Below are 57,671 nucleotides of genomic sequence, written 5' to 3' on the forward strand. Positions count from 1 at the left end.
CTTTATTGTCACAACGGAATACACCGGCAAAGCCATCTCCGTAGGGAACAACAGCACTATTGAATATACTGTTAGATGAAGGAATATGATAACGTCCGATAACCGGATTCTGTGAATAACGCCACATAACGTCCGTACATCCGACAGGACGATCTTCCCAAGGAATTTGAATTTTATTCATAATCGTTGTTTTTATATTATTATTTTTTTGAATCGTCATACGTGAAAGGAATGAAATAAGTAATCAGAAAAGCCGGAATAGTTGCGATTAACACATAGATGAAGAAATTCCGATACCCAAGCAGGTCGCTAAAATAACCGCTCACCATTCCCGGAAGCATCACTCCCAGATTCATGATTCCCGAAGCAAATGCGTAATGCGACATTTGATGTTTGCCCGGAGCAATCTGTTGCATCATAAACAACGTCAGCCCGACAAAACCAAAACCATATCCAAAATATTCCATGGTTATACAAATACCGATCAGATATACATTCGTAGGCTGTGTAATTGCCAAAAAGGTATAGGCAACAAACGGAAGATTAAAAATACAACAGAGCGTGAAGAGTGTCTTTCTCAATCCGAATTTAGAGACATACATACCTGCCAGCAAGGAGCCCAAAACGAAAGCGGCAGAACCAAAGATACCATTTAACGTACCGATCTCGGTTAATGACAGTCCCAAACCGCCTACCTCTCTTGAAGCGCGCAAAAACAGCGGAGCTATTTTCATGATAAAGCCTTCTGCCAGTCGATATAAAATAATAAAACAGATATAGTAGAGAATATGCTTTTTAGTAAAGAAGTTAGCAATTACTGCCACCAACTCTTTTTTGATCTCCGAAGCCGTCTTCTTAGTGGTAACGGGCACTTGTGTAGAAGGCAAGATTCTGATATGATAAATACCGATCAGTACCATTATGGCTGCAATTACTCCGAAAATAATCATCCATGCAGATGAATACGCTCCTTTGTTAGCCTCTATTGATGCGCCTTCTATTGCCCCGAAGTACTCAGCCAATGCGCCTGCCATAGCAACCAATCCTCCATTAGCAACCAATTTGGCCACATTATAAAAAGCGCCCTGCACTCCGATATATTTTGCCTGATCTTCTTTATTCAATTCTGCCATATATACACCATCACAAGCAATATCATGTGTTGCTCCACTAAAGGCAATCACCGCCATCGTAGAGATACTTATGGCGAAAAAGTAATCGAAAAACAAAGAAAAGACTACGACTCCAAATAATACGCCGCTCAACAATTCTGTCACTAATACAAAGAATTTTTTCGTCCGATACATTTCAAGAAAAGGACTCCACAAGAACTTCAGTGTCCAAGGCATCATGATTAGGGAAGTCCAGAATGCAATTTGCGTATCCGAAATTCCAAGATCCTTAAACATGAAAGTAGAAACCAGATTAATAGCAATAAAGGGAAGTCCCATTGCAAAATAAGCGGTAGGTACCCAGCAAGCCGGGCTGATCGTTTGGGAACCCGAAACAGTGTTATTCTTCCGTCGCATAATTCATAGCATATTTGATACAAAAATAGATTTTTTATGATTACATTCATAATAAAATACAACTTAAAGCAGAAAACTACTAACGTTTTTCCTCATTTTTTTATTTTATTATCACTTCATCTATAAAAAACAGGAAGGAGGCCCTACACCGTAATGCCAATCCGGGCATTCTTTCGTTCCGGTAACTTCCACTCTCACCTCCCCTGTACACTCTTCCGGTAGCACAGATTGAGGAGACTGTCTAACAGGTATCAGTAATTAGAAGTCACCCCTGCCAAAGCATAGTCTGGCAGGGGTAAAATCGTTAGAATAGGACTTGCTAGACAGCCTCCTCATCTGCTTGAATCTGCATTTAATAAAAAGCAGTTAGTCCATTAATTCGCTTCTACGGGAGGGAAAATAAAGCCATCGTCATTATTGTTATCAAAAGTATAGCCAGATTTCATAAGCAAATGCTTTCCATTTTTGCTCCAATCCCAAAGCTTAGCCTCATCTTTCATTATTTCTCCTGTGGCGGTATCCCTCTTTTTGCCGTTCAGCGGATAATAGAGCAACAAACCATCATCGTCCGGATTGACCATCTTCCATACATTTGAGGCTATTTCCTGTGGCGTACGGGCAACCTTCCAGAAACGGACCTCACGAATCAACTCATTAGAACCGCCAATCCAGAAACCGATCAGCCCATAAGGACCTGTACGGATTTCTCTCTCTGCCACCAATTCTCCATTTACATAAATCGAGTTTTTCTTGCCATCATACACAAAGGTCAACATATACCACACATTCGGCTTCGCAGAAAACTTATCCGCCGGAACATCTATCTGCGACCTACCTGTTTTAATCTGCAACTGGTTAGGCTCGATAGTTACATCCCCGAAACGTACATAAATCTCATCATTCGAGTCCGAATTAGCCACCAGTTTCGTTCCGCAAATAGAGCGGTTGTTACTCCTATAACTAGCTCTGTTAATCATGACCTCCATTGTCCACTGGTCAACTTTGAAATCATTGGGGAACATGGTTTCATCCTCACTACCCGAACCCGAACCGTTTGTACTCACACGCAATGCTTTCGTATTCACCCTCTGTTCAAGAACCAACAGTGCTTCTTCCTGTTCCTGGATAATATTCACATCTCCTCCCGCAATCCGAATGGGTAACGCATAATTACCATCTAAGGAGAACTTTACATTCTTCAGCAAGATAGGTACATCTACCAGCGTGAACTGAGGTTTGAAACTAAGTTCCCGTGAGACTTCATACATATTCTCGGGAAGCATGATGTAAGCAGTTCCGTTTTTAGTATTGTAAGCATCCAACTGTGATTGATTGCCCGCTTCCAACTTCACTTTGACTTCCCCTGCATCCTGTACTGCCAACGCCACTTGCAAACCATTGACCTCTATTTCCTTACCTTCTTCTACAAATGTTTGCAGAAGAGTGCTGCCTTTGATGTAAGCCCCTTGTTCACTTTTAAAATCATCCAGAGGATTTTTATACAACTCATTTTGGCACCCTGCCAAAAATAAAAGAGTAGCTAAATAAAAACTTTTTTTCATAATAGTCTTTTTTATTAATCAAACTTTCCCGGATATACCTGGTTTCCAAAATACAAAGCTTGTCTCAGCCATTTGTAAGGAGGATTGTTCGGATAGTCATATTCCATGTGATAAGTACCTATTCCACCGATTCGTTTACCACTTGGCAAATCCATCGTTGCATAATCGAGAAGCTGTTTACCCTCCATTGTATTCAGTTCCGGACGAACGCTCGTGTAATAAGTGAGGCCACCCGTTTTCCAGCCCTGTTCAAACTCTGCCGTAATAATGGTCTTACGTTCCCAATCTTCCAGATGTGATCTGCTTATTTTATTAATAACGCTTCTGGTAGAGGATTCCCAATAAGCCTGATAGATATAATGGTCAATCAGTTTAGAGGTTTGGGTAGACAAACAATACGGTTCACCGTCCATTACCAATAATCTTCCGGCAGGACGCAAACGAGCACTCAACGTCTCAATGAAAATTTGCATGTTATTGTTGTCACCGGAACTGGCACTGATTGTAGAGCTGTTTGCCAAGTTGCCCAAATGCCCGTATCCCGGTTCATAGTCAATGTCAAAGCCATCCAAATTATATTTCTCGATACTGTCGCAGATAGCATTTGCATACGCCTTTACACCTTCGGTAAAACTTCCACCTCCTTTCTCAGTTACCCAGTAATCGTTGGCATTCAAACCTTTAGGAGTCAACTGGTCGCCCAAGCTCTGAATAATCCAACATAGCAACGCTTTTCCTCCCTTCACCTCCTGAAAGAACTTCAAGTCAGCCTTTTGTTCGGGCGTCAGACTTCCTCGTGTTCCCCAAAGAGATACGAAATCCACGCTATCAGGCAGCATCTTCAGATAATTCTGGGCATTGTCGCCTTTTCCCGTCCAGTTGCCAAACCAGCCGAATCCCTTCACATGAGGAGTTTTTCTGTACTCTCTTATCTTCGCATAATACTCGCGCAACGTAGGAGTAAGATCTTCTTCACTTTGCGCTTCAATCAAGGGAATGTAACGTTGCATTCCTTTCTGATTATCAAAAATTTCTCTTTCTTCTGTAGTCCAGTCCGAGCAACTTAGTATACTCAGAGTCGATATACCGATACAAAAATATTTTAATAATTTCATAGTCTTTTCTTCTTAAAATGAATGATATTATTGAGTTGGCTGCTGGGGACGATTGGGACGCACCCACCATAATGGCGTAGCTCCGACATCCGCCCCTCCCAACAAAGTGGGAATAGCCGACATATTCGGATTGGAACTATACGCCGAAGGAGCAAACCGGAACCGTTCGGGAGCTCGGCAATCGGCATCTGCACCGATTCTACCGGGAGCCGATGTATCCATCGGTTTCATCAGATACGGGAATCCGGTACGACGATACTCCGTCCATGCTTCCACGGCATTCGGATAAAGAGCTAAGTATTTCTGAGTAATAATCTTTTGTAACTGCTCTTCCTGTTCAGTTAATTTTCCGGCATAATCATCCCATTTAGGGGAAGTATTACCGATACTCAAATCGTGAGAGTAATAGCCGTATTTGTAAAGACTACTTGTCAATACACTCGGCTTGGCAGTGCTATTCAGATAAGTAGCAGCACTTCCGACTCCATTTTCTTGAAATGACATGCTGACACCTTGCTCATAGAATGTTCGCGCATTTCCTTCCGATAAGCCGTAAAGTACAGCTTCCGCCTTCAAGAAATAAGTTTCAGAAGCTCTGAACCAATATAAAGGAGAGCCGGAGTTGACTTTAGGTTTTGAAGCGAAGATAGGAGAATAAGAATCAGTCGCATCTGCCTTCTTAGGTTGCGTATTGGCAGAAGCTATAGGAAAATAGCCCTTTTGCGGAGACCACCTGTTTCCATAGCTTCCTTTCTCAAAGTAAGCACCCATTCTTGGGTCGCTATATCCATCCAGATATGCCCAGATAGTAGTCCCCAGCCTGGTTTCGTTATATTCTTCTATGGAAGCTATCATTGAATTCAAAAGCGGCATTTTATCCGAATTTTGAATCTTCGCTTCCTCCGTTATATGCTCGATAACGCCTCCGTTCTTAGGGTCGAGAGCCTTTGCAATGTATTCCCGTGCTAATGTTTCATCAGTGAAATGTACTCTGACAGCCATTCTCAGCATCAAAGAGTTTGCCAGTTTCACCCACTTCTTTACGTCTCCACCATAGATCAAATCGTACTTAGCTAAGACGCTATAAGAGATATTGTTCAACAAATCGACAGCTTTTGCCAAATCAGCCAACATCGTTTTATAAACCATTTCCTGACTGTCGAACTTCGGAGCTATACTCCCGTCACCGGCCGTAGTGTAAGAAATAGGACCGAATACATCCGTTGCCCGCAGCCATGCCACGTTTCTGACGATATTTGTCATTTCCATCATAGCCCTTTCGGTCGGGTCCTCCGTATTCTTGGCCAACTGATAAATTTCGTTCCACGGAAGGAATATTTTAGAATAAAAATTCTCATACGCATACTTCATACGGTTGTCGGCAAAGTTCCAGTTAGACTCCAAAGAGAAGTTCCAATTATTATTGTTTCCAAAATAGCCGATGTAATTACCGGAAGAAATCAAATCTGTATTTTGCAAATCATTGCCCGGTCCGGTAGTCAAGCTCGGCGATCCGATAGGAATCACCAATTGCTGCATATTCAAGAAGCGGGCACTATACTTTAAAGGACCTAACTCTGCATCGGAAACACCCAACGTATTCGTATTTATCTCTTCGTAATCGCAAGCCGACACTAAGCAAAGCGACAAAAGTAGAATGATATATTTTCTCATAATCAATTATTTTATTAGAATCCAAATTTCAAACTTATTCCATAAGTCGACTGGCTGGGCAACATGAAGTAATCATATCCCTGCCCGAAGGTGCCGGTAGAGGCAGTGAGTTCCGGATCATAAGGAGCCTTGTTGTAAATCATCCACAAATTGGTTCCATAGACCGACAGATTCACATCATTAAGCACACCCTTAAACCATTTGTTGGGGAATTTATAACTCAGTTTAGCTTCCTGCAATCGCACGTTCGTGGCAGAATAAGTGTAATAAGCATCCAGATTAGAAACTGCCTCATAATAAGTTTTCGGGGCTACCTGAAAGTTGCCTACCCATACACCGCCTGCGTCACGTGCATCGGCTGATGCCTTTGAAACGCCATATCTGTCAAGCACCGCCTGTGTTTTGGAAATAACGATTCCCCCTATGCGGGCTGCAAACAAAAGATTTAGATTAAATCCCTTATAACTGAATCCATGTTGCCAACCAAGGTTCCATTTCGGATTCACACTTCCCAACTTATAAGGTTCTGTTGTTTCTGTAGTTAACGCTTGCCCCGGCTGATGTTCAATGTATCCGTCGATATCTCTCTTCAACCATTCATTGGCATACACCGTACCGATTTCTCCACCTTCCCGCAGACGGAAACGTCCTACCTGCAAGTCTGTCAAATCCATCAATGTATTGGAAACCGGATTCAGCACATCCCGCGCCAATTGTACAATCTTATTCTTATTGGTTGTAGCCGTAAGGGTGGTATTGTAGTTGAAGTGACCGAAATCCTTGTCAAATCCCAAACTTAATTCCCATCCCCGGTTCTGAACATTACCTGCCTGCACGAACATAAAATCATAACTTCCTCCCAAATTTGCTTTCAACAATTGGTTGTAAGTATTTGAGTGGTAATAAGTCACTCCGAGAGTTATCATATTGTTGAACCATCTCGAGTCGATACCCACTTCATACGAACGGGTTCTTTCTGCTTTGAAATCGGGAAGCGGATAATATTTATAAGGTTTGAAATTACCGCCTTCTATTTCATGTGTCAAAGTTCCGGGGGTAATACCGGTATAAGGAATCGGCGAACCGACTTCGGTAAACGAACCTCTTACCTTCAAGAAGCTCAAGGTAGGACTTAATGATTTTTTAATATTATCGGGCAATAACTCTGTAATAATAGCAGACAGGCCGACAGAAGGATAAAAAATCCACGGGTCTTTACTATTGACTAACTGAGATGGCTTGTCGGTTCTTCCTGTCAGAGTGAGATACAATGCAGAGTTCCACGACAATTCAGCTGAAGCGAAAATGGCTACATTTCGTTTGCGGGCGTCTCCACCGGTCTGGCTGGCAGTGCTACGGGTAGGATCTATATTGTTATAGGTAAACTTATTAGGAATATTGAGCAATTGTCCTCCATAACCTCTCCCTTTCGTGTCATATTCTTCAAAAGAAGTTCCGACATTAACTACCGCATGATATATCTCAGCAAACTGTTTATCAAAATTCACCATAATATCAGCATATTTCTGTTTAAAGGTTTCGTTGGAATAGTTGTAACGTCCGTTGGGATTAGCAAACGTATTTATAGTAGATGCATACCGTTTGTCTTCTTTTTCCGTATAGGTATTATCCAAACGCACGCGCCCTGATACATTCAGATAGTCGGTAATATCATACTTCAAAGATGCATAAAGCATGTAGCGGTCTTTTACTTCAGGACGAATGTTGCGGTAAGCAATCCAATAAGGATTCTGAATATCCATACCGAAATCTCCGGGAGACCATTGTTGTGTAGCGTATCCCAACTCGCCGTTATAGCGTTCAAAATATTCTTCACGCCCGAAGTTTTCTCCTCGGGGATAGAGGTACACTCCAACAATAGGATTGAAATAGGTTCCGTAAGAAACCATATTATTGTAATATTCTCGAATATAACTTACGGATGCATCCAGAGTCAATTTATCTTTCAAGAATTTTGCGGTATTCCTTAAAGTGACGTTATATCGGTGATATTTGTTATTGGGGACAATTCCGTTTGAGTTTACAGCCGCCACAGAGAAATAAGTCTGGTTTTTATCATTTCCGGTGGAGAGGTTGAATGAATTATTGAAGGTTGTTCCCAGTTCAAAGAAATCTTTCGGGTCATAACAGGATTTGTTTTCCATTTTATCTCCCCATGAGTAATAATTTCCGGACAATCCATAGCGGTTTTGGAATTCGGGCATCATCATCGGGGTCATCATTTCTACAGAAGAGGATATATTCAAACGCATTTTTCCAGCCGCTCCTTTCTTCGTATTAATAAGAATAACTCCATTGGCTGCGCTGGCACCATATAAAGCGGCAGCAGAGGGTCCTGTTAATACGGATAGACTTTCAATATCATCCGGATTGAAATTTGCGATACCTTCTCCGGAAGTTCTACCGCTGCCAAATCCCGTACCATCCCCGTCTCTGTCTGCCTGGTTACCAATAGGCACACCATCTACTACGTAGAGCACGTTATTGTCTCCACCTATCGATTTATTACCACGCATCACCACGCGCGTGCTACCACCCACACCGGAAGCACTTCTTTGGATATTGACACCTGCTACCTTTCCGTTCAAACTATTGATAAAGTTAGCATCCTTTACAGCGCTAATCTCATCACCTTTTACTTGCTGCACGTTGTAACTCAATGCTTTCTCGGAACGTTTGATACCTAATGCGGTAACAACAACTTCGTCCAATACTTGCGTATCTTCCCCTAAAGCAACTTTTAGGGGTTGTGCGTTGGCAAGCGTGATTGCCTGGGAGGCATAACCAATATAAGATACTTCAAGTACATCACCTTTGGCGGCCTGTATTTTGAAATTTCCATCCATATCAGTAATAGTACCATTTGAAGTTCCTTTTACCAGAATACTAACTCCAATCAATGGTTCTCCTTTTGAATCGGTAACAGTACCACTCGCCATAATTGGAGTTTTTTTCTGATGACCGTCTTTATTACTCTTTGCAGAAAGTACAATATGATTATCTACTATTGAAAAACTGACATTAACCCCTCTGAACAACTGATTCATTACATTATTCAGTGATTCTTTTGTTACCTTGATGGATACGATGTGATTTATATCGACATCATTTGTGTTATAGACCACTGACATTGAAGTTTGTTTCTCAATCTCTTTCAATGCAGTGTTTAAAGGTACTTTTGATAGATTAAGAGTGATCGTTCGTTCTTGCCCATAAACTGAAGCAAAACACGAAACCAACAAAAGGAAAAATAACAAGTATGAAAACCTGTGCTTTATAATTTCTTTCATCTTATTCTTTTTAATTAGAAATAAATTTTAGATAGTTTAATTAGAGGACGGTGGCTAAAATGACCGTTTTCACAAAAAGGCTTCATGTATCTCTGCTTCTCATAATTAATAAATTTGTAGGTTACACTTAAAATTAATTTCATAAGCGCTTATTCTATAGTAATACATTCTATGTTGCAACCTTACTAAACGAAGATAAGATTTTTTTCTTAAAAAATAATAAACGTAAATTTCTAATTGAAAAAACAGAGACTCTAATATTTGACAAATAGAATCTTATACACTTTTAAAATCAGGCTGATTTATTATATTTGCATACATTTTGCATACAATTCATGTATGTTTCAGTTAATGTATAGATATAAACATTTATTTTTATGTTCAAATATTCAAGAGATGGAGTCTCTGTATTAACCATATTAGATACCAGAAGAGTAAAAAAGAGCGGACTGTTTCCTATTAAAGTTCAAGTGGTATTCAGAAGAAAACAAAAATATTATTCAACAGGAAAGGAACTTTCAAAAGAAGATTGGAATAGACTGCTAAAAGCGAAAAGCAGGTTATTGGTAGAGGTACGAAATGATGTAGAAAGTAGTTTTTCTAATGTAAAACAGCACATTAATGAACTAATACAAAAGGGTGAATTTAATATGGAGACTTTAAGTCTTAAGTTAGGAAAACAAATAAAAGATATGAATTTGCATAGTGCTTTTAGTCTGAAAATGAAAGAGCTAAAAGATAATGGACAGGCAAGTACTTATCTAAGTTATCAGAGTGCATTAAAAAGTCTAGAGAGTTTTGGCGGAACATATATTCTTTTAGAAAAAATTACAGTAGATTGGCTCAAACAATGTGAGCATTTCTGGTTTTCAAAAGGTAAGAGCTATTCAAGCATTAGTATTTATTTCAGAGCTTTAAGGTGTATACTAAATCGTGCCATACAAGATGGTATATTAAAAGAATCATCATTTCCTTTTGGAAAAAATAAATATGAAATTCCTGAAGGCTGTGGACGTAAATTAGCACTCACTCTTGCTGATATAAAAAAAGTAATGTCCTATCAAGATGGAACAAAAGATATAGAAGAGTTTCGAGATCTATGGGTATTTTCTTATTTATGCAATGGCATCAATTTCATGGATTTACTATTTCTTCAATATTCAAATATTGTAGATGGAGAGATTTGTTTTGTACGTTCTAAAACTTCAAGGACAGCTAAGCATAGTAAAGAGATACATGCAGTAATAACTCCGGAAATGTGGAATATCATTCATAAATGGGGGAATCCTAGAATTAATCCACAAACATATATCTTTAAATACGCTGACGGAACAGAAAATGCGTTTGAAAGAGTCAGACTAGTGAGACGTATTATTACTAAATGCAATAGAAGACTTAAAAAGATAGCTCAAGATACGGGAATCTCTCAATTAACAACTTATACCGCTAGGCATTCATTTGCGACAGTTCTAAAACGTGCAGGCGCTAAGACTTCCTATATTTCAGAAAGTTTGGGGCACTCCAATTTAGCTGTCACAGAAAGTTATCTAGCCTATTTTGAGAAAGAAGAAAGAATAAGAAATGCTCAATTGCTTACCGACTTTAATATTTAAATTAGAATAATGCATGCAAATTGTATGTACATTCTTTATTTTCTCTAGCCTTTCAACGTAACAATTTGTGAAAAAGCAGAAAAGATAAATAGATTTTCTCCCAGACAATCACGCTTGCCAACGCACACCCCCTAAAAGTTGCTTTAAGGGAAGATACGAAAGTGCTGGATGAGGTAGTAGTTACGGCTTTAGGTATTAAGCGTGCGACCAAGGCATTGAGTTATAATGTGCAAGAAGTAAAAGGAGATGAGATAACAACCGTAAAAGACGCAAACTTCATGAACTCGTTGGCGGGAAAAGTTGCCGGTGTTCAAATCAGCAGTGGAGCTACAGGAGCCGGTGGCGCCGCACGTGTGGTAATGCGTGGTATGAAATCTTTGACTAAAGACAACAATGCATTATATGTAATTGACGGTGTGCCCGTATTTAATACAGGGAAAAGTGGTGGTGAAGGATTATATGGTGATATGGGCGGTTCGGATGCCGTAGCCGATTTAAACCCTGACGACATCGCAAGTATTAGCATGATGACAGGTCCTTCTGCAGCAGCTCTATATGGTTCTGCAGCAGCCAATGGAGTGGTTTTGATTACCACCCAAAAAGGACAAACAGAGAAAACGACCATCACGCTATCCAACAGTACCACTTTCTCCAAAGCATACATTATGCCTAACATGCAGAACCGTTACGGTACAAGTTCAGGTTTATTTAGCTGGGGGGAACTGACAGATAGAGGATATGACCCGTCTAATTTCTTTAAAATCGGTTCAAATGTAATCAATTCAGTAGCCTTGTCTACAGGAAACTCCAAGAATCAGACCTACCTATCTGCATCTACGACGAACTCTGGCGGTATTCTTCCAAACAACTCCTACAACCGATATAATTTTACTGCGCATAATACTACAAATTTTCTGAATGACAGAATGACTCTGGATATCGGTGCTCAATATATCTTTCAGAATAACAAAAATATGGTTGCCCAAGGTCAATACTACAATCCGCTTCCTGCATTGTACTTATTTCCCCGGGGGGATAATTTCGATGAAATCCGTCTGTACGAGCGTTATAACACAAACTACGGTTATATGGAACAGTACTGGCCATATGGCGATGCCAGTTTATCGCTGCAGAATCCATATTGGGTGCAAAACCGTATTCTCCGTACTTCCAATAAAAAACGTTACATGCTAAATGCCTCATTGAAATGGAAAGTAACGGATTGGATTAATATTACCGGCCGCGTGAACCTTGACAATTCCGACTATCGAAATAAGAATGAGAAATCTGCTTCAACATTAACAACTTTCTGTGGTGTAAGTGGCGGCTTTGAAGATGCTATGCGCCAAGAACGTTCTTTGTATGCAGATATCTTAGTTAATATGGACAGGACTTTCGGTGATTTTCACCTGGCAGCCAATGTGGGTACTTCCATTTATCATACCTCAATGGACCAATTGTATTTTGCCGGTGACTTAGTCATTCCAAATTTCTTCCAAGTTAATAATATCAACTTCTCGTCCAACTATAAACCTGATCCTACAGGATATGAAGATGAAATTCAAAGTATTTTTGCCAGTGCTGAACTAAGTTGGAAGAATCAGTTATATTTGACATTGACCGGACGTAACGATTGGGATTCCAAATTAGCCTTCTCCAAACAAAAGTCATTCTTCTATCCGTCAGTAGGATTGTCGGCTCTACTGTCGGAAATGATCGCTTTACCTGAAATGATTACTTATGCAAAAGTGCGCGGTTCATATACAGTGGTAGCATCTTCTTTCGAACGTTTCCTCACTAATCCTGGATATGAATACAACAGCCAGACGCACAACTGGGCTAATCCGGCCGTATATCCGATGGATAATATGAAACCGGAAAAAACAAAATCATGGGAAATAGGTTTGAATCTTAAATTCTGGAAAAACCGTTTCAGTCTGGATGCTACTTATTATCGTTCCAACACTTTAAATCAGACATTTAAAGTAGACATCCCGTCCTCTTCAGGTTATAAACAAGCAATCGTACAAGCTGGTAATGTACAGAATCAAGGTATTGAACTGGCGTTAGGATTTAATGATAAATGGGGGGATTTCGGATGGTCTTCTAACGCAACCTTCACTTTAAACCGCAACAAAGTAAAACGATTGGCAAGTGGAAGTGTTAATCCTGTCACCGGAGAAGCTATTCAGATGAACGAAATGAACGTAGGCTGGTTAGGTAAAGAAAATGTGGCTCCTCGCGTTATTCTGACAGAAGGAGGTTCTATGACAGATATTTACGTATATAACGCACTTACCAAAGATAATAACGGCAATATAAAAGTTGACCAGAATGGCAGCTTGGGAATTACCTCATCAAACACTCCGGTAAAAGTAGGAGATTTGGACGCTGATTTCAATTTGGGATGGACCAACCATTTCAATTATAAAGGCATTGATTTAGGAATCGTTCTTTCTGCACGTGTAGGTGGGTTAGCTTATTCCGCTACACAAGGTATTTTGGATTATTATGGAGTATCCGAAGCATCAGCCGCTATGCGCGACAGAGGCGGCATGCCTATTAACAACGGTACAGTTGATGCGCAGAAATATTATCAAGCGATCAGTACCGGAGAGGGCGGTTATGGTCGTTATTACCTCTATAGCGCAACCAATGTTCGTTTGCAGGAATTGAGCTTGAATTATACGCTTCCCCCAAAATGGTTCGGAAATGTAACCAATATCACTTTGGGAGTCGTAGGGCGCAATCTATGGATGATATACTGCAAAGCTCCATTTGATCCGGAATTGTCCGCTTCCACATCCAGTAACTATTATATGAATGTAGACTACTTTATGCAGCCTAGCCTGCGCAACTTCGGTTTTAATGTGAAAGTTCAATTCTAAAAGAAAAAACTAACGTTATGAAAAAATATTTAAGAAATATAGGTTTCGGTGCTGCTCTGTTGTTGCTGGCAGGAAGTTGTACCGATAAATTTGAAGAGTATAACACGAATCAATATCAGATTCATCATGCAGATCCTGTCACATTGATGAAATCCATGATTGAAACAATCGTCAACATCCAGCAGAATGACTCTCAAATGCAAGACCAGATGGTAGGACAGCTAGGTGGATATTTATGCTGTTCCAATACATGGAGCGGAACCAACTTCGGAACATTCAATCAAAGTGATGCTTGGAATGCAGGTCCGTGGAATACTCCATTTGAGAAAATATACGGAAACTTCTTCCAAATACAAGAAACCACTAATTCAACAGGACATTATTATGCCTTTGCCTGCATGATACGCGCTATCACAATGCTTCGTGTGGCAGACTGTTATGGTCCGATGCCTTATAGTCAGGTAAAGAAAGGTAACTTCTATGTTGCTTACGATACACAGGAACAAGTATATACGAACATATTAAAAGATCTGGCCAACGCAGCCGATGTGTTATACAACTATTATGTAGAAACAAACGGCAATGCACCACTAGGGACCAATGATCCGGTATTTGAGGGTAATTATTTCAACTGGGCAAAATTAGCGAATTCAATGCGTCTACGAGTAGCAATGCGAATTAGCGAGGCATGGCCGGAAATAGCTAAAGCTGCAGCCGAAGCAGCAACAGCCCACGCAGCAGGAATAATTGAAAGCAACTCGGACAATGCCATGCTATCCTGCGGAACGCAAAATAACCCTTATCAACTAGCTGCCATTAGTTGGGGAGATTTACGTGTGAATGCCAATATTGTAGATTACATGAATGCATATAACGATCCTCGTATGCCAAAATACTTTAATAAGTCTACGCTTACCGGAAAAACAGACCAATATGTTGGTATGCGTACCGGAGACGCCGACTTTAAAAAGGCGGACGTTGCCGGTTTTTCAACACCTGCTTATACGGCAACTTCCCAATTAATGGTTTTCTGTGCTGCCGAAACAGCATTTCTACGTGCAGAAGGTAAATTGAGAGGTTGGAATATAGGTAATAAAAACGCGAAAGATTACTACGAAGACGGAATTAACCTATCTATGGAACAATATCAGGTTTCGGCTACAGAATATATAAATATAGACGAAGCTCCCAACGTATCACACACAAGTGATGCTGTACAAAATGCCACTGCAACGATTACCAATACTGTCAGCGTGAAATGGGATGACAGCGAGACCACTAATGTGAACGGAAAGAATTTCCAACGCATCATCACTCAAAAATGGATTGCTAACTACCCGTTGGGTATGGAGGCATGGGCCGAATATCGCCGCACAGGCTACCCTGAGCTTTATCCGTGTATCAACAATTTATCTGATTGCGGAGTAAACAGTCAGCGTGGTATGCGCCGCCTAAGTTTTCCTTATACGGAAGCACTAAATAATAAAACGAATTACGACCAGGGAGTTGCAAAACTAGGTGGTGCTGACAACGAAGCCACAGATTTGAAATGGGCAAAAAAGAACTAACTAATGTTATATATAAAGAAATATTATATGAAAAAGAACCATTTACTTTACATCGTACTCACATCATTGGCAACTTCTTTTCTAATCGGTTGCAATGACTGGACAGAACCGGAAGCCAAAACGTTTCCCGAGTCAATCGTGTCGGATGAATATTATGCCTCTTTACGCGCTTATAAAAAGACCGACCATCAAATCGCTTTCGGATGGTTCGGAGGCTGGAGCGGAGAAGGTGCTTTCATGAAAAGTTCCTTAGCTGGTGTCCCGGACAGTGTAGATGTTATCTCTATCTGGGACAATGGGACCAACCTTACTGACGCTCAACGTAAGGATATGCATTTCTGCCAAACGATGAAAGGCACCAAAATATTGTATTGTTCCATAGTCACCTCCGTAGGAGCTAAACTGACTCCCAAAAACATCGAAGACAACTGGAAGGAAATGGGCTACACCAGCAAACAGGAAGCCATTAATACCTTTTGGGAATATCCCGCGGATGAAAGCGACAAACAAGCAGTAGAGGCATCTATCCGCAAATACGCAAGAGCTATTGTGGATACTTTAAATGTATACGGTTATGACGGTTTTGATATAGACTACGAACCGATAGCCGGTCCATATACCGGAAATATCGTCAAACAGTATAATAATGAGAACTTCTTTTTCTTCATCGACGAACTGGGAAAATACCTAGGTCCTAAATCGGGTACAGGGAAATTGCTGGTAATAGACGGTGAGCCTCAAAGAATTACCGACAAACCGGAAATCGGGACATACTTCGATTATTTCATCATCCAAGCCTACAAACCCGGTAGTGATGCGAATCTGGACGGACGTCTCATTGACGGAAACGTATGGGGACCAGCCTTGGTTTCAACTTTCGGCGATATCATGAACGAAGAAGAAATCACGCGAAGAACAATAATGACTGAGAATTTCGAAGCAACGGATGCTGCGATGAATGGCGGGTACGCATATACCGACCGTTTTGGAAACAAGATGAACTCATTGGAGGGTATGGCACGTTGGCAACCCCAAAACGGTTTCCGCAAGGGAGGTGTAGGTTCGTATCACATGGAAGCCGAATTCGGTACTTCACCGGAATATAAAAACATACGCCGTGCCATTCAGATTATGAATCCTTCTTCTCATTCATTACTTAAAAATTAATGTAAACTATGAAACGTATGAATTATATAAAAAGTTTATGCTTCTCCGCAGTCATAGCATGTTTAGGAAGTTTGGAAAGTTGTGGGGATGCAAAATACGATACTTTAGATACCCATGCTTATATTGAAGAATCTCTTTCAAGTACAAGTCAAAAAGTAACTGTACAGGCTACCGGAGAAAGTTTTACTACCCTTAATGTGCATCTTAGCAATCTTTCTTCTACAGATAATCATTATAAACTGGTTACAGATCAATCAGTGCTGGACACTTATAACCATATAAATGGAACCGGATATATAATGCTACCCGAAGATTATTATACATTGCCGGAAACGATTACCGTAAAAGCAGGACAATATGCCGCTGATGCCCTCTCTATTGCTTTGAAAGCATTCAGTCGGGACATGATGAAATCGGGAGAATCATATGCACTGCCTGTAAAACTGGTATTGCAGGATGGAAATATTTCACCGATGGAGAATACCGGCACTTTTGTTATTTTGGCGGAAAGTATTATTGAGTTTTCAGCTCCAATGTTCATTGGCGCCCCCAGTTTAAAAGCTAACAAATTCACAGAGTCCCCTGAAACGTATTCACAATATACAATAGAGATTCGTTTTCAGGTAGCCAACACAGCCAACCGTGACCGTGCAGTATTTAAAAACGGAGGAGAAGATGCTACAAACTTCATCCTTTTACGTTTTGAGGATCCTCAAAGTGATAATGAAAATCATAAGGCACATTCATTGGTTCAGGTTGTAGGACGTAACCGGCTTTATTTGAATCCAAGTAGTTCTTTCAAACCAAACGAATGGCAACATTTAGCTCTAGTATGCGATGGTTCATCTTACCGCCTTTATATTAACGGAATAGATTCAGGTGTATTGAGTATCCCAACAGGATCAACCACTTTCTCCGATGTAAATTGGTTCTGCTTAGGTGATGATTCTTATAGTAGGTGGGGGAACTGTAAAATTTTGATGAGTGAAGCACGTATCTGGTCTGTAGTTCGTTCCGCTTCTCAAATTCAGAACAACATGACTCAAGTGAGTCCAAAATCTGCGGGTTTAGAAGCCTATTGGCGATTCAATGAAGGGCAAGGCAATGTGTTCGAAGATGCAACCGGTAAAGGTCATACTTTGACTACTTCTGCTACCCCTAACTGGATTGACGGTATTTTATCTACAGATAAATCTACCGAATGGAAATAGTAATAATTTAATCGTATGTACATATGAAAAATATATTTCAATCACTATCAATAGCAACTCTACTCGGCTTTTGTGTACCGTTCATTTCGTCCTGTAGTGAGGATGAAGAAGTTTTTAACGAGTGGAATGCTACGTATGTGTCTCTACAGAGAAATGACTACTTGTCAGGTAATATAAAAAAGTTCAATCTGACTCATGATGCAAATGGAATTGGAGGAGATGAAATTAAAATGGTCTTTACTGTAAAAACACAGAAAGCAGTCTCCACAGATGTGGTTATAGCATTAAGTGCCAAAAGTGAAACAGAAGGGCTTGATGCAAACCAAATCGCTTTAAGCACCTCGCAGGTTACTCTCAAAGAAGGACAGATGATTTCTGAAGAAATCACAGCGACAGTTGATCCGACGATATTCGCCAGTATCATGGAAAAAACAAGTTTCTCTTTCAGTGTCTTAATCAGTAATGTAACTACCAACGATAAGAACACAGTTATTAGCGGTAGTTTAAATACATTACCTGTCATTATTAATAAAGCTGCCTATTGTAATCTAAAAAGCGGAATTCCTAGCAATAGCCAACTTATCAGTAATCGTGCCGGTTGGATTATTAATGTGGAAGAAGGAGTAGAAGGCGCACCCAATAATTTAATCGATGGCAAGACTGGAACTGACGTTGCTCTAAATAATAAAGGATTCTGGTTTACCGTTGATTTAGGAGAAACTAAGATTTTAACAGGTATCAAAACGAATCATTGGGCAAATGTATATGCTCCTAGAGAAGTGGAAATATTACAGTCTGAAAATGGTACGACATGGAAATCATTGAGTTCATTAGCAAACTATGGTAGTATACAGAATATTACATTCATTTCTCCAATTACTACGCGATATTTGAAATATGAGATTATTACTATCTCTACAAACGGTCGTACGGATGTTACAGAATTTAATGTTTACGAACCCCAAAGTGAGTAAGTATTTATGAATAGATAAGTATAAAAATACAGAATAGAGGCTATCCAATAGGGGGTCACCGGTAAAGTCTTGTGGGGTCATCGATAAAATCCCAATATTGTCCTAAATAAATTGGGGGAACAAATAAAAAGGAAGTAGAACTAAGGTAAAATGACTACCTTAGTAGCGAGCCACCAACTCATCTACTTCCTATGGCAAATATAACACTTTTCGCACAGGTAATATCACATCTCCCGAAAGAAAATATCAGGAAAATCATAAAATCTTCGGGGTCAGACAAGCATTGTAAGGGCTACAATACATGGAGTCAGTTTGTTAGCATGATTTTCAGCCAATTCTCAGGATGTGATTCAGTCAGAGATATCTCAAACGGGCTGAAATCAGCCACCGGCAACCTCAATCATTTGGGAATCAACCGTGCACCATCCAAGTCAACGGTAGCATATCAGAACGCCAACCGAGACAGTTCGGTTTTTCGCGGCATATTCTACTCGTTGTTTCAGTATTTCGGACAGCAAGCCCTATGGCAACGAAGAAAGTTCCGTTTCAAGATGCCGATAAAACTGCTCGACTCCACATTGGTGTCATTGACTCTGTCAATATATGACTGGGCACATTACACTACCACCAAGGGGGCGGTCAAGATGCACACGCTATTGGACTATGACAGTCTTTTGCCGGAGTTCGTGAATATCACCGATGGCAAAACCACCGACAACAAAGCTGCTTTTGATATTGAGTTACATCCGTATAGTATTGTAGTAGCCGACCGAGGCTACTGTGACTACTCATTGCTGAATAATTGGGACAGCAGCAACGTGTTCTTTGTAGTGCGTCATAAAGACAATATCCGGTACAAAGCCATAGAGGAGTTGCCTTTGCCTGAAAAACACGCTCAGAATGTACTTATTGACGAAATAATCGAGTTCGAACTCTCGGCGGCCAAATCCAAATATCCCAAACGTTTACGTCGCATCGCAGTATGGAACGATGAACACGGTTTTGAAATTGAGTTACTCACAAACAACTTCACATTGGCAGCATCAAGCATAGCGGCTCTGTACAAGGCTCGGTGGAACATAGAAATCTTCTTTCGCAACCTCAAGCAACTGCTACGCATCAAGAGCTTTATCGGCACATCCCGCAATGCCGTAGAGACCCAAATATGGACTGCTATGACTACAATGCTGATTCTGACATGGCTAAAGCACATCGCAAGATACAAATGGGCATTGGCTAACCTTGTGGTCACGCTCCGGCTGAACACATTTACCAAAATCGACCTCCAAAAATGGCTTGATCAACCATTTACACCACCTCCCGAAACCATCGAAAACGATTAGGGGGGATTGATTTTGAACTCTCGAGGCTATACTTAACAGTATAGTCAGTTAGCTCATGCTCAAAATTTATTTAGGACAATATTGAGAAAATCCTGTGGTTTTATGCATAAATTTTAGTTAGTCTATACAAGAAAAAGGGTATGTCTATACCCCCTCTAAGTTGTGCTCTGAACTGTTTAACTTTCGCATTAAATGATTCTGCAGCAGCATTTGATGCCCTATTAATATAGAAGTTTAGTATCTGCTCACTTCTGTCATATAATGTAGCAGCTATTGTGTTAAACGAGTCAAATCCAGATTGTTCTACTTCTTGATACCACTTCGCTAAATTGGTTCTTGCTCCTGCCTTTATCGATCGTTTATTAAAAATCATTCTTAAAGAATGACTAAGTGAATATGCCCGTTTAATATCCGGATATTCTCTGAATAAGACTGTAGCTCTGAGCTTCTGTGCTTCAGTCCATTTTTCAGCAGATTTGAAAAGCAGATACCGGCTCCTTGCCAATAATTCCTTGCGTGTATCACCATTCTTAAAGGTAAAAGGGGTATATTTCTTTTTCAGACCTTTAGCTTCCTGCCTGACATCAGTCTCTTCTTGTATAGCTTCCCAACGGTGTCCGATTCTAATTTCCTGTACAGCATCACACGCCAGCTTTTGAATATGGAAGCGATCTATCACACGGATAGCCGAGGTGAAACATCTGCGAACGATCTTGCGCATACTTTCTGACAAATCAAGAGTGACCTCCCGCACCATCCGAAGTGCTTCTTCAGGGATTTGTTCTAGCACAGCTATGACATCGTCAGCCTTGGTACCCTTGACAATAGCCACGATAGCACCTTTACCACCGTGTGCCTCTCTGTTGATGATTATAGTATATAACTCACCATTAGAAAGGGAAGTTTCATCAATACTCAAGTACGGTCCCAGGTTCTCGGAAAACAGCAGCCAGTTTGCGGCATGGGACAGTTGATCCCACATGCGGTAGTCACTTAGATACTCTTTATATTGCCGCTCAAACTGATCACCGTCAATATGATAATAACGTTCAAGAGAGCGGGCCGTAATCGGGTATTTCTCCAAGCAATCCTTTTAAAAAAGACGCGAATTCTTTTGAATGTCGCGTTCCCTGAGCGGTAAGCTCAAAAGTGTTACAGATGATAGAACCAGTTTCCTTGTCGAGCCATTTACGACGCCGTACACATAAGCTTACCTTACGGTCACGGATAGGAAAATCACGAATATAAACCGGAGGAAGAAAACCTTTGGACTCTAAAGAGTGAACCCTAGAGGACAAGGGAGGAAGATTTTGCTCATCTAAATGAATGGTTAACATTTCAGCGGTGTTCTCTATTTTAACAATATCAAAACACTCCAACAGGTCAGCTGGGAGTATGAAGCGAGCAAGAACTAAAAGAGTATCGTAACTAGTCATAAGAGTTTTTTGAAGGCAAAGATAAGAATTGGAGAGAAGAAGACCACATGATTTTACCGGTGAACCCAGATAAGAGTATATGAGAATATACAGAAAAATGACAATAATAATGGCATATGAAGTGATTATACTCTATCATCTTCATATGCCATGGTATTTGGGGGGAACATTTACTGAATATTCCTACTTATTTGTCTCCGTACATCTTCGCCCGTAATTCCTTAATATGGTCGGAAGTAATATATTCATCATATTCCATCATCTTGTCGATGATACCGTTCGGCGTCAGCTCGATGATGCGGTTGGCAACGGTCTGGATAAATTCATGGTCATGAGATGAAAAGAGGATATTTCCTTTGTACGTCTTCAGGTTGTTGTTGAATGCCTGAATAGATTCCAAGTCCAAGTGGTTGGTCGGAGTGTCCAAAATGAGACAATTGGCATTGCGTAGCTGCATACGGGCAATCATACAACGCATCTTCTCACCTCCGGAGAGTACGCTTACTTTCTTCAGCACCTCTTCACCGGAGAAAAGCATACGGCCGAGGAAACCTTTCATATACACCTCGTTGCCTTCTCCAAACTGACTCAACCAGTCCACCAGATTCAGGTCTGTATTAAAGAAGGCAGTGTTATCCAGCGGCAGGTAAGCAGTGGTAATGGTTACCCCCCAGTTAAAAGTACCTGCATCCGGTTTCATGTTTCCGTTGATGATTTCGAATAAAGCAGTCATCGCACGCGGATTGCGTGACAGGAATACCACCTTGTCACCTTTCTCCACGTTGAAGTTCACGTCGTTGAAAAGCACTACTCCTTCTTCCGTCTTCTTGCTCAATCCGGAAACTTCCAAAATCTGATTACCCGGCTCGCGTTCAGGAGTGAAGATGATGCCCGGATACTTACGTGAAGAAGGTTTTATTTCTTCTACATTCAGTTTTTCCAACATCTTCTTACGGCTCGTTGTCTGCTTGCTTTTCGCTACGTTCGCACTGAAACGGCGAATAAATTCTTCGAGCTCTTTCTTCTTCTCTTCAGCCTTCGCCTTCTGGTTCTGTAGCTGACGGAGAGCCAACTGGCTGGATTCGTACCAGAAACTATAGTTGCCGGCAAACAGATTGATTTTTCCATAGTCGATGTCCACGGTGTGCGTACATACAGAGTCGAGGAAGTGACGGTCGTGACTTACTACCAATACGGTATGCTCGAAGTTGGCAAGATATTCTTCCAACCAGGTCACTGTTTCCATATCCAAGTCATTGGTAGGCTCATCGAGCAAGAGGTTGTCCGGATTTCCGTACAATGCCTGCGCCAACATAACACGCACTTTTTCCTTACCACTCAATTCACTCATCAATACATAATGCTTATCTTCTTTCACGCCCAGTCCGCTCAACAGCATGGCTGCGTCACTTTCCGCATTCCATCCGCCTAACTCGGCAAATTTTTCTTCCAACTCAGACACCTTCAGTCCATCTTCGTCTGTGAAATCTTCTTTCGCATACAATTCTTCACGTTGCTTCATGATATTCCACAACACAGTATGCCCCATCATGACAGTATCCATAACGGTATATGAATCCCACTTGAAGTGGTCCTGGCTCAATACAGAGAGACGTTCACCCGGTCCGAGCGCAATTGTACCTGTTGTCGGTTCCAGTTCTCCGTCAATCGTACGAAGAAACGTAGATTTTCCCGCACCGTTCGCACCGATAATACCATAACAATTACCACTCGTAAACTTAAGGTTTACATCATTAAACAACACTCTTTTACCAAACTGAACCGATACGTTCGAAACTGTAATCATCTTATTATTTACTATTTTACTAATTATTATTTACTATTTGAGCGTGCAAAGGTAGACATTTAAAATGAATTATGAGCTATCCGATATGTGCCAATCTGACATAAAAGTGTTACCTTTGCTGCGTTTTTTGGCAAAACAGCCAACTTGGCAAAGTTTTTGTAGACGAAATCCATGACATCCGGTCAGTCCGGCATGTCTTTCACTGAAAATAATAATTAGTAAAACTGTAAATAACAATATGGATCCGAAAGAAAAAAAAGTGAAGGAAGAGGAGCTGAAGAAAGAGGAACTGAAGGAAAAGGAAGTGGAAAAAGAGGAACTGAACATTGAGGAAACTTCCAATCCTGCGGAAGACCAACCGCAAAACGAACAAACGGAGGAATCCGCTCCCCTGACTCATGAAGAAGAGTTGGAAAAGGAACTGGAAAAGGCTCAAAAAATGATTGACGAACAAAAGGATAAATACCTACGCCTGTCTGCCGAGTTCGACAACTTTCGTAAACGTACCATAAAAGAGAAAGCTGAACTGATCCTGAACGGTGGTGAAAAGAGTCTTGGCAGTATCCTTCCGGTAGTCGACGACTTCGAACGTGCCATCAAGACAATGGAAACAGCAACGGATGTCAATGCCATAAAAGAAGGAGTTGAATTGATTTACAATAAATTTATGGCTGTTCTGGCACAAAACGGTGTGAAAGTCATTGAGACTAAAGACCAACCGCTGGATACTGATTACCATGAAGCCATTGCAGTAATCCCCGCTCCGTCGGAAGCACAGAAAGGGAAAATTCTGGACTGCGTACAAACGGGATATACACTGAACAATAAAGTGCTCCGCCACTCCAAAGTGGTAGTAGGGGAATAAGGATTAGCAACCCATAAAACTTATAATTTTTAAAGAAGCATGGCAGAAAAAAGAGATTATTACGAAGTATTGGATGTGCCAAAGACAGCCACAGCAGAAGAAATTAAGAAAGCATACCGTAAGAAAGCAATCCAGTATCACCCCGACAAGAATCCGGGTGATAAGGAAGCTGAAGAAAAATTCAAGGAGGCAGCCGAAGCTTATGATGTGTTGAGTAACCCGGAAAAGCGTTCGCGTTATGATCAGTTCGGTCATGCGGGAGTGAGCGGTGCAGCAGGCAATGGAGGTCCGTTCGGTGGTTTCAGCGGCGAAGGGATGTCGATGGATGACATATTCTCTATGTTTGGAGACATCTTCGGTGGCCGCGGAGGAGGCTTCGGAGGTTTCAGCGGATTTGGAGGCGGTGGCGGTTCACAGCAACGGCGGTATCGCGGCAGTGACCTTCGTGTGAAAGTAAAGCTGACGTTGAAGGAAATCTCTACCGGGGTAGAAAAGAAGTTTAAACTCAAAAAATATGTGCCGTGTAACCAGTGTCATGGCACGGGTGCCGAAGGTGGCAGCGGTTCGGAGACTTGTCCTACTTGTAAGGGTAGCGGCTCGGTGATCCGTAACCAGCAGACTATTCTGGGCACTATGCAGACTCGCGTCACCTGTTCCACTTGTGGCGGTGAGGGTAAGATTATCAAGAACAAATGTAAGAAGTGTGGTGGCGATGGAATCATTTACGGTGAAGAAGTGGTGTCGGTGAAAATCCCTGCCGGAGTGACAGAGGGTATGCAGCTCTCTATGGGTGGCAAAGGAAATGCCGGCAAACACAATGGTGTGGCAGGCGACTTGTTGATTCTCGTAGAGGAAGAACCGCATCAGGACTTGATTCGCGATGAGAATGACTTGATTTACAACTTGCTGTTAAGTTTCCCGACGGCAGCTTTGGGCGGGGCTGTGGAGATTCCGACGATTGACGGTAAAGTGAAAGTGAAGATTGATCCGGGTACTCAACCAGGTAAAGTGCTTCGTTTGCGCGGCAAAGGATTGCCGAATGTGAACGGATACGGAATGGGGGATTTACTCGTCAATATCAGTATCTACATACCGGAAGCACTCAACAAGGAAGAAAAGAACATGCTCGAAAAGATGGAAGCTTCGGATAACTTCAAACCTAACACGTCGGTGAAGGAGAAGATTTTCAAGAAATTCAAGAGTTTCTTCGATTAAGACTTTGATAGATAAAGGTAACTTCAAAAGAGGGTGTGTCATAATGCCTAAATATAAAAAATTATCCCTGCCATAGATAGCTATAGCAGGGGTAATTTCCTCAAAAAGGGAATTTTGACACACCCCTCTTTTTTTACCAAAGAAAAAGGTATCGGGCCATAATCCGTTTCATCCGTGCCTGAAATATTATTTCACGATTATTTCGTCAGTAAATATCCACCCGCCAAACTCTTTACCGGCTTGCGCCTGATAGCGAACATATCTTCCACGGGCGTTTCCTTCCCAAGAGATGTCCGTAAATTTGATGGGATGGGCCTTGGTTACCTCAAAGGTCTGATGTTTCAGTTCCGTGAAGTGGATTCCGTCATCTGAGATTGAGATTGTAACCGATGCAGGCAGGAATACTTCCGCTCCTATCACTTGCATAAAGGCGGCGGTAACGGAATGGATGGCGGTTTCTTTTTCCATGTCAATGGTAACATCAAGGCGGTTCTTCGAGATAAAGCCTTGCCATGCACCGTCACCGTAAGTCCAGTCACCGCGTATACCGTCTGTCAGCGTGCGCTCACTTTGCGCCGCATAAGAAGAGTTGTAGGGAGCATTGTAAATCACTTTTTTCCCCAACGCCAGATGTGTAACGGGCCGGGCAGATTCGGGACGACTTCCGATTTCGTTTTTCAAGTCAAATGTATGGTAACCTTTGGCTTGCAAGTCCGCCACCGCCTTCAGCGCACGGGCATGGAAGTCCGGCCACGACTTACGCTCCGGAGCCGACCAGGCCACTTCCGCCAACGCCAATGCACGGGGATAGATCATATATTCCACGTGCTCGGGAGTCGGGACATATTCGGTAAATAGATTCACTTGTACACCATACACGAGTTTCGCCTGTTCTGCCGACAATGAAGCGGCAACCGGATTGTAAGCATAGACCTTTTTCAAAGGCAGGTATCCGCCGATGGCTTCCGGTTGGGAATACGGGGCATCCTGATAACTATCCAGATAACAGTGGCTTCCCGGTGTCATGATGGCCTGGTGACCGGAAGTTACGGCAGCAATGCCACCTTCCTCGCCACGCCACGACATGACTGTCGCATTAGGAGCCAGACCGCCTTTAAGTATCTCGTCCCAGCCCAGCAAACGACGACCGCGGGCGTTCAGAAACTTTTCAATCCGATGAATCAGGTAGCTTTGCAGTTCGTCCACATGAGAGAGGTGTTCGTCTTTCATTCTCTTCTGGCATTTCGGGCAGGTTTTCCATGCCGCCATACCGGCTTCGTCACCACCTATATGAATGTATTCGGAAGGGAAAAGTTCGAGGACTTCGGTCAGTACATTCTCAAGAAAAGTGAATGTTTCTTCGTTTCCGACACAGAAATCCGCGTTCTTATAGGGATCGCCTGCACAAGAGAGTTGCGGATAGGCTGCCAGCACCTCTTCCGAGTGGGCAGGCATTTCAATCTCCGGAATAACCGTGATAAAATGCTGACGAGCATATTCCACGATTTCACGGATATCATCTTGAGTATAGTAACCACCGGAAGCTCCGGGTTCGTCGAAACGGACATATTTGCGATCACCATTCCACCATTTCTTCCAGTTGGCATCAGTACGCCAAGCAGCAAATTCGGTCAGCAGAGGATATTTCTTGATTTCAATCCGCCAGCCTGCCGCATCTGTGAGATGTAGATGCAGACGGTTGATTTTATAGAAAGCCAGAGCGTCTATCTGCTTCTTCACAAATTCCTTGGAAAAGAAATGGCGGGATACGTCAAGCATCAATCCACGATAAGCGAAGCGTGGAGTGTCTTCTATCTCGACAGCAGCAATGGTGTAGTTGCCTGTGCCCGAAGGTTTTGCCCACTGCAACAAAGTCTGCATACCATAAAACAATCCGGCTCCCGAAGTTGCCCGAATCTGAATCCGTGACGGAGTGACAGAAAGTGTATAACTTTCGGGAGTGGGCAATTGCTCACTCTTTTCCGTTATCAACAGGGAAAGTACATCCTGCGCCTCTTTCTTCTTTCCTTTCTTCAAGTGAACGGGAAACGCTTTCAGGCAATTCTCCAAGAGCTGCGCTTCTTCCCCTTGAACGCTTGTATAAAGTCTTGTTTTCTCCGAAAGTAAAAAAAAGCCCGTCCCCTGCTCCAACTTCAACGGAACAGGTATGACGGACTGTGCTTTTATGGGATGTGCAAAGATGCACACCCCTAATACCCATAAGAAAAGACAAGCTTTAGCGCATCTATTCCTTATATTCATTAATCTATCGTGATTTCGTCTACAAACAGGAATGCCGGATTGTCTTTTCCACCATGCCATGCCGGTATTTTACTTTCAGACAGGGCAACCACTTTCACGTATTGAGTTTTCACCGGGCTGAATGACAGCTTATGTTCGTAGATACCATTCTTATCGCTTTCTTTCATAACAGGATACTCCTCGGAGGCGACTTTAGTAAAGCTCTCACCGTCATCGGACACTTCCACGGAGAATCCTCTTGCATCAAACACCCAATCGCCCTTTTCCACACAAGTAGAAATAGCAACACTCGAAATCTCGGTCGGCTGCTGAAGGTCGATAGTCACATCCATATCATTCTTATAAAATGCAATCCAACGCCCGGTCTTATAATTGCCGTTTCCTCTCAATCCGTCCACCAATGTAGATTCCCCCTTAAACATATATTGTTTGTTGACGGGTTGGTTGGCTACAATCGGCTTCATGCTGGACTTACTGAAATTAACCTTTTCGGAAATCACACGACTATTTCCGGTAGGGCGGACAGCAATGGCGGAGAAAGTTACATTCTCCTTGATTTTCAGCGGGCTTTCATACAGCGGAGAAGTGGCGGTAGGTTCCGTACCGTCCAATGTATAGTGGATAGGGGCATTGTCAATAGTTGACAGAGTGATGTCCAGTGTACCGTCCACAGGATTCGGAGTATATTCGGCAGTCACGTTGAACACATGTTTTGCGTAGTTGTACCCTTCGGCATCATACCACTTAATCAGGCGCGGCAAGCGGGACAGGAAGTCCTCATAATTCTTCTTGTCGGGAGCAGACCACTGGATTTCAGACACAGCAGCCCAACGGGGCAATACCATATACTGGACATGAGAGAAAATAGGCATGTATTCAGTCCAGAGGTTAGCCTGTACGCCCTTGATGTATTTTTGCTCTTCCGGAGTGAGGGAAGCCGGCATCGGCTCGTAGCTGTACACTCTTTCAAGCGGCAGATAACCGCCAATAGCAAGAGGTTCATTCTCCGTATCTTTTGTCTGGTAGTAGTCTAAATACAGATAAGTGTTCGGTGTCATGATCACATCGTGTTTCTGTTTGGCAGCTTCGATACCCCCCTTTTCGCCACGCCATGACATAACAGTCGCATTCGGTGCAAGCCCGCCTTCGAGGATTTCATCCCAACCGATAATCTGACGTCCGTGGGCGTTGAGGAATTTCTCGATATGGTTGATTACGAAACTCTGCAGACGTTCTTCCTTGCTATGCTTATCATCCGATTTCAAGCCCAGCGCCTTGATGCGTGCCTGGCATTTCGGACATTTTTCCCAACGTACTTTCGGACATTCGTCACCACCTACGTGGATATATTCCGATGGGAAGATTTCAATCAGTTCGGCATATACATCCTCGAGGAATTTCAATACCTGGTCGTTACCGGCACAGAGTACATCTTCGGATACCCCCCATTGTCTCCATACTTCATACGGACCGCCTGTACATCCCAGTTCGGGATAAGCGGCAAGGGCTGCCTGCATATGTCCCGGCAGGTCGATTTCGGGGATAACTGTGATATAACGTTCAGCAGCATAGGCCACAATGTCTTTCGCCTGTTCCTGAGTGTAGAAACCACCGTACGGTTTGCCGTCATATTCACCTGAGTTGCGTCCGATGACCGTCTCCGTTCTCTTGGAACCGATTTCCGTCAGTTTCGGGTATTTCTTGATTTCCAAACGCCATCCCTGATCCTCAGTAATATGCCAGTGGAAACGGTTCATATTGTGCAAAGCCATCATATCAAGATATGTCTTCACTTCATCTACGGTAAAGAAATGGCGGCTGGTGTCAAAGTGAGCACCACGATAAGCGAAACGGGGAGCATCCTTTATCTCTACTGCCGGCAATGCGATATCCGCACCTACTGCAACGGGCAATGATTTGCGCAAAGACTGGATTCCGTAGAATACTCCGGCTTCCGTAGGACCGGTGATAGTGATTCCGTCACCTGCTACCTTCAACTGATAGGATTCGGGATTTTCGGCTTCCGCTCCCAATGCTAGCACAATAGCATTCTTACCTTCTGTTCCGGCTTCGATGGCAAAATCTTTTCCGGTAGCTGTTTTCAGATAGTCGGCAAGAAATTTTGCGTTACGTTGCATTTTTTCATTACCTTCCGGATAAAGAATTTTCACTCCGCTCTTCAGGCTGAAAGGACTTCCCTGAGCTGTAACGATTTCCTGCGGCAAAGGAATGATTTGGTAATCAGCTTCTTGTTGCGCAGACTGGCACGAAGCGAAAAGTCCCGCCACTGCCAAGCATCCGGTTAGTTTTAAGAATTGTTTCATAAACTAAAAATTAAGTATTAAGTTACTAATAGATATTTAATCATAGGTTTCACGAATATGTTTGACTGCCCAAGGCATCTCCTCTCCTTTCTTAATTTGAGGAGAAGTGATGATGACCGTTTTCCGTTCTCCGGGCAGAAGGTCGAAGAAGTTGTCGCTAAAACGGGCGCCCTGCAAAGGCACTTCGATAAAGACGTCTTTCGCCAAGGCAGGAGAAAAGAGTGTCAGTTCGCATTTGCCTTCTGTCTGCTTCATCCTGCAGGTGATGGTCGTCTTGGGCAGGAGCAGGTCTTTGGTTTTTTCGAAGAAGTAGACTGTTTCGTCTACCGTACGACCGGACTTGTCTTTCAAAGTCAGTTGCATGAAGCAACTGCGCAGGTCGTCCGCAAGCGGGCGCTTTGCCGGAAAGAACAAATTGGTGAGCCAAGTGCGGTATACACATTGGGAAGTGTTGGCAGGAAGAGACAAAGCAGGAAGGACAACCGTTTTTCCAACTTTCTTTCCTGCAAAATTCATCAATTTCATTTCCAGTGTCAGTTTCTCCTGAGTGTCAAGACAGTCGGAAAGCAGGTAAACACAAAGTTCGTCACCTTCCAGCAAAGGGGTGATATGAACGGGGGCAAATGCACGCTTTGCCTGATAATGCAAAGCTTTCCAGTTACCGTAGTAGTCGATACCCGACCATGACACAACCGGCCAACTGTCGTTCAATTGCCAGTATAATGTACCCATGCAATAAGGACGATTGCGACGGTGCGCTTCCAGGCCGTGACGTATGCCATGTCCCTGCAATACAAGTCCGACATAGACAAAGTCCTCAAATCTCTCGGGTACGATATAATCACGTTCCATATAAGTACGAATCAAGGCATTGCCGATACTGCTCTTCTGATGGGCATTCATCACTTCCGATTCGATTTGATAATCTTCGGGAGATGCGAATGTGGCAATGGTCTTCATTTCGGGGAAGGACTGGAATCCGAATTCACTCATGAAACGCGGCAAATCGGTGTCTAATGATTCAAAAGGTTTCTGTCCGTACCAGACCCCCCAGTTGTGGCTATCCCCTATTCCCCATGATTCGGGACGTCCCCAGTTGGCGAAATAGGGAGAGCTGTGGATGTAGAAGCGGTCGGGGTCGAGTTCTTTCACTTTGGCGGGAAGTAACTCGCGGAAGAGTTTGTCGTAGCCGGTCATCATCTCCCGGTAGATTTTCGGGGTATATTTCTTCTGATATCCCCAGTATTTCAAAGCTTCCAATATTTCGTTGTTGCCACACCAGATGGCTAACGAGGGGTGGTTGCGGAGACGACGGATGTTATAGCAGGCTTCCTCCTCTACCCTTTTCAGAAAGGCGGGATCGGACGGATAAGGGGTACAGGCAAACATAAAGTCCTGCCATACCAGAATTCCGTTCTCGTCTGCGAGGTCATAGAAACGGTCGTCTTCGTAGGTTCCGCCGCCCCACACGCGGATGACGTTCATGTTGGCTTCCTTGACATCACGGAATAGTGTTTGATAGCGTTCGGTGGTGACGTTTGTCAACAGGGCGTCCTGCGGTATGTAGTTGGCTCCTTTGGCGAACATCGGGATGCCGTTTACTTCAAAATAGAAAGATTCTCCGTCCTTGTCCTTCTCGTTCACCAGGCGGACGGTACGGAGTCCGATTCTATGGGATTGTTCGGCTACCATATGGCCTTCGGTGATGATTTGGGCGGAGAAATCGTATAAGGTCGGGGCTCCCCAGCCGTTCGGCATCCAGCGTACCGGTGAGACAACTTCCGTAGGGATGCAGATGCGGTTGACTCCGGGTTGCAGAGAGACTGTTTGACTCGTGGCGGATTTCTGTTCCCCTTCAAGCGAAGTGTTGATTCTTATTTCTGCTTGAAGCGGATGGGGAAGTATGTTGTTTATTTCCAACTCATTGGATAACTTCGCTACCTGGTCGGTCAGGGATAGTTGCTTCACATGGTAGTCACTGATTGAGGCAGCATCGTAAAAGCGGATGGTTATCGGACGCCAGATGCCGCTGGTCACCATTCGGATTCCCCAGTCCCAGCCATAGCTGTAAGGGGCTTTACGGGAGAACACGCTTAGATGTTTATCGTGATGGTCGTTGTCTGCCGGGTAGTTGAATCCGTTTGAATTATATTGAGGCATTGTCTGCCGGATGGGGGAATGAAAGTAGATGTGAAGACGGTTTTCTCCGATACGGAGTTGGGACTTGACGGGTATGGTATAGCCGACAAACATGTTATCGGCTTTCACCAACAATGCTCCATTGAGGTATACATCGGCGTACGTATCGAGCCCCTCAAAAACCAATTGGGCGCCATCCCGTTTCAGTTGTTCGGGAGTAACAGTAAAAGCAGTCCGGTATTCCCAGTCTTCATTTTCCACCCACTGAATCTTTTGCTCATTGATGCCATAAAAAGGATTGGGAAGTTGCTGATGGTTGATAAGATCCTGATGAACAGTGCCCGGGACCTGTGCCGGCTGCCATAACTCCGTTCCTGCCTGAGAAAATTCCCAGGCTGTATTTAAAACTACCACATCGGAATTGTCATTGCTCTGCGCATATACTATACTGCAACAGCACAGCAATCCGCATATTATTTGAGTTTTTTTTCCTATCAAATTAAATATCATAGTGGGAGTATTAGATGTTAATGGTGTCAAAGATATTATTTTTCCATCAAATTTCCCTGATAATCTAACAAAATGTTGACTACCTCCGTTATTCTTTTCATTATTCGACCGTTATCCTACTTATTTCGGAAGTGCGGACGCCCGGCTTCAATTCCCCGTTGATGTTGTAATATGTTTGGTTCCATCCCACTAATGACGCTCCGGCACGTGCCGTCTGCGGGGTACGGGCAACTTCCTGCCATGTATTCTGACGGATATTATATACTAATATCCGGTCATTGAATTGGTACCACTCGGCAGGATGCAGAAGATAATCTTTCTCCGGATGTTGAAGAGCAGCCAGAAATATATCCTTATTGACTCCTCCTGTACAAAGTATCAAGCTATCATTCATCGCAATAGCCGTCCCGCCCCCCAAAGATACAGCTTCACCGTTGTTTCCCGTCGGAGTGGCTACGCGAGTCCATTGCCGGGACGTGGATGAGTAGCAATAGCCATCCGTGGAAAGTGTGGCGGGCTTACCATCGGTGGAAGCGGCAAATCCGCCCCACAGATAGATACAGGCTTCACCATTCTTGTACAGTCCCGCACAGACAGGTTGTACACGCGACGCTCCGGGAAATTCGGGAAGTGATTGCCAACCGGCCTCAGTATTGTTTAAGTCAAGACAGAGAAAAGAGTTTGAAGGCTTTCCGTTTCTGTTTCCACCGGTGATAAAAAGTTGGCTACCGACTCGTGTTCCGTACATATTGTCTAAGGCGTAGGGTAAATCGGGTAGAGTTTCCAAGCATACTTTGCCTTTCTTCTCATCCCACCGGATTTTGTAAACGTCGGTCAATGCTCCGCGGTCGTTCATTCCGCCTGCACAGATCATACCGTCGGAACAAGATACGGAAACTCCGTATGCGGCACGTACAGGAAGCTCGCCTGCTTTTTTCCAAAGAAGTAGCGTATCAGGATTCATTTCCGCTACATAAATGCCTTGGTAGTATCTCTTTTTTCCACCCTCACTGGCAGGTGTTCCGGGGAAGTTACAACCACCGGCTATCAACAGCTTTCCACTCAGGATTCCCGCATAGCAGGCAGACACACCCGACTCAATCCCTTTCTCCGATTTCGGAAATCCTTTCATTTTCTGCAAACCAATGCTTTGGATAAACGGCTCCGGAGCTTCGGCTCTGAAGGTAGAAGCTGGTAGTCCTTCTTTATTTACCAGATTGGCCCGCGTGAAAGGCTGCCAGCCATACCGGACATACCGCGGATGCTTTACCTGTTCGCTATACACTTTGAGCTGTCCGGATTCTGTTCCGCCTCTCCCCTCTACCACTTCGGCAACCGCAGGGTAATAAAGACCATCCGTCTCGGCCACTTCAAACGTACGCAAAGATTGACCGTCGGAACTTCTCAAGCCTTCGCCATAATCAAAGGTTACATACACGGCACCTTCCCGAAAATCGGCTTGGCGGAATAACGGACCGGAAGGCAGTACATGACACATTCCATACGTCTTGTTCAACGCCCAACGCGCCAAGCGCTCTCCCACCGGCTTCTTATTTCTAGGATGAACATCCAACGAATCACCCCAATCACTTGATACTGTCATGCCCGTATTCGGTATTTCGTTCATCATCCTGCGCTGACTGTCGCGGAACCACGGCCAGGAAGGACGGGCGATACTGGAAAGTTGTACATAGTAGAATGGCAACGCCTCACTCCCCCAGTTTTTACGCCAACTGCCGATGAGCAATTTGAATAGTTTCTCGTGCGCCTCACGATTATGGGCATTCGATTCGCCTTGATACCAGATCACCCCTTTGATCGGGTATTGTTCCAATGGGCGGATTCCTGCTTCATACAGATAGCAAGGTTCGTAAGGATGACGTTGCAGCTTGTCTTCCGACTTCCGGATATTCAATGCAGCCCGTCCGCGCACCCAGTCTTGTATAAAATCATTATGTGTCCACTCTTTCAATATAGCCGGAAACTGATACTCCAGCGTATTCCGGTCCACCCACGATTCGGTAGGCGAACCGCCGATAGCGTTACAGATCAACCCCACCGGAACTTTCAAGCTATCCCGCAACATCCGGCCGAAATAATAAGCGATGGCCGAAAAACGGGCGGCATTGTCGGGAGTACAGACTGCCCATTCGGTATCCTTATAATATTGGAGGTGATTCAGGGAATCAAGGACGGAAGCGTCCCATTGCACCGCATCCGTACGCCAGCGTGCCTTCATGTCATACAGACGCAACTGTTCATCATCGGCTTGAGGGATCTCTTTCTTGCCCGTAGCAGCTTGTCGCAACATAAATTCCATATTCGACTGACCGGAACAGAGCCACACCTCTCCTGCCAGCACATGGGTATATTTCAAGGTTCTTTGAGAGGAAGAGATGGTCAACGTGTAGGGACCACCACCTTTCAACGGCGATAACTTCACCGACCATTTTCCATCCGGTGTAGCCTTCGTAGTCCACTGCTGACGGTCTATGCGAACTGTCACTTGTTCGCCGGCATCAGCTATCCCGTGAATCAGCAAGGGGGTATCACGCTGGAGAACCATATTATCCGTATATAACGGAGATACCTGCAAGCCGCCGTAATCTCCGGTAATGGCGGAATAAACCGTCTTTGCCATCATCGCAGCCCCTTCGGCAGCAGGATGAACAGCATCCGGCAGCAAGAAAGGATAAGGATAAAGCGGTTCGTGGAAATCTATCAACTGCACGCCGGCATAACGTGCCACCGTTTCGATCGCTGTCTGTATCTCACCGTGCCAGTCGCGGGTCCCCGAAAGGAAACGCTTATGACGGTCGGCAATCGGAGTCATTCGGGCAATGATGATCCGGGCATGAGGATTGGCCTTGCGGAATGTATCCATCAGATTCAAATAGTCGCTCACAAAAGAATCGCGATAGTTAGGCCAGTTACGAGGATCGGTATCATTGATTCCCAAATGGATGACCACAATATCTCCTGCAAAATCCAATGCCTTGCGATATTCCTCCTGTTGGGTATATGGGCGGTGTCCCTGATTGAGCAGGGTGGCACCGGGCTTCCCGAAGTTTTCGACCTCATACTGCTCTCCCAACAGTTTCTGTAACTGTACGGGATAAGATTGCGTGGTACGGTCGGCCAATCCGCTTCCGTAGGTAATGCTGTTTCCTACACAGGCCACTTTCGTCCGTTTTTGCTGAGCAGACAGTGCCCAACAGACGAACAAACAAACCGATAATATCCAAATCTTTTTCATCTATCTCTTTCCGGTATTTATTTCTTTTCGATTTTTGTTTCCTTGACTTTTATCTCCTTCCAATCTTTACTTCTTTCCGATGTAAGGTTTGACAATTTCCACCCATTTCCGATAGCCTTTTCCGAGAAGATGCAGTCCGTCATTCGTATAAGCAGTGTCCATCTTTCCGGTTTGCCCGTCTACAAAATGAGCGTACAAATCGATGTAAGTCACTCCCTCTTTTTCTGCCAGACGAACCAATCCCCTATTGATTTCGGGAACCACCTGCCAGCGCGAAGTATGCCCTTTGAACATACCGTAATGATCGGTCACCGGAAGAACACTTTGCAGATACAGCTTTGTCTTCGGCGAATCCGCCTTTATCTTTTGAACAATCAGGCCGATACGGGCTACAATGGTATCGGCGACAGTTCCCCGACTAACGTCATTAATGCCTATCAGAAGAAATATCTTAGCCGGTTTGCCTTTCAGAATAGCATCCAGCCGGTCATATACCCCCATACAGATATCCCCACTGATTCCGCGGTTCTTGACATGTTTGTTATGAAACAGCTCCGACCATTCGGCACCGTTCGTGATACTGTTTCCCAAGAAAATAATGTCATGGGAAGTGACAGGCAGTTCTTCAAACAAGGTGGCACGCTGGTAATAAAACGTAGAATATTTGCGTTCCTGCGCACGGCATACCCCTGCCAGAAACAATACGAGCACTACAAAAAAGAACTTCTTACAGCCTATTCCTTTTATGGGCTCATTGACATATCTGTTTTTCATTCTCACAACTCCTTTTTTCGTCATTGCACCTCTGTTTTCCATCATAAATATACTTTTTTTCGATTTTACACACTCGTTTTATGGTTTTCAACACCTTGTTTTCGATTTTGCACGTCTGTTTTACCCCGGCGTAGATCTATAAAAGCATTTTTCACCTATGCTTTGCTATTTCAAGGTCTTGTCCGGTGAATAAACAAGCCCGTCCAATGCTTTCCGACCGTCCGGATCAACAAAAACAGCTGTAAACATCCATTTTACCAACCGGACCTCGGGAGAAGTGAATTTGCCTACCGGCAATTTCATCAACACTTTATTCCACCCCTTTTGCAGATGAACCTCCAAAGGGGGACGCACTACACAGTTTTCGTTGCCCAAAGCGATTTCATTACTTTTAGTCCGGTGGGTGGCTGTCCACACGGGCGGCAATACCTCCTGCTCGTTGATCCAGATACGGCTCCCTTTATAGTCCCATTTCCCTTGCAAAGGGGGAAGGTCGGCCTCCGAACGGCTGTAATTCTGGAATTCAACCCACAGGCCGGCTGTCTGTTCTTTCAGCGAATAGACATAGGTGTAGGCATAGGCTGTATGGTTCTCTTCCGGTTCTTTATAGAATCCGGGAACAAGCGTTCCCCATACGTGCCGCAAGTAAATGCCGGCACCAATGGCAGGACGTACATGGTATGTCTTTCCTTCATACGTGTAACTATCCCGCAAGGACTCTTCCGGCGGGAAAGCCTTTGCCAAATCTCCTCCATTCGGGAAAGCGTCCGTAATGTTCCATTTCACATTTGTCTGACGGACGTATGCAAAAGGATAACCGGCAAAAGTATGTTCCTTATGCCACAACAGACGATGCTCAAAATCGGCGAAGTTTCTGAACAGCTCCGACTGTTCATCGGTAGGAAGCAATGTTCCGTTCTTATCAAAATATTCCGTTCCGCCACCTCTCCAGGCACGCTCTGCCACAGCCAACATGTTGGGATAGAAATTATTCTCAATAATCATCTCCCACTCGGTATGGATCAACCGGTCATTCCAAATAGCCAGAATGGTTCCTGCAAGGTCATCACTTCCCTGTTCCTGATTATATATACGGCTGTTGTACAATGCGATGATATCACCGAAGGTATCAAAATGGTTCAGGTAATGGAAACGTGAATCAATGGCGGGAATACCTTCCTGCGCCTTTCCACGATAACTCCATAGCTGGGTCATGTCTATTTCTCCGGGTTTGTAGTGCCAGCCCGGATTCCAAGAAATCACTTTCTTACCTTTGGAACGTACATAGGCCACCATTTCGGGAACAAAACGAGGGTTGGTAAACTTCACTTCATCTGTGCCGATATGCAAATAAGGTACATCAAACGTTTCACAGACTTCATCCAACAGGAGTTTTAATATCTTCATCCCTTCAGGGCTTTGCATATCGTGGCGGAAGGTACGTACAAAGGCTGCGCTGTGTCCCGGCATATCTATCTCGGGAATCAACATCACGTGATGTGCCTTGCAGAATGCGACCAGTTCTTTGGCTTCTTCCAGCGTGTAATATTTGCCGGGCATCCGGGTAGTGTTTGCACTATCGTTCAACATCGGGAATATCTTGCTTTCCAGTCGCCAGGACTGGTTTTCGGTCAGATGCCAATGGAAGACGTTGATTTTGAACTTAGCAAGTACGGCTATTTCACGCTTGAGCTCTTCGAGTGAAATGTAACTCCGCCCTACGTCCTGCATAAATCCGCGAATACGGAAAGCCGGCCAGTCGACGATTTCAGCTCCCCGAATCTGCATTTTTGAGTTCCTTTTCTCCGCCAGTTGCCTTAACGTCTGCAGGGCCCAATAAACACCACGTTGGGTAACGGCCTCAACGGTGATCCGCTTTTTTGTCACACTCAGCCGATAGGCTTCCTCCTGATTCATCGGTATTCCGAGGAGAGAAGGCAGCAGTTTCACGTCAATGCTGCCGGTTGCCTTCGGCGAGACAGTCCCTCCCATTTCAGAAACAAAAGCTTCCCACTCCTGCTGAAGCACAGGAGTGGAAAGCCGCACATTATTCACTTGAAACCAAGTATGAGAAGGGGTAAACTTTTGTGGTTGGGGGAGCAGGTGGCAATCACCTGCTTTTACCACAGAAATTGTGCATAAGTTAATTGTCAAAGATATGAATAATATGAATTTGTTTTTCATGATTACAGGTCGTGTGTATCACTTTATTTGATTATATCCTTCAACCGGATAGCCTGGAAAGTCATGTGGGCTACACTGCTTTCATACAGTATACCAACCGTCTCTTTGTCAATCATCGTCAGACAAGAATATCCCCATCCGTCACCTTCGTCCAACATCACCTGATGTTCGGGCAGCCAGGTGATACCACCGTCCAGACTTGCTTTGATGGTGATGTGGTGACGACCTTTCACCGTATTCGGGTTGGAGAATAAAAGAATATCCTTGTTCAACACATTCTCTTTCGCTTTTACGCTAATCAAACTTGCCATACAAACCGGCTCCTGCAAAGCTTTGCGGGAAGAAGAGTGTTCTGTCCAGGTCTTGCCCAAATCCTTGGTGATAGCAACAGCACGACTGCCGCCACGGTTATCTCTCATGTTCAGCATCAATACGCCCGGTTCTACTTCCGCTACCTGGGCTTCTGTTGTATTGGTACGTGCGTAATTATGGATTTTCCATGTTTCGCCACGGTCTTTGCTATACATGATTCCCGCATTCGGAACACGGGTAGAATCGATAAACTGAATCGGGAATACCAGTGTACCGTCTTGCATGGTGATGCCGCGTCCCGGCCCTTGCAGCAGGAAATACCAGGAAGGATCTTTCACCTGTTCTGTGATATTAATAGGCTTCGACCATGTTTTACCGTCGTCCGTACTCTTGGACATTACTAACTGGGCCGTATGATTCATATCCATTCCCGGATAAGAACTCCACCAGGCACGCTGATTCCCCATCCCATGTGTCCAAGCTGCTACCACCCACACTGTATTGGTCTGGGTATCCACCAGAATCGAAGGGTCGCCGACACCATTCTGCGCAGCAGGGAGATCGCCCGTTTCACCGAAAGCCAAGGGCAAACGCATCTTCTCCCAGGTTTTACCACCGTCTACGCTGCGGCTCAAACCTACGTCTACATGTTCCTGCAAATCGGCACTGTTATTATAACGTACATCATATACGCCCAGCAACGTCCCCTTATTGGTCGTTGCCAGTCCCGGAATACGGAAGGCTGCCGAACCGTCGTCACCGGCATGACGTACACCCACTCCTACCCTATGAGCTATATTTTCCGGGGAAACTGTATGCACAAGGGCTGCTTTACCATCCATCTTGACTGTTACAACATCAGCCGAAATCTTATCGAGCAAAGAAGCATCCGGCTTCATTTGCAAACTAATCCAGAAATAATTGATTCCGGGGAAAAGTCTCTGGTCGGCTTTCAAGGTGACTTCCCGCTTCGGATGATCCACTTGCGACTTATGAATCGAATAGGAAAGATTCGCCGACAATGTCTTTCCCGGTGTATGACTGGAAATGTAAAATACGGGAGCGAAGAGATTCTTACCGTAGTTTTGACGGGCTTCCGTCCCACTATAATATAACTTAACGGACTGTATATCCGCCAAATTCACCTCCTTGCCAAAATTTAAAATCACTTCATCCAAAGTACGACTCTCTTTGGCGTTCAAACGCAACATAAACAACACATTGTCTTGTCGTTCAATCAAAACAGGGATCTGAGTTTCACGCACAAATACAGTATCCGATGCCATTGACTGCAAAAATCCGCAGAAAGAAAAGATGATTACTAGAAATAGATTCTTCTTCATGGTATTATTTAAATGTTTTAGGCCACAAATATATAAAAAATATAATAAATGACCGTCATATTAATAAAACAATTTATTATAAAAAGCTGAATTTATAAAACCAAGAAAGAGAGGCTGTCTAACAAGCCATATCTTAACAATTTCACCCCTGCCAAAACATATTCTGGCAGGGGTGATTTTCTATTTCTGAGACTTGTTAAACAGCCCCTCTCCTTATTTTTCAGTTATGCGACTAACTAAAAAACATCAATCGCGATAGCCTTCGGTCTGTTCCAACTCATCGTTATTAGTCAGTGTATTCGCATCAATCGGCCATAACAACCGCTTTTCATTGGCTGTAGAATATTTGGACGTATAGCCTAACGTGCGCAGATCGTACCAGCGTTTTCCTTCATACATAAATTCACGCAAACGTTCTTTCAGAATTGCTTCAATAGGGTCATCATCACCTGCCATAAACGGATTGTCGGAATAAAAATCACCGCCTTTTTCATTCGGATAGGCCACCGTTGCTTTATTTGCCTCGAAATAAGTTTCACCGTAGGCACGCTTACGGACTGTATTAATTTCCGTAGTGATATCTTCGCCTAACAAAGCTTTGGCTTCTGCCAAAAGCAGTAGGCAATCGGCATACCGATAAATAGGATAATCGTCTATCCATGCACGCTCTGAGCTACCGGGCAACATCGTACCTTGGAATTTATAAGGAATACAAGCCTTATATACCAGGTCTTCCCCATTTTTCGTATAAACAGCTTTCACCGAACCGGCTTTACGAGTATCCCCCTCACGGAATACTTTATAAAAGAAATCTCCCTTAATCTGAAGTCTTATCAAACCATTCATTTCAGCCTCTTTCGTATGAGCATACGAAACTCCATTCTCATCAAAATAATTGCCGGAAGTCATGTAAGCCTGCTGAGGAACAAGATTATTTCTATAATTGGTATTTCCCCACAGATTATACTCATCACGTCCGTTATGAATGGTGAAGATTATTTCTTTATTTTTCTTGTTGGCAAAAGCGAAAACATCAGTAAAGTGGTCTTCCAGACCGATACCCGGACAATTGTTCACTTCCTGCAAAGCCCCTTTAGCAATGCGGTAGTCGGCATCACCGCCACCCATTTGCTTGCCACTCCACAAGTATACTTCACCTTTCAGCATTTTTGTAGCTCCCAACGACCAATAATGTTTTCCGAACTTATAGGAATAATCGCCCTTAAATGCCGCCTCAGACGCAGCAATGTCTTCTTTGATACGGGCCATCACGTCCTTTGCCGGAGAAGCAGCCTTCTGTATATTTGCCAAATCAATGGTCGAGCCACTGGTGTAAGTCAAATGCAGAATGACATCTCCCCATGAGCGGAGCAAGTGAAAGTAAAGGAAAGCACGCATTCCATAAGCTTCTCCCAAATAATAGTTCTTGGTGGCTTCGGCCAGCAATCCGGTTTCTTCCGTTTTGGCAATCATCAGGTTTATCTGATTGATAACTCCATACAAATTGGCAAAATTGCTGAGTCCTACGTTTTCCCTGTTCAGCGAATTAGCGGGGAAGATTTCCATGCCCTGAGTTGCCTCACCACCGAACGGTGTATCACCATAGATATCGGCACGAGGCTCACCCAATATGAAAAAATTGTAAGAACGCTCTCTGAGTTGTGCATGCAAACCTACATTGAAAGCACTGAAGTGCGTGTCGCTCTTCCAATAGTTGGCATCGGTTATTGTACTTTCCGACTCCAGATCCAAAGAGTTACATCCTGTCAGGAAAGGCAGCAAAGCTGCGCTTGCCCATAAATATTTGAATATATTTTTCATAATTCTATTCCTTTTTAAGTCCTTTTAAATTAGAATGTTAGAGATAAACCGAACAAGAGTGTTCTTGGAGTAGGATAACGCCCATTGTCGATACCGCGAGCGTATGTGGTCGATACGGCAGGCTCAGGAGATACACCGCTATATCCGGTTACATAGAATAAGTTCTGACCTGTCATATATACAGATGCCTCTGACAGATGTGCCTTACTGATAAGTGATTTGGGCAACTGATAGCTTAGTGTGATTTCACGCAATGCCAGATAATCCCCTTTTTCGTAATAACGAGAACTATTATTGTCGGCAGCCGTTGAAGCATTATTAGAACGAGTGATATTCTTTTTACTCAACTGGTCAGCATAGTAGAATTTTGTCAGATCTGAATTCGGATTTGCTTCGCTCCACATATCTTTTACATCCGTAATGATGTTGAATTGTCCCTGATATTGTCCTAAAGAACGCGCCTTCAAGTCGTTATACAACGTATGTCCCAAAGCATAGTCGAAACGAGCATACAACGACAAGCCTTTATATCCGAAAGTAGTGGAAAAACCACCGGTAATGTTCGGGAAGATATTACCCATGATAGAACGGTCGTAACCATTGATTATGTTATCGCCATTGATGTCTTCCCAGCATGCATCACCCGGTTCAATAGGCTGCCATCCGGCAGATTCTTTGTATTTCTTACCGGTAACAGGATTGATCTGATCAGCTAATCCCGGACCATACAAGTTAGCCACTTCGTCAATCCGAAGATTAGCATGTTCTTTTACATCGTCCCAGTCTCTAAACACGTGCAACTGCTTGTAGCCTACCAGCTCGCCCAGTTTACCACCTTCTTGGCGACCGGCGATCCATTTTTTGGGGAATTCGCCATTAGCATCTACTTTGCCGGCAGCCACTTCATAACCACCCACGCGATTGTTCTCAACTCCGTTATAAGGCAATGCTATGATTTTATTGGCAACTGAAGTGATATTAGCACTCATGTCCCAAGTGAAACCACCTTTATTGATAATGTTTGCTTTCACTTCTGCTTCAAAACCGGAGTTACGCAATGTACCCATATTAGTAACAATATCCGAGAATCCGGTATATCCGGGCAACGCCTGCTTAGTCAGCAAATCTTTTGTACGACGACTGTAGAAGTCGAGAATAAAAGAAAGTCTGTTCTGTAGGAATCCGATATCCAATCCCACCTCAAAGGTCTGGCTCTGCTCCCAGCGCAAGTTGGTATTGAGCAATTTCGAATTATAAAGAGCCGTTGCCCCGGCATAAGTTTTAGCTTCTACCTGTGCATATTCTCCATAGACTTCAAAGTTTTTGATACCATTAACATTACCGTTCACACCGTAACTGAGACGCGGTTTCAAATTGGAAATGACATCGGACACTTTGGATTCTTTCCAGAAATCTTCTTCCATGATATTCCACCCTACAGATATTCCCGGGAAGAATCCCCAACGATTGTCTTTCAAACGAGAAATTCCGTCATAACGAGCCGTGAAAGACAACAGATATTTCATGTTGTAGTTATAATTAACACGACCGAAACCGGAAAGAATACGATAAGCCGTTTTCTCCGTACGAGTGAAAGTCCTTTCAGAACCGACATTCAAGGTTGCGACATCGTCTGTAGGAGAACCTTGAGTTTTAGCTTCCATATCAAACTGATTGTACGTATAATACTCTCCGCCAATCATTGCATCCAAGTTATGCTTTTCGGCAAATGTCTTGGTATATGTCAATGAAGCATTAAGCTGAATCTGATTGTACTTTTGAATCCAAGCTTCCGCATTGCGAGTTGTATTGGGAGTAGAAGATGTCTGCGTTTGATATGCCTTGTCAAATTTCTCTCTCTGATACTGATAGTTCAATAAAGAAGCATTTCCATTCAACACCAGTTCCTTTGGAAGAATATCCAACGTGAAACCCATGTTATAAGTAGTACGTCCTGTACTGTTCTTTTGTGTCAGACGGTCGCGGTAGTAAGCAGGGTTGCCATCTCCGGTACCTCCTCCCGATGCAGGAGAACCGTCTTCCATCCAAGGATTCCATGTAGGACGCTGTGAACGTGTACGATAGAAGAACTCATACGTACCAATCCACAACTCCGGTCTCGTTGACCATACATAAGATACTCCAGCTTTCACATTCAGGAAAGGAAATATCTTATATGTTCCATTGAACGAACCGCTGAAACGTTTAAAACCCGTTCCTTTAATCATACCGTCTTCATTATAGTATCCCAGACTACTTGCAAAGGTGCTTTTCTCATTACCGCCTGTAATATTCATGTAATGGTCCTGCGTAATGGCACTGTTGCTAAACACCTCCTCGTCCAACTGTCCACTATAATCTCTAAACAACAGTTGCTTTCCCTCATAATAAGGGTCGTTCATTACAGACCACCCTTCATCTTTAAGATGAGCTGTTTCATCTGTCAGATAACGGATATCGTATAATGCATTACCCACACCATATCCTGCCTGTGCATCTACATCGGTTAATTTAAAGCCTCCCTCTCTTGCCTGGTTGCTGCGAAGCATACCCAGACGATTGTAATAGATATAGTCTTCCGCATTTACAAAATCATATCCTTTACGGGTAAAGTTCTTACCAATCTTGAACTTGTAATTGACAGACGTTTTTCCTTCCTTTCCACTTTTCGTTTCAATCAGGATAACACCACCGTTCGCACGAGCTCCGTAAATAGCCGTAGAAGCCGCATCTTTCAGAATTTGAATCGATTCGATATCAGAAGGGTTGACATCCGACATACTGTTACGTACGATACCATCCACAACAACCAAAGCATTGCTGTTATCACCAGTGATAGTCGCTCCACCACGTAATGTAATATCCGGATTTGTACCCGGCTGACCGGTAGTATTTACCACCCGAAGTCCTGTCACTGACCCCTGCAAAGACTGGCCGGCGTTACTAAATGCCGCATTCTTCAACACGGTATTGTCTAGCTTTGAAATTGCAGTCGTCAACGTGGCACGTTTCTGAGAGCCACCATAACCTGTAACTACCACTTCATCCAAAACTTCTGTGTCATCCTGTAAAATGACATTCAACATTTGTCCGGCAAACTTAACTTCCTGTGTTTTATAACCGACAAAAGATATTTGGATCATATCTCCGTCCTTCACATTACTTAAGGCAAATTTACCATCCATATCCGTAATGGTACCATTTGTGGTACCTTTCACAATTACGGACGCACCGATAACAGTCTCACCCGCCTGATCAGTAACCACACCTGTAGCAGTTTTTGTCTGTGCCATAGCCCCTATCAAGCCAAATAAGCACAACACCAACAAAAAGATGTTTCTTTTCATAAGTATTACTTTTAATTAATAAAAAAGATTTGTTCACACATCTCACCTAAGTTCGATTAGAACTCAGATGAGTTTTTATATAAGGATTTCTTCTGTTTCATTGATACATTTAGGATTAACTATCCATATCTATTTCTTAATACGCCGCAAATATACAAACATTATTAATAATAGCAAGTAAATTAATAAATTATTTTATTTATAAACGCTATTAAGTTAGGATTCTTTAATTAAATTACGTTGTTAATACTATGCCTGCATATTCATTCATCAAGTAAATAATGGGTATTCCTTTGGAAGTTATTTTTTCATATTGCAATTACAATAGCTGAATTTGCAGGAAAAACCACAACTATTTCCGAAAGATAAGTTCTAATCGAACTTAGGCATTTATCGGAAAAACACTATCCATCAAAACTTATCAAGAAAACCATTTCTACCTCAGAAAAGTGCCGCTTATCAAATTCTTAGGAAGACAAAACTAATAAGGTTCGAATACTCGTATAATGATAAACAGGATAAACAAAACCGAATCATGGACATAAGTAAGTAGAAATAGACACCACAAATGAAAGAAAAAAGCGGGACAGGTAGAATGGGTACCTGTCCCGCTTTTTCATCACCATATACCCTCTTTTTATTCCGGCTGATGCTTATACGTATCGTATCCTGGTGTCTGATAAATCAACGGGTCGTTTCCCAGCAGAGTAACATCCACTGGCCAAAGCACTTTATGAGTTTCCGTAGCCTTGTCCAGCACGGGCTGATCGGTACCGATGCTTCCTTCTTTACAGAAAACAAGGTGTTCGCCACCCTTAGTCAGAGTCATACGACGAAGATCCCACCAGCGCTGTCCTTCCTGTACAAACTCTTTATCTTTCTCATGAAGTATAGCTAATTCATTCGTCGTGAAATCTGCGTTTTTATAACCATAAATTTCTTCATCCCAATTACTGCCATAAGCGCGCTCACGAACCTTGTTTATATAGGTAGCGACATCCCCTCCTTGCATATTTTCTATTTCAGCAAGCGTCAACCATACCCATGGCAAACGATAAATGATGTAATCACCGCAATAGACACGTGTTCCAGCAGAATTCACATAACCGATATTCTTGCATACATGTGTGCCATGTAAAGACAGTTCTCCGGTATCTGCATCCTTGTTATAGGAAGCTATAAATGTAGCATCCTTACGAGTATCTTCGTCATCAAAACTATTATAAAGTTCGATTTTGTATTCCAATTGCTGGCTACCGGTACTACCGATATTCAATGCATCCAGAAACTTTTCCCCGTCTTTCTTATATCGATCTTTCGTACTACCTGTAGCCATAGCGTAAGTGAATAAGTTATTATTATTGGTAGCCTCTCCCTCGGCATAACGGATTGCAAAGATCACCTCTTTATTACCTTTATTATTTTTAGCCTCAAAAACATCCGCAAACTTATCCATTCGTTCAATGCCATAATTATTCAGCACATAGAGCAAATGCTGTTTGGCAATAGCTAAGTTACTTTCATCGGCAACATCATCGCCAGTAGTCACTTTGGATGTCCACAGATATACTTCTCCCATCAGACACTCTGTGGCAGCTTTGGACCAATATCCTTTTTTATTTCCTCTGTTATTGGGGTCAAAAGAATTGTTATCTCCAAAACACTCCAACGATTTATCCAAATCTTTCTTTATTTGTACCATCACTTCCCGCGGAGTCGCACGTCCTAAATAAAGCAAGTTAGGGTCGATTACACCTTCCACCACATCTGCCGTAAGCCGTAATGGAACACCGCCATACGTACGATACAAATCAAAGTAATAAAATGCTCTCAAGCCGTAAGCCTGTCCTAAATAATATCCTTTCTTTGCCTCACTGATATAGGTAGCATCTGTCACACGGGCAATAAAGAGGTTAATATTGGTAAGACGTCCGAAAATATCCCCAAATTTTGAAACTCCGGTATGCGCCTCGTCAAAGTTCTGGAGTTTAATATCTCCATACAACATACCCATTCCATCCGCACTGGTACCGGCGGGCCTCAAATTTCCTCCACGTGCTTCTCCCCATAAAAAGGTATGCTGGAACGTTGCATCACGCAGATGTTTATGAATCCCATCCATATATCCGATCACGTGTGCTTCGTTTTTCCAATACGAACCACTTCCATAGTAATCAATAGGAAAAAGTTCCAACTTGTCGGCACAAGAAATACACATTCCTCCCGTTACAGCTACAAACAGTGCAGCAGATAATATATTTTTTTTCATCATTCTTTTCTTTAAAAAATTATTCACTTAAAACGTCACATTTAATCCGAATAAAAGAGTTTTCGGCAAGGCATATCCCGAACCGGCATTGGAAACTTCAGGAGTAGCCACATTAGCAGAGGTTATATAACCCAAATTCTGTCCGGTAATAGACACATCCACTTTCTGACAAAAGATCTTTTTAGCCCACATCTGGGGAAGCGAATAAGTGAGAGACAACTCACGGATAGCCAGATAATTACCCTTATAAGCAAACATTGTCGAATTACGGGTATAGTTGGCATTCGTCAAAACGTCAGCATAGACATACCGCGGGTATTTAGCATTCGGATTGTCTTCCGACCATGTATTATATACATCTTTTGTCGTATTATAAGTACCTTGCGCGCAAGCAAGGAATGTCTCTGGAGTCGTATGATCATAAATCCAATAATCCAATGCAAAATCAAAACGTCCGTAAAGTTGCAGATTCTTCCAACGCAGTGTCGTATTAAACCCACCTGTCCAATGCGGAATCGTATTACCTAATTCCACTTGGTCATACTGATCGATGATATTATCACCATTGATATCTCTCCATTTCATATCACCAGGCATAATAGGCAAAGCATTCTTTTGTTGCTGTTTTGTCAGTTTTCCCCATGCTTCAGGACCATACATCTTTTTACCGTAATAATTTCCAGATACTACCACCAAATCCACGGGTATCTCATCCCAACTACGATATATGCCTTCAGACTGATAAACAACCATTGTACCTGGTTCCATACCTACCTGAGTACCACCGACCCAACGCTTCACATATTCAATCTCACCATTCTCGTTCGTTATTTTTTCTCCCGTATAGATCTGTCGTCCACCTTGTCGGTTACGCTCCAATCCATTGTCTGGTAAAGAAATTACTTTATTTTTATTGTATGCAATATTCCCCGACATACTCCATTTCCAATCTTTCGTATCAATAATCTTTCCGGAAAGTTCTATTTCCATACCTCTGTTACGAAATTTTCCATTATTATTTTTTATAGAGGAAAAACCTGTTGTTGAAGGCAGACTAAAGTCGGCATACTTATCTGAAGTCAAACGATTATAAAAAGTAAAGTTGGCATTCAACCGATTATCAAAGAAGCTCAAATCCAAGCCGACTTCAGCTGTTTTTGTTTTTTCCCATCTCAAACCGGGGTTTGGCAGTAAACCTATCAGAAAACCCGTATTACCATTATAAGCCGCCGAGCCGTAAGAACCTTGCAACGTGTAAGCGCCAATTCCTGTTGCATTACCATTCACACCATAGCTGGCACGTAATTTACCAAACGACAGAAAAGGAACAGCATTTTTAACAAACTGCTCTTGCCCAAAAATCCAACCAGCCGAAAGTCCTGGAAAAAATCCCCAACGATTATCTCCCAATAAAGAAGAATAACCATCATGCCGGAACACTGCCGAAAGCAGATACCTCCCTTTATAATCATAATTCAATCGCCCAAAGTATGACAAAATACGATATTGTTCATGCCAAGAATCGATAGTGCGCTTTTTCTCACCATTATTTGTTAAAGCCAAATCCGCGAAATCATCTGTCGGAGCACCGGAACCTGCAGCCGAGAATCCACGTTTCTCATTCGCATAATACTCCATTCCTAACATAAGGTTTGCATGATGGTCTTTTAGAAATGTTTGCGAATAATTCAATACCGCATTATAGGTCTGTGCAAAATTACGCTCAAATTTAGCGGACGTACTACGATCTGACTTGTATTTGTTAGTCAGCATATTTTCCAGATAATCTTTAGTAAAGCTTTCATATAATCCTTCTGAATAATACCAATTGGCAGCTCCCTTTATAAATAATTCTTTCATTATATCTATTTGGAAAGACTGGCTCATCGTAAACTTATCTGTTTGATTAAAGTTTGTCCATTTCTCCGGCTGGAAAGCCTGATTACCATCTGCGACATTCGGTCCTAAAGTATAGTTACCTTCCTCATCTTCAAAACGCGCAGTAGGTGGCGTAGACATAATACGCCCAAAATAATTCCCTTCACTCGTATTGGATCCCGGCATATTTTTCCAGTTCGCACGATTATAATTAAAATTCGAAGTCGATGTCAACCAGTCTGTAACGTTATAACTTGCATTCAAAACAAAACTATATCGCTCATAATAGGTCTCAACAGGCAATCCTTCCTGACGATTATATCCAATACCGGCATAATAGGTAGCCTTATCACCACCACCAGACATATTTACATTATAATCTTGCGAAAAAGAAGGATTATTCACGTTATAATCGGCAGGATTGATATCCTTATAGATAATTGTCTGGGTCGGGTCAAGAGGATCTATCATCTCTTTCCATCCATGCTTTTGGACCAAATAAGCGTTATCCGCAGTTTTCCCCATCACGTTCCATGTTGATTTGCCTAATACATTTCCCAAACCGAAAGGAGACGCCCCTGTCAGATTTGACAAAGGTGCTATTGAGACATATTCTCCGTCACTACAGTGATAACCGGACTTTGAGTAGGTAGTACGTAAAGTGCTGATAAATTCTTCTCCATTCAAAAATTCATACGGATTATTAATATAATTCAACCCCAACTTAACCTTCAGATTGATCTCACGATGCCCTTTTTTTCCGCTCTTTGTAGTGACAAGAATTACACCGTTGCATGCACGGGCACCATACAAAGCCGTTGCTCCCGCATCTTTTAAGACTTCCATAGATTCGATGTCTTCAGGATTTATATCATGCAATCCATCACGCAATTGACCGTCAACAATAACCAATGGGGATCCCGATCCATTAAAATTCGTACCACCACGAAGAACAATAGTCGGAGTAGCACCGGGGCTTCCCGAAGCTTGTGTCACTTTCAAACCGGCAACTGCACCCGAAAGCGCTTGAGCCGGATTAGAAAACAAACCAACCTTCAATGATTCTTCATTTACTTTAGAAATAGAATTGGTAACCTTTGTACGTAATTGTTTGCCTCCATAACCTGTTACAACAACTTCTTCCAACATTTCGGAATCTTCTTTCATTTGAATCTTCAAAGAAGTCCTTCCTTTTAAATCAATCGTTTGCGCTTGATACCCGATATACGAAACTTTAATTTTTCCATTCGAATTCACAGTTAAGGTAAATTTACCATCAATGTCAGTAATGATACCATTTGTCGTACCTACCTCGACAACACTCGCTCCGATGATTGGCTCACCAGTAGCATCACTCACCACTCCAGCAATTGTTTTTGTCTGAGCCACAGCTCCGATAGAACAGAAAAGACACAGCACAAATAAAAGAATGCTTTTTTTCATAAGTATTACTTTTTGTCAATAAATCAATTTATTTAAATATTTACCCAAGTTCAATTGGAACTTAGCTAATTTCTTTATTAATATTCTCTTGCTTTTATAGTTAACCTATCGTTTAATAAGTAAATATGCCATCATAATTGCTGCAAATATACACGTATTATTAATAATGCCAAACTGTTTAATAAATTATTTTTTGTATATACGCTTTATAATTAAAAAAATAATTATCAAATGAATGATCAAAAGAACATATGAAACGGCATAAAGGGTAGAAAGAAGAAAGGCTGAAAAATGCTTTTTTGTTTTTGTGAAAGCTGATTTAACGGAAGAGAATAAATATTGCTGAAAGATAAGTTCCAATTGAACTTAGGCATTTATCGGAAAACACTATCCATCAAAACTTATCAAGAAAACCATTTCTACCTCAGAAAAGTGCCACTTATCAGATTCTTAGGAAGACAAAACTAATAAGGTTCGAATACTCGTATAATGATAAACAGGATAAACAAAAACGAATCATGGATATGAACGAGTAGAAATAAACACCACAAATCTCCTATAAGTTCTTTAAATACAGATTCATTCTGTGCTGATTAAAATAAAAAGAAGAGGCTGCGCTTTTCTGACACAGCCTCATCAATCCAGCTAACAATGTGTTTTTTAATATACAGTTTTAGATTTTATCTTTCAAAGCTACGGCATACTTCATAGCATTTCCTGACAAAGCATATAGCTACAAATCATCATACGAGGTATATGAAAAGGACCTTTGAATATATTTCCTTTGGCAGGCTGGGCAACAGTACCGTCCCGATGAAGATAACCATACCATTCTCCATATTCCTTATCGGGAAAATGAGTATATGTCCAGTCACTTATCTGCTTGTGCATCTGAAGATACTTCTCATCTCTTGTAGCCTGGTAAGCATACAAAGTGGCGATGATTGCTTCTGTCTGCGGCCACCAGAATTTCATATCCTGCGAATAGTCTTGCGGTGGAAGATTCTTGCAATCACGGAAGTTGATGATACCACCGAACTCCTTGTCCCATCCCCATTCCCAGGACCAATCAAGAATCTGAAGAGCCAATTGCAACAAATCCTTGTCCCAATTACGATACTTGGCTTCTTCCATGATAAACCAAGCGGTCTCAATACAATGTCCCGGATTGATGACACGTCCGTTACAAGTATCAATAAATTCACCATTGGGTCCTACCATCTCAAGCAAAGCCTTGAATTCAGGATGGATAAAATATTTCCGTAATGCATCAATCGATCGGTCTATTTGTTCTGTCAACACAGGATCATCGATAACCTGACGGATACGCGAAGCTGTATTTATCAGAATCATGGTAATAGAATGGCCTCTAGCCTGCATGGTTGGCAAATACTTCGGTTCAAGCAGCCCCGGAGTTTCAAGAAAATATTGAGTACGTTTGAATACCCCCAAAGCTCTCTCTGCATACTTCTTATCACCAGTTGCCAAAGCATATTCTGCCATGGCAATAGCAGCAAATCCTTCGGAGAACACATAACGACGTTTACGTAAAGGAGTACCTTCTTCCGTTACTTCAAAAAACATGTGTCCGTCCGCATCAAAGCAATGGGCTTCTATAAAGTCTATACAACTTTTCGAAGCGGAAAGCCATTCGGGATTCTTCTCTATATTATTATATGCAAATGCTGCTATGAAGCCGAAACGTCCCTGAAACCATACAGACTTTGTGGTATCGATAAGACTACCATCGCGATTGATGCAAGTATAGACACCGCCATGCTTACGGTCCAAGCCATGCTTCATCCAAAACGGCATAATGTTATTCAAAATGTCGTTTTTATAGGACGTAGCCCATTGATTAATATATTCTGTTACGTTCATGACCCGCACGATTAGAATTGATTGCAACGATCAAAGAATTTGATAGCCTCCAGTTCTGCTTTCATCTGTGCTTCTTCCGCATCCGTCATATTTTGGAATGGAGTACGGTTTTTACCCAAATCAAGCCCCATCAGTTTCATGATTCGTTTTCCACCGACGATATTTCCACGGAAGTGGCAGATCACATTGATTACTTCTTGTGAGAAATTCTGACGTTCACGAGCTGTTTCAATATCACCGGCTTCCCAAGCTTCGATAATACCTACCAATTCTTTTCCATTATAATTAGTTGTTCCGCCAATACCGCCTTGGGCACCACCCATAGCCAGACAAGGAAGAATGGTTTCATCCTGTCCATGTAGCATATCATATTTGCCATCTTTATATAAGCGACACTGGTTATATTCGTACATACTCTCAAAAGTATATTTGATACCTGCAAAATTAGGAACGCGTCCATCTACCGCCTCCAGCAATTTTACCATCGGCAAAAACGCACCATTGAATGCAGGAATATGATAATAATAAAAAGGAAGGTCGGGAGCACCGCATGCAATTTCCTCAATATACTTCACAAGTTCTTCTATACGGCCGATTTTCGGAAAAGGAGGAGCCATCGCACCAATTCCCCAAGCACCGATCTTTTGAGCATGCTCTGCCAACATACGGCTGGCTTTCACACAACAGCTACCTACATGTACAATCACCTTAAAACCTTTGGGAGCCACTGCCACCCAACGTTCGGCCAACTTCATCCGCTCCTCGTCCGTGAGCATATATCCCTCACCGGAAGAGCCGTTGATAAATACACCTTGGAGTCCATTCTTTACTAACATCTTAGCATATACTTCAATCGGTTCCAGATTCACTTCACCATTCTCATAAAAAGGAGTAAACGGTGCATCAATAAGTCCTTTAATTCGTTCCATCATTCTATATTTATTAAGTTATATACCATTTAATTTTCCATATTATCAGTCTTCGGCCGCAAAAAATAGATTTGAAGAAGTAATGCCACGGCTACCACAATACTCAACAGGGCAAATCCCTGCCCCAGGCTTCCTCCATCTGTCCATTTTCCGAGCACTTCGGTCACGGCAGCCCCGGCAAACACACCGGTCATATTCATTATGCCATAAGCTGTAGCGCGGTGTCTGGCTGACACGAACTGACACAGAATCGGCATATTATTAGCATCAAATATCCCAAAGCCGATACCAAAGAGCAGCCCCGCACCAATCACACTCATAAAGCTATGGCCGAATCCTAACAGAAGCAAAGCCGGAATAGTCATTCCCAAACCAATAGCTCCGGTATAAATACGTCCACGAATATTTTTCTGCACCCAACGGTCGGACAAGATTCCACCCAAAATAACACCTACAAAGGAAGAAACTGCAATCGTAATAGTAGATATGGGACCTGCCTCGGACATGGGAATATTCAAGCTATCGGCAAATAAGGTAGGAAGCCAATTCTTTGTCGCCCATCCCGGCAGACTGGGAGCAGCAAAATAGAAAAGGATAATCCAAAATGCCCAATTGGTAAACAGCAAGGAAAGTGCACTTATGACAGAGGTCTTCTTCTCTTTCGAACTTTCATCTGCTTTCCTGACAGACACACCACCATGAATAGGATTTTCATGTAAGAAGAACACAAGCACCAAAGCATATACGATACCCACAATACCAAACCAATGAAAAGTAAGCTGCCAGGAGAAAACAGCAGCAGCCGTAGCGCCAAAACCGCCGATAGCCTGTCCGACATACAACCCTGTCATGTGCACTCCGACAGCTAATGAACGCGATTTTCCCTCGTGCCAGTCGGCTATCAAAGACAAGGCAGAAGGTATATAAAGCGCTTCACTGACTCCCATTACAGCACGCAACCAATAGAGTTCATGAAAATCATGGGCGTATCCCATCAGATAAGTAACAGCTGACCAGACAAAAAGACTTCCTACCACCAGCCACTTACGATTGACTCTATCCGCTATTATACCGGCAACCGGACTCATAAAACCATATATCCACAAGAAAATAGCCATCAAAGCTCCAAAGGCTTCAGCCTTATTCAACTCTACAATGTCTACCTTCATTGCTTCTTGCATAGTAGAAAGCATCTGACGATCCATGTAATTAAGAAGTGCCACCACCCATAACAACCCTACTACTATCCAGGGATAAATATTCTTGTTTTTCATATAAAAGAGTTTTTTAAGATTCCAATCACGTTAGAATGTTGCAAACATAACATTATTTTTAGTCTAAGCCAATGATTAATTAAATATTTTAATATACATTCATTACTTATTAAACCCTTACTTTGGCTATCAACTTACGGATTCTCCCCTGACCTATAATCGGAGCATGAGGATCTTCAGGATAAACAATCACAAACTGCCCCGGAATCAAATGGACATAAGTCGTGGGAACGTCCGAATACAAAGCACACTCCTCCTCTTCCGAATATGCCTTGACCTCCTTCTGCAAATCTTCTAAAGCCTTCCAACCGATCGTCTCCGCACCTTCTAGAAGGATATGCACATCAATATAATCGCGATGCAATTCTAAAACCTGCTTCTCAGGTGCAACGCATTCCGGGTTCACATTATTAATGTAAAGACGCTCGCCGTCAATCTCAATACGCCCCAACTCCGCATGAAGCAAATCATGTGTTTTCACATAGTCAAACAATGTTTTAAACAGGGGATGAAGACTTTCAATCCGTTGGCTGTTTTGTAAATTAGATACAATCATACTTTCTTTTATTTCATTCATAGCTTAACATCGTGCAAATATAACAAATTATTTTATTAACAAAAACATATCTAATAAAATAATTAATTATTTAGATTCAAGACCCGCAAATACGATTCATATGTTATTTCATTTCCGACAAAAAAAGTAAAATGCCACAACGTAATAGCAAGAAAAGCATTATTAATAAATAATTTTATTATCTTTGTGCTTAATTATATGGAAAATGATATGGAACAACATTTACTTAAAGAAATAGAAGCAGGAAGCAAAAGTGCCATTCTTAAAAAGAAGATCATTACACATTATATATATAATGGAAGTTCTACAATTACAGATTTAGCCAAGGAGCTGGATCTCAGTGTCCCGACTGTCACTAAATTCATCAGTGAAATGTGTGAGGAAGGATATATAAACGATTATGGTAAACTGGAAACCAGCGGAGGACGGCATCCGAGTTTATACGGCTTAAATCCGGAATCCGGTTATTTCATCGGAGTGGATATGAAAAAGTTTGCCATCAATATAGGACTGATTAACTTCAAAGGTGACATGGTGGAGCTTAAAATGAATGTCCCTTACAAATCAGCAAATACTCCGGAGGCACTAGACGAGTTATGCAGGCTCATCACCCTGTTCATTAATGAAATAAAGATTGATCACAACAAGATCTTAAATATCAATATCAATGTTTCCGGAAGAGTGAATCCCGAATCAGGATACAGCTTCAGCCTGTTCAATTTTGAAGAACGGCCATTGGCAGAGGTACTTACCGAGAAAATAGGCTTTCGGGTAAGTATAGACAACGACACCCGTGCCATGACCTACGGAGAATATCTGAAAGGATGCGTAAAAGGTGAGAAGGATATTATCTTTGTAAATGTCAGTTGGGGACTCGGCATCGGAATTATTATTGACGGAAAAATATATACCGGCAAATCCGGTTTTTCAGGAGAATTCGGACACACAAACATATTCGACAATGAAATAATCTGCCATTGTGGGAAAAAGGGGTGCCTGGAAACGGAAGCGTCAGGTTCCGCACTTCATCGCATCTTAATTGAACGTATCCAGAAGGGAGAAAGTTCCATCCTGTCCAAACGGATTTTATCTACAGAAAATCCCTTGACTTTAGATGAAATTATAGCTGCCGTCAACAAAGAAGATTTGCTCTGTATCGAAATCGTAGAAGAAATCGGACAGAAACTCGGAAAACAAATAGCAGGACTAATCAATATATTCAATCCGGAACTGGTGATCATAGGTGGAACTTTATCATTAACCGGTGATTATATTACCCAGCCTATCAAGACCGCAGTACGCAAATACTCTCTCAATCTGGTCAATAAGGATTCCGCTATCATGACTTCCAAATTGAAGGATAAGGCAGGTATCGTAGGAGCCTGTATGCTGGCACGCAGCAGAATGGTCGAATATTAACATTCATTTTTATGCTGCGAGAAAATACGATCTATAAAGCGAACAATATAGACGATAGCAACTCCTGCGACAACCATTGCAATAATACGACTTAACATAGACCGTGTTTTTATTATTCATACAAATTTCATATAAAGATATTCCTATCCGCACAGCAGGAATTCTGTCAAAAAATGAAACGCTGATTATTCATCAAATAACCAGCGTTTTATTTAAGAGCCGCTAGCCAGACTTGAACTGGCGACCTACGCGTTACGAATGCGTTGCTCTACCAACTGAGCTATAGCGGCGTTTGCTTCTCGTTTACGGCGTGCAAAATTACAGCTTTATTTGAGAAAACAAAAAGAATCCGATTATTTTTTTGTTTAAATTTTAAATCAACTTCTGTTGATACAATCTAAAACTTTTCTTTGCGTTCAAATTTTCCGTCCTCGGTATAATACTTCCATGT

35 protein-coding genes and 1 tRNA gene (2 of these 36 cut by a window edge) are annotated in these 57,671 nt (G+C 42.6%); 10 read left to right on the forward strand and 26 right to left on the reverse strand.

Annotated elements, in window-relative coordinates; genetic code table 11:
• The 6 genes from AB9N12_RS00300 to AB9N12_RS00325 all read right to left on the reverse strand — a co-directional run.
• A protein-coding gene (locus AB9N12_RS00300) for a 1,4-beta-mannosyl-N-acetylglucosamine phosphorylase (protein ID WP_369888959.1) crosses the window boundary here: on the reverse strand, positions 1–181 show its beginning. 788 nt of this gene lie to the left of the window's left edge; the window shows 181 of its 969 coding nt (coding positions 1–181); its start codon is at positions 179–181; the stop codon falls past the left edge of the window.
• A 19-nt stretch (positions 182–200) separates the two neighbouring features.
• Positions 201–1,529: an MFS transporter gene (locus AB9N12_RS00305; protein ID WP_369888960.1), complete on the reverse strand. Its 1,329-nt coding sequence runs from the start codon at positions 1,527–1,529 to the stop codon at positions 201–203.
• 374 nt (positions 1,530–1,903) lie between these two features.
• Positions 1,904–3,091: a DUF1735 and LamG domain-containing protein gene (locus AB9N12_RS00310; RefSeq protein WP_369888961.1), complete on the reverse strand. Its 1,188-nt coding sequence runs from the start codon at positions 3,089–3,091 to the stop codon at positions 1,904–1,906.
• Positions 3,092–3,105: 14 nt separating this feature from the next.
• A complete protein-coding gene (locus AB9N12_RS00315) occupies positions 3,106–4,206 on the reverse strand; it encodes an endo-beta-N-acetylglucosaminidase family protein (RefSeq protein WP_369888962.1) in 1,101 nt (366 codons plus the stop codon).
• 27 nt (positions 4,207–4,233) lie between these two features.
• A complete protein-coding gene (locus AB9N12_RS00320; protein ID WP_369888963.1) occupies positions 4,234–5,880 on the reverse strand; it encodes a SusD/RagB family nutrient-binding outer membrane lipoprotein in 1,647 nt (548 codons plus the stop codon).
• Positions 5,881–5,894: 14 nt separating this feature from the next.
• The gene (locus AB9N12_RS00325) at positions 5,895–9,191 is read right to left on the reverse strand and encodes a SusC/RagA family TonB-linked outer membrane protein (protein ID WP_369888964.1); all 3,297 of its coding nucleotides are present in this window, start codon (positions 9,189–9,191) and stop codon (positions 5,895–5,897) included.
• Positions 9,192–9,568: 377 nt separating this feature from the next.
• Between AB9N12_RS00325 and AB9N12_RS00330 the strand changes: the two genes are divergently transcribed.
• The 7 genes from AB9N12_RS00330 (at position 9,569) to AB9N12_RS00360 (ending at position 19,955) form a co-directional block, all read left to right on the forward strand.
• On the forward strand, positions 9,569–10,804 hold the full coding sequence (locus AB9N12_RS00330) for a phage integrase SAM-like domain-containing protein (RefSeq protein WP_369888965.1): 1,236 nt from the start codon (positions 9,569–9,571) through the stop codon (positions 10,802–10,804).
• Between the two features lie 92 nt (positions 10,805–10,896).
• Entirely contained in the window at positions 10,897–13,692 is a 2,796-nt protein-coding gene (locus tag AB9N12_RS00335) for a SusC/RagA family TonB-linked outer membrane protein (RefSeq protein WP_369892767.1), read from the forward strand.
• A 17-nt stretch (positions 13,693–13,709) separates the two neighbouring features.
• Positions 13,710–15,260 (forward strand): SusD/RagB family nutrient-binding outer membrane lipoprotein, encoded by a 1,551-nt coding sequence (locus AB9N12_RS00340; protein WP_369888966.1) that lies wholly within the window; start codon positions 13,710–13,712, stop codon positions 15,258–15,260.
• A gap of 27 nt (positions 15,261–15,287) precedes the next feature.
• Positions 15,288–16,427 carry a glycoside hydrolase family 18 gene (locus AB9N12_RS00345; protein WP_369888967.1) on the forward strand — a complete coding sequence of 380 codons (1,140 nt, stop codon included), beginning with the start codon at positions 15,288–15,290 and terminating at the stop codon, positions 16,425–16,427.
• 8 nt (positions 16,428–16,435) lie between these two features.
• Positions 16,436–17,638: a BT_3987 domain-containing protein gene (locus AB9N12_RS00350; RefSeq protein ID WP_369888968.1), complete on the forward strand. Its 1,203-nt coding sequence runs from the start codon at positions 16,436–16,438 to the stop codon at positions 17,636–17,638.
• Between the two features lie 23 nt (positions 17,639–17,661).
• Positions 17,662–18,612, forward strand: coding sequence for a DUF4999 domain-containing protein (locus tag AB9N12_RS00355; RefSeq protein WP_369888969.1), 951 nt, complete (start codon positions 17,662–17,664; stop codon positions 18,610–18,612).
• 191 nt (positions 18,613–18,803) lie between these two features.
• Positions 18,804–19,955 (forward strand): IS4 family transposase, encoded by a 1,152-nt coding sequence (locus tag AB9N12_RS00360; protein WP_369888970.1) that lies wholly within the window; start codon positions 18,804–18,806, stop codon positions 19,953–19,955.
• Between the two features lie 100 nt (positions 19,956–20,055).
• On the opposite strand, the gene AB9N12_RS00365 is transcribed toward AB9N12_RS00360, so the two are convergent.
• The 3 genes from AB9N12_RS00365 to AB9N12_RS00375 form a co-directional block, all read right to left on the reverse strand.
• On the reverse strand, positions 20,056–21,039 hold the full coding sequence (locus AB9N12_RS00365) for a transposase (RefSeq protein WP_369888971.1): 984 nt from the start codon (positions 21,037–21,039) through the stop codon (positions 20,056–20,058).
• Positions 21,005–21,391, reverse strand: coding sequence for a hypothetical protein (locus tag AB9N12_RS00370; RefSeq protein ID WP_369888972.1), 387 nt, complete (start codon positions 21,389–21,391; stop codon positions 21,005–21,007). The genes AB9N12_RS00365 and AB9N12_RS00370 overlap by 35 nt, the downstream gene beginning before the upstream one ends.
• 187 nt (positions 21,392–21,578) lie before the next feature.
• A complete protein-coding gene (locus tag AB9N12_RS00375; protein ID WP_369888973.1) occupies positions 21,579–23,198 on the reverse strand; it encodes an ABC-F family ATP-binding cassette domain-containing protein in 1,620 nt (539 codons plus the stop codon).
• A gap of 238 nt (positions 23,199–23,436) precedes the next feature.
• Here AB9N12_RS00375 and AB9N12_RS00380 point away from each other — a divergent pair, with 238 nt between their 5' ends.
• Together AB9N12_RS00380 and dnaJ are read left to right on the forward strand one after the other, a co-directional pair.
• Positions 23,437–24,063 carry a nucleotide exchange factor GrpE gene (locus AB9N12_RS00380; RefSeq protein ID WP_369888974.1) on the forward strand — a complete coding sequence of 209 codons (627 nt, stop codon included), beginning with the start codon at positions 23,437–23,439 and terminating at the stop codon, positions 24,061–24,063.
• Between the two features lie 39 nt (positions 24,064–24,102).
• Positions 24,103–25,278: a molecular chaperone DnaJ gene (dnaJ, locus tag AB9N12_RS00385; RefSeq protein WP_369888975.1), complete on the forward strand. Its 1,176-nt coding sequence runs from the start codon at positions 24,103–24,105 to the stop codon at positions 25,276–25,278.
• A 186-nt stretch (positions 25,279–25,464) separates the two neighbouring features.
• Here the strand turns inward: dnaJ and AB9N12_RS00390 are convergent, their stop codons facing one another.
• The 15 genes from AB9N12_RS00390 to AB9N12_RS00460 all read right to left on the reverse strand — a co-directional run bounded on the left by AB9N12_RS00390 (position 25,465) and on the right by AB9N12_RS00460 (position 55,780).
• Positions 25,465–27,540 carry a family 20 glycosylhydrolase gene (locus AB9N12_RS00390; protein ID WP_369888976.1) on the reverse strand — a complete coding sequence of 692 codons (2,076 nt, stop codon included), beginning with the start codon at positions 27,538–27,540 and terminating at the stop codon, positions 25,465–25,467.
• Complete coding sequence (locus AB9N12_RS00395) at positions 27,540–29,864, reverse strand: family 20 glycosylhydrolase (protein WP_369888977.1); 2,325 nt, start codon at positions 29,862–29,864, stop codon at positions 27,540–27,542. The genes AB9N12_RS00390 and AB9N12_RS00395 overlap by 1 nt, the downstream gene beginning before the upstream one ends.
• A gap of 36 nt (positions 29,865–29,900) precedes the next feature.
• Positions 29,901–32,513: a glycoside hydrolase family 2 protein gene (locus tag AB9N12_RS00400; protein ID WP_369888978.1), complete on the reverse strand. Its 2,613-nt coding sequence runs from the start codon at positions 32,511–32,513 to the stop codon at positions 29,901–29,903.
• Between the two features lie 100 nt (positions 32,514–32,613).
• On the reverse strand, positions 32,614–35,769 hold the full coding sequence (locus AB9N12_RS00405; RefSeq protein WP_369888979.1) for a cyclically-permuted mutarotase family protein: 3,156 nt from the start codon (positions 35,767–35,769) through the stop codon (positions 32,614–32,616).
• Positions 35,770–35,835: 66 nt separating this feature from the next.
• Positions 35,836–36,543: an SGNH/GDSL hydrolase family protein gene (locus tag AB9N12_RS00410; RefSeq protein WP_369892768.1), complete on the reverse strand. Its 708-nt coding sequence runs from the start codon at positions 36,541–36,543 to the stop codon at positions 35,836–35,838.
• A 165-nt stretch (positions 36,544–36,708) separates the two neighbouring features.
• Positions 36,709–38,727 (reverse strand): family 20 glycosylhydrolase, encoded by a 2,019-nt coding sequence (locus AB9N12_RS00415; RefSeq protein ID WP_369888980.1) that lies wholly within the window; start codon positions 38,725–38,727, stop codon positions 36,709–36,711.
• 23 nt (positions 38,728–38,750) lie between these two features.
• Positions 38,751–40,382, reverse strand: a complete 1,632-nt coding sequence (locus AB9N12_RS00420) for a BNR-repeat neuraminidase N-terminal domain-containing protein (RefSeq protein WP_369888981.1) — start codon at positions 40,380–40,382, stop codon at positions 38,751–38,753.
• A gap of 246 nt (positions 40,383–40,628) precedes the next feature.
• Positions 40,629–42,203, reverse strand: a complete 1,575-nt coding sequence (gene nanU, locus AB9N12_RS00425) for a SusD family outer membrane lipoprotein NanU (protein WP_369888982.1) — start codon at positions 42,201–42,203, stop codon at positions 40,629–40,631.
• Positions 42,204–42,232: 29 nt separating this feature from the next.
• Positions 42,233–45,550, reverse strand: coding sequence for a SusC/RagA family TonB-linked outer membrane protein (locus AB9N12_RS00430; RefSeq protein ID WP_369888983.1), 3,318 nt, complete (start codon positions 45,548–45,550; stop codon positions 42,233–42,235).
• Positions 45,551–46,187: 637 nt separating this feature from the next.
• Entirely contained in the window at positions 46,188–47,822 is a 1,635-nt protein-coding gene (locus AB9N12_RS00435) for a RagB/SusD family nutrient uptake outer membrane protein (RefSeq protein WP_369888984.1), read from the reverse strand.
• Between the two features lie 24 nt (positions 47,823–47,846).
• A complete protein-coding gene (locus tag AB9N12_RS00440) occupies positions 47,847–51,140 on the reverse strand; it encodes a SusC/RagA family TonB-linked outer membrane protein (RefSeq protein ID WP_369888985.1) in 3,294 nt (1,097 codons plus the stop codon).
• A 705-nt stretch (positions 51,141–51,845) separates the two neighbouring features.
• Entirely contained in the window at positions 51,846–53,021 is a 1,176-nt protein-coding gene (locus AB9N12_RS00445; protein WP_369888986.1) for an AGE family epimerase/isomerase, read from the reverse strand.
• 11 nt (positions 53,022–53,032) lie between these two features.
• On the reverse strand, positions 53,033–53,950 hold the full coding sequence (locus tag AB9N12_RS00450; protein WP_369892769.1) for a dihydrodipicolinate synthase family protein: 918 nt from the start codon (positions 53,948–53,950) through the stop codon (positions 53,033–53,035).
• Between the two features lie 29 nt (positions 53,951–53,979).
• Positions 53,980–55,224: an MFS transporter gene (locus AB9N12_RS00455; RefSeq protein ID WP_369888987.1), complete on the reverse strand. Its 1,245-nt coding sequence runs from the start codon at positions 55,222–55,224 to the stop codon at positions 53,980–53,982.
• Positions 55,225–55,333: 109 nt separating this feature from the next.
• Entirely contained in the window at positions 55,334–55,780 is a 447-nt protein-coding gene (locus tag AB9N12_RS00460) for a YhcH/YjgK/YiaL family protein (RefSeq protein ID WP_369892770.1), read from the reverse strand.
• Positions 55,781–56,011: 231 nt separating this feature from the next.
• Here AB9N12_RS00460 and AB9N12_RS00465 point away from each other — a divergent pair, with 231 nt between their 5' ends.
• Complete coding sequence (locus AB9N12_RS00465; protein WP_369888988.1) at positions 56,012–57,220, forward strand: ROK family transcriptional regulator; 1,209 nt, start codon at positions 56,012–56,014, stop codon at positions 57,218–57,220.
• 217 nt (positions 57,221–57,437) lie between these two features.
• On the opposite strand, the gene AB9N12_RS00470 is transcribed toward AB9N12_RS00465, so the two are convergent.
• Both AB9N12_RS00470 and AB9N12_RS00475 read right to left on the reverse strand, forming a co-directional pair.
• Positions 57,438–57,510 (reverse strand) — tRNA-Thr (locus AB9N12_RS00470).
• A 107-nt stretch (positions 57,511–57,617) separates the two neighbouring features.
• Positions 57,618–57,671 carry the end of a toxin-antitoxin system YwqK family antitoxin gene (locus tag AB9N12_RS00475; protein WP_369892771.1) on the reverse strand. Its footprint extends 1,989 nt past the window's final position, so the window shows 54 of its 2,043 coding nt (coding positions 1,990–2,043); the start codon falls outside the window, past its right edge — the gene reads right to left on this strand; the stop codon is at positions 57,618–57,620.

The sequence above is a fragment of the Bacteroides sp. AN502(2024) genome (genome assembly GCF_041227145.1).
Taxonomy (GTDB): Bacteria; Bacteroidota; Bacteroidia; order Bacteroidales; family Bacteroidaceae; genus Bacteroides.

Excerpts from the sequence above, each read along its gene's own strand:
- AB9N12_RS00305 (WP_369888960.1), bottom strand. The coding sequence starts at position 1,529 with ATGCGACGGAAGAATAACACTGTTTCGGGTTCCCAAACGATCAGCCCG.
- AB9N12_RS00310 (WP_369888961.1), bottom strand. The coding sequence starts at position 3,091 with ATGAAAAAAAGTTTTTATTTAGCTACTCTTTTATTTTTGGCAGGGTGC.
- AB9N12_RS00315 (WP_369888962.1), bottom strand. The coding sequence starts at position 4,206 with ATGAAATTATTAAAATATTTTTGTATCGGTATATCGACTCTGAGTATA.
- AB9N12_RS00320 (WP_369888963.1), bottom strand. The coding sequence starts at position 5,880 with ATGAGAAAATATATCATTCTACTTTTGTCGCTTTGCTTAGTGTCGGCT.
- AB9N12_RS00325 (WP_369888964.1), bottom strand. The coding sequence starts at position 9,191 with ATGAAAGAAATTATAAAGCACAGGTTTTCATACTTGTTATTTTTCCTT.
- AB9N12_RS00330 (WP_369888965.1), top strand. The coding sequence starts at position 9,569 with ATGTTCAAATATTCAAGAGATGGAGTCTCTGTATTAACCATATTAGAT.
- AB9N12_RS00340 (WP_369888966.1), top strand. The coding sequence starts at position 13,710 with ATGAAAAAATATTTAAGAAATATAGGTTTCGGTGCTGCTCTGTTGTTG.
- AB9N12_RS00345 (WP_369888967.1), top strand. The coding sequence starts at position 15,288 with ATGAAAAAGAACCATTTACTTTACATCGTACTCACATCATTGGCAACT.
- AB9N12_RS00350 (WP_369888968.1), top strand. The coding sequence starts at position 16,436 with ATGAAACGTATGAATTATATAAAAAGTTTATGCTTCTCCGCAGTCATA.
- AB9N12_RS00355 (WP_369888969.1), top strand. The coding sequence starts at position 17,662 with ATGAAAAATATATTTCAATCACTATCAATAGCAACTCTACTCGGCTTT.
- AB9N12_RS00360 (WP_369888970.1), top strand. The coding sequence starts at position 18,804 with ATGGCAAATATAACACTTTTCGCACAGGTAATATCACATCTCCCGAAA.
- AB9N12_RS00370 (WP_369888972.1), bottom strand. The coding sequence starts at position 21,391 with ATGACTAGTTACGATACTCTTTTAGTTCTTGCTCGCTTCATACTCCCA.
- AB9N12_RS00375 (WP_369888973.1), bottom strand. The coding sequence starts at position 23,198 with ATGATTACAGTTTCGAACGTATCGGTTCAGTTTGGTAAAAGAGTGTTG.
- AB9N12_RS00380 (WP_369888974.1), top strand. The coding sequence starts at position 23,437 with ATGGATCCGAAAGAAAAAAAAGTGAAGGAAGAGGAGCTGAAGAAAGAG.
- dnaJ (WP_369888975.1), top strand. The coding sequence starts at position 24,103 with ATGGCAGAAAAAAGAGATTATTACGAAGTATTGGATGTGCCAAAGACA.
- AB9N12_RS00390 (WP_369888976.1), bottom strand. The coding sequence starts at position 27,540 with ATGAATATAAGGAATAGATGCGCTAAAGCTTGTCTTTTCTTATGGGTA.
- AB9N12_RS00395 (WP_369888977.1), bottom strand. The coding sequence starts at position 29,864 with ATGAAACAATTCTTAAAACTAACCGGATGCTTGGCAGTGGCGGGACTT.
- AB9N12_RS00400 (WP_369888978.1), bottom strand. The coding sequence starts at position 32,513 with ATGATATTTAATTTGATAGGAAAAAAAACTCAAATAATATGCGGATTG.
- AB9N12_RS00405 (WP_369888979.1), bottom strand. The coding sequence starts at position 35,769 with ATGAAAAAGATTTGGATATTATCGGTTTGTTTGTTCGTCTGTTGGGCA.
- AB9N12_RS00410 (WP_369892768.1), bottom strand. The coding sequence starts at position 36,543 with ATGAAAAACAGATATGTCAATGAGCCCATAAAAGGAATAGGCTGTAAG.
- AB9N12_RS00415 (WP_369888980.1), bottom strand. The coding sequence starts at position 38,727 with ATGAAAAACAAATTCATATTATTCATATCTTTGACAATTAACTTATGC.
- AB9N12_RS00420 (WP_369888981.1), bottom strand. The coding sequence starts at position 40,382 with ATGAAGAAGAATCTATTTCTAGTAATCATCTTTTCTTTCTGCGGATTT.
- nanU (WP_369888982.1), bottom strand. The coding sequence starts at position 42,203 with ATGAAAAATATATTCAAATATTTATGGGCAAGCGCAGCTTTGCTGCCT.
- AB9N12_RS00430 (WP_369888983.1), bottom strand. The coding sequence starts at position 45,550 with ATGAAAAGAAACATCTTTTTGTTGGTGTTGTGCTTATTTGGCTTGATA.
- AB9N12_RS00435 (WP_369888984.1), bottom strand. The coding sequence starts at position 47,822 with ATGATGAAAAAAAATATATTATCTGCTGCACTGTTTGTAGCTGTAACG.
- AB9N12_RS00440 (WP_369888985.1), bottom strand. The coding sequence starts at position 51,140 with ATGAAAAAAAGCATTCTTTTATTTGTGCTGTGTCTTTTCTGTTCTATC.
- AB9N12_RS00445 (WP_369888986.1), bottom strand. The coding sequence starts at position 53,021 with ATGAACGTAACAGAATATATTAATCAATGGGCTACGTCCTATAAAAAC.
- AB9N12_RS00450 (WP_369892769.1), bottom strand. The coding sequence starts at position 53,950 with ATGGAACGAATTAAAGGACTTATTGATGCACCGTTTACTCCTTTTTAT.
- AB9N12_RS00455 (WP_369888987.1), bottom strand. The coding sequence starts at position 55,224 with ATGAAAAACAAGAATATTTATCCCTGGATAGTAGTAGGGTTGTTATGG.
- AB9N12_RS00460 (WP_369892770.1), bottom strand. The coding sequence starts at position 55,780 with ATGATTGTATCTAATTTACAAAACAGCCAACGGATTGAAAGTCTTCAT.
- AB9N12_RS00465 (WP_369888988.1), top strand. The coding sequence starts at position 56,012 with ATGGAACAACATTTACTTAAAGAAATAGAAGCAGGAAGCAAAAGTGCC.